This window comes from Actinoplanes sp. CA-015351, from assembly GCF_050955685.1.
GTDB lineage: Bacteria > Actinomycetota > Actinomycetes > Mycobacteriales > Micromonosporaceae > Actinoplanes.
In genome coordinates, this window is sequence record NZ_CP192102.1 from 8428234 (window position 1) to 8475085 (window position 46852).

Consider the following 46852-nt stretch of genomic DNA (forward strand, 5'->3'; position numbering starts at 1 on the left):
CGCGAACTACCCGCCGGCGGCTCGCAGCAACCCATCCCGGAGCAGCAGCGCCGCCCCTACGGCGACCAGTCACCACAGTGGGCACTGCCCAGCGCCCCGCTGCGCCCCATCGACCAGCGCCCCATCGACCAGCGCCCGACCGATCAGCGCCCGACCGATCAGCGCCCGACCGATCAGCGCCCGACCGGCCAGGGCCGCCAGGACGACCGCTGGGACACCTCCCGCGAGCCGTCGGCCCCCGACCGCGCCTGGCCCGGCACCACCCGCCCAGACGCTGCCCGCCCAGACGCTGCTCGCCCGGACACTGCCCGTCCGGTGAGCGGCCCCGCCTGGCGCGACGGCACCCGCCCAGATCTGGCCCGGCCCGATCTGGGCGGACCGTCCAGCGGAGCCTCATGGCAGGACACCTCGCGCGGCCCGGCCCGGCCCGACGACACGCGTGGCACTCCCGGCTGGCGTGACTCGGCCCGTGACGACACACGTGGCGCGGCGTCCGCTCCTTCGTGGCAGGACACTTCGCGTACCGACCCGGCCCGGCCGGTAAGCGGCCCCGCCTGGCGCGACGGCACCCGCAACGACCCGGCACGCCCCGCGAGCGCCCCCGCCTGGCAGGACGGCGGCAGCGGCGCATCCTGGTCCGACTCCGCCACCGGCCGGCCCGGCTCGACCCGCGGCGACCAGCGCGGCCCCGGCCCGAACCCCAGCTGGCAGGACGACCGACGCGGCCCCAGCGTGCAGGACGATCAGCGCGGCCCCAGCGCGGCCCCTAGCTGGCGAGACGACCAGCGCGGCCTGTCCGAGCGCGACGCGGGCGGACGCCCTTCTTGGCAGGACACCTCAGGCGATGTGCGCGGCGCTGCCGGCGGCCGGCCCTCGTGGCAGGACACCTCCGGCGACACCCGCGGCACCCGCCAGTCATGGCAGGAGACGTCCGGCGACACCCGTGGTGCCCGCCCCTCGTGGCAGGACGCCTCGGGCGACGTCCGGGACAACGGCGGACGCCCCTCCTGGCAGGACGCCGGCCGCGACGGGTCCCGCGGCGGCTCTTCCTGGCAAGAACCTCCCCGCGACGAACCCCGCCGCCCGGGCTCTTCCTGGCAGGAACCTTCCCGCGACGAACCCCGAGGCCCCGGCCCCTCCTGGCAGGAACGCGGCCCGAGCGCACCCTCCTGGCAGGATTCAGGCCGAGGAACTGGCGGCAGCCCTTCGTGGCAAGACGACCGTGGCGACGGCCCGTCATGGCAGGACGACCGCAGAGCCGGTGGACCCTCCTGGCAGGGTGAGCGCAGTTCCGAGCAGGCCGCGCGGCCGACCTACAACGCCCCCCTCGCGCTTCCACCAGGCCGCGAACTCCCCCCGGGCCGTGAGCTGCCCCCCGGGCGCGAACCCCAGGCCGGCAACCGCTGGAACGACGCCCCCCGCGACAACCCGGGACGCCCCGGATACGGAGCACCCCGCGACGAGCCGGCGCGACCTGGCTACGGCGCGGCCCGCGCGCTGCCCGCCGGCCCTTCCTCCTGGCAGCAGCCGACGCAGGAACCCGCGCGGGAGCCGTGGGACGAAGGGCGGAAGCCGGCTTACGGCACGCCCGGCCCCTCGCGGGAGCTGCCCGCCGGCGCTTGGCCGGACCCTCTGAGCAACCCGCCGCGACGGGCGAGCGTTCCGGGATACGGCTCCGCCGACCCGTGGAACCCGCGCGGCCCGGTCGCCGAGCCGCCGCCCGGCAACGGGTACGGCGAAGCCGGTGAAACCGCCGACTGGCTCGCGGCCGAACGTGCCGCTGGCGGTCGCCGGACTGCTGACTATCGCGACGGCGCCGGTGAGGGTGGTGAGACCGACTGGCGCCAGTCGTTAGCACCTCAGAGCGACGTTGCCGAGGGTGAATCCCGGCGATATGACACGTCGGACTTTCCCCCCTTTCGGCCCAGTGGGTCCGCAACGGTCGACGGAGCGGCGAATCTGGCCCTGAGTGCCACGTCCGTCATCTCGACTGTCCCGGACGGTGCCCCGCCAGGCGCAATCCCGACAAATCCGGCAGCACTGGCAACCGGCCCGGCACGACCGACAGCAGCGCCCGGCACAGCACGAACGCCGGCGGCAGCGCCTGGCATAGCACGAACGCCGGCGGCAGCGCCTGGCATAGCACGAACGGCGACGGCGCCCGGCACGACACGAATGGCACCGGCTACGGCCGGCGCAGCGCGAACGGCTCCAGCGACCGCCGGCGGCGCAGCGAGCTGGGCGACGGCAGGTAACCCCGCCGGGGCGGTAGCCGAGGACGAACTCGACACCTCGTGGCCGCCGCGCCGCAGCACGGGCGCGTTCCAGGGCACCGGCTCCTATGAGCGGCGCCCGATGACGAGCGGTCTCGTCGCGAGCCGCAGCACCGACCTGCTCGACCCGGACGACGACGAAGAAGACGAAGAGGCAGCCGGCGGTCCACTGGCCGCCGTCGGTTACACGGTGGTCTGGTACGGCGTACCCGTGGTCCTGTTTGTAGGCGGCATGTTCCTGCTCAACAGCGGGCAGCGCAGCCACGCCCTGGACACCCTGGCGAACGCGGCACCCGAGTTCGCGATCTCGCTGTTCATCAGCGTGCTCGTGGCAGTCGGCCTGCGCAAAGCCACAACCGCCTGGAAAGCCGCAAGCATCGGCCTGGCCGCCGCAGTGGTGGGCGGCGGCATAGCCACCGTCCTGAGCTCCGCCATCACCGGCAACAGCCTCAGCTAACCGCACCCACCACCGCGACCCCGGTGGTGGCCGATCCCGGCAAGCCCGCCGCCGGCACCGCTCCCCCCGCCCTGCACCGCTCGGCACCGCTCGGCACCGCTCGGCACCGCTCGGCCTGGATCTTGTGGACTTCCCCGCAGACGTCTCCACACAACTCCACAAGATCGAACAGGCCTAGCCGATCTTGCGGAGTTACGCGCAAACGGCTCGCCGAACTCCACAAGATCCGTAAAGCAACGCCTTCACCACGTCGAACCGTGAGACACCGCGTTCACCACGGCGGAACTGTGTTCACCACGGCGAACCTCTGAAGCTCCGCGTACCCGAAACCGACATGCCACGGACGCCCGTCCCGCAAACTCGTGCACTCGTGGTCGATCAGCCGGCCAAACCGCACAAGATCTCCGAGCAGCACCCGGCACCTCACACCGAGAAACCGCCCACGCCGCCACGCCGCCACGCCGCCACGCCGCCACGCCGCCACGCCGCCACAACACCCCGAACCCGCCATCGGACCACAAATGGCGAAACCCGAACGACCCGACGCGCCAAGATCGCGAATCCTTGGGCGCCACCGCACCCTCACCACCGGCTTTACCCGCGCAACCACACCCATCACCGCATCCGCATGGACAGCAAAAAGCGCGCCAAGCCGAAGCCCAGCGCGCTCTCTGATGCAGCCTGATTACTTGGCGGCGACGACGTTCACCGGGAACGTCGCGGTCACCTCGGGGTGCAGCTTGACCGACACGTTGTACGAGCCCGTGGTCTTGATGTGACCCGGGAGCTCGAGACGACGACGGTCCAGAGCCGGACCGCCGGCGGCCTTGACCGCGTCGACGATCTCGGCCGGGGTGATCGAGCCGAACAGGCGGCCACCGTTGCCGGAGCGCGCGTTCAGCGTGACCTTGAGGCCGGACAGCTGGCCCTTGACCTCGGTCGCCTGGCCCAGGTCACGGATCTCACGAGCCTCGCGGGCCCGCTTGATGACCACGACCTGCTTCTCAGCGCCCTTGGTCCACTGGATGGCGAAGCCCTGCGGCAGGAGGTAGTTACGGCCGTAGCCGTTCTTCACCTCGACGATGTCGCCGGGCGTGCCGAGACCGGACACTTCCTGAGTGAGGATGATCTTCATCTGGGTGTCCTCTCTCAGCGCGCCGTGGCCGTGTACGGCAGGAGCGCCATCTCGCGGGCGTTCTTGACCGCGCGGGCGATCTGCCGCTGCTGCTGGGAGGTCACACCGGTGACGCGGCGGGCACGAATCTTGCCGCGGTCGGAGATGAACTTCCGCAGAAGCGCGGTGTCCTTGTAGTCGATGTAGGTGATCCCGTCCTTGTCGAGCGGGTTCACCTTCTTCTTCGGCTTGCGAAGCGCAGCAGCCTTAGCCATTGCTCTTACTCCTGAACTCAAGAAAGCCCGAGGGCTTAGAAGGGAGGCTCATCGTCGAACGAGGAGTTGCCGCCGCCGGAGCGGCCGCCACCACCAGTGGAGGCGGCAGGTGCAGCCGTGGCCCAGGGGTCGTCGAAGTCGCGGTTTCCGCCGCCGCCTCCGCCGTTGTTTCCACTGGGCTGCCGGTTGCCACCACCGGAGGCGCCGAAGCCGCCGCCCCCGCCGCCGCCGGACCGGCTTGCCTTCTGCACTTTCGCCGTGGCGTAGCGCAGAGACGGGCCGATCTCGTCGACCTCGAGCTCATAGACGGTGCGCTTCTCGCCCTCACGCGTCTCATACGACCTCTGGCGCAGGCGGCCCTGCACGATCACCCGAGCGCCACGCTGCAGCGACTCGGCGACGTGCTCAGCAGCGTCACGCCAGATGTTGCACGCGAGGAAGAGTGGCTCGCCGTCTTTCCATTCGCCCGACTGCCGGTCCAAGGTCCGCGGCGTGGAAGCGATGCGGAACTTGGCGACTGCCGCACCCGAAGGGGTGAAGCGCAGCTCAGGGTCGTCGGTAAGGTTCCCGACGACCGTGATGGTGGTTTCTCCTGCCATGACTTCTCCTCGCCGCTTTCAGTCGTTAGAGGCAAAGGGTCTCAGGACCCCCTGACAAAAACGCCTCAGCGGGTCTCGGGACGGATGACCTTGGTACGGAGGATGGACTCGTTCAGCCGGAGCTGACGGTCCAGCTCGGCGACGGCCTCAGGGGTCGCCTGAAGGTCGACGACGGCGTAGATGCCCTCGGCCTTCTTGTTGATCTCGAACGAGAGCCGGCGACGGCCCCAGACGTCGAGCTTCTCCACCGAGCCACCCGCGGTCCTGATGACGTTCAGGTACTGGTCGAGCGACGGTGCGACGGTGCGCTCCTCGAGCGAAGGATCGAGGATCACCATGAGTTCGTAATGACGCAAGACATTCACCTCCTGTGGGCTATACGGCCACGGTCTCTCCGTGGCAGGAGGTCTTGTGTCGCACGCAGACGAAAGCCGTGGGTATCGAGCGCCCACGGCGAACACACTGCGAACCGAGCCAGCATACCCAGCCAAGGCCTTTAGCCCAAAAAACGATGACCCCGTCAGGTGACGAGGTCATCGCTTCATGAAGCCGCGGGGCGTCCGGTCCGATTCGTTGGGTGGGACCTGGGGAGGAACGACCACACCGATGAGGTTGGACGCGTCCGCCCCGCGGAGCTTTCAGGAGAGAGCTTACGCCACATTCGTACGAGATGCACGTTGTGACACGATTGCCCGAATTGCAGCGATAGAGACGCCGAGGACGCAGACCAGCGCGGTCATCCCGAGCAGCCCGATCGGCTTGCCCTCGCGAATCGGCCCGACCGCGGCTACCGGATCCGTCGCCGCAACGGCCGACGGTTCCTCGGCGTCCAGCACCGGTACGGCGAAGTCGTCGGAGATCGAGGGGATGACCGAATCGGTGGCCGGGGCCGTCTTCTTGGACATCGGCTTGCCGGGCGGCATACCGGCGAATGCGGGTGCGCCTACTCCGCCCGTACCCCTGACTGGTTTTGCTCGCAGACGCTGGCTGACGGCGCCCTGCGGCATGGCCGCGGCGGAGGCCGCGCTGCTCGCCGAGGCTGGGGGACGATCGGTTGCGGTCCAGCGTGAATCGGTACGCGAGGAGTCCGGACGCTTCGCGGCCGCGACCGATTTGGAAGAGCCGGCATGGGTACGCGCAGGCGAGCCCGACCCGGACGGCTTGGAAAGCGTGGCAGCGCCACCCTGTGGCCGAGGACTCAGGTTCGGCCGGCCAGACGTGGCCGAGGGTTCGGCCGTGACGATCATCGGGACGACATCCTCGCCGTGATCACACTCCGGCGTGAGCATCACCGACGTGGTGCCGCGACGGAACACCAGATCAGCTGAGCCGTCCTCCGGAATCGTGCCCTTCTCGACGTTGCCGAGCTTGAGCCGCGCATCGTGGCCGGTCCGATTTCGCACCTGGATGACGCTGTCGGCGGGAACCTTCATCGACTCGACGCTCGGCTTCGACTCGCAGGTCAGGCCGAGCACCCCGTCACCGTTGAAGCTCACCCGGCGATCGTTCGAGTCGAGCTGCTCGGCGCGCGCCGTCCCGCTGGCGAGCAGTGGCGCGCCGAAGATCAGCCCGCATAGAAACACTGCCGCCACCCGGTATCGAACTCGCCGCGACATGCACCACTCCCCAAGTTCGCCACCGGACACGCCGGTATCAAGTCAAAACGTAACCAATACGGACAACGAGGACGGAACGACCGCGTGACGCAAGAGGAAAGCGTCGGACCCTCGTCGTACGCTCGACCCATGCGCATCGGAGCCCACGTCGATTCCGCCGAACCGCTGGTCGAGGCCGCCGCTCGCGGCGCCGACGCGGTGCAGTTCTTCCTCACCGACCCGCAGGGTTACAAATCCCCCAAACCACGCGAGGACGCAGAGCAGCTGCGAGCCTCCGAGGTGGATGTCTACGTCCACGCGCCGTACATCGTGAACGTCGCCTCGCCGAACAATCGGATCCGCATCCCCAGCCGCAAACTGCTCGTCGCGCACGCCAAGGCGGCCGCTGAGATCGGGGCAAAAGGCCTGATCGTGCACGGCGGCCACGTCGGCTCGGGCGCCGACCTCGCCGACGGCTTCGCGAATTGGCGCAAGGCCTTCGAGTACGCGGAAAAGGACGGCGGCCTCCCCCTCCCGATCCTGATCGAGAACACCGCGGGCGGCGACAACGCGTGTGCCCGCCGCTTCGACGACCTGGCCCGCCTCTGGGACGCGGTCGGCGAGTTCGGCGCCGGCTTCTGCCTGGACACCTGCCACGCCTTCGCCGGTGGAGAGGACCTGACCGGCATCGTCGACCGGCTCAAGGCCATCACTGGCCGCATCGATCTGATCCATGCAAACGATTCAAAGGGTGGATTCGACTCGGGCCAGGACCGTCACGACAACCTCGGGAGTGGGAAGATCGACCCCGAGTTGGTGGTGGCCGCGATCCGCGCCGCTGGTGCTCCGGCGATCGTGGAGACCCCGGGCGGAGCGGATGGTCAGTCCGCCGACATCGCCCTTCTGCGCGAGCGGGCGGGCGGCTGACAGGCACCGCGGCACTGGAGGGTCATGACCGAGCAGCAGCAACCAAACGCCGGGGCGGCGGTCAAGCCCCGGCGCTGGCTCAGGCCATTGCTCGGAAAGTCCGGGACAAAACCTGAGGCAAAACCTGAGGCGAAAGCCGAGGTAAAGGCCGGGGCGAAACCTGAGGTAAAAGCCGAGGCCGCGCCGAAGATCCCGGAGCAGCGCAAACCGGCGGAAAGCTCTAAACCGGAAAGCCCGAAAGCGGAGCCTGAGCGCACACCCCTGCCCTCGGCCCGCCCGCCCGGCGCCCCGCCCGACCCGTGGACCGTCTTCGCGACCACCCCCGAGCAGCCACCCGGCCGGATCCGCCGCGGCCTGGCCGCCACCGGCCGCACCTTCATCCACGAGTACGCCCTGGCCGCGTACGCAAGTGTGGTGATCGCCGTCCTGATGACCTGGCCGGCCATTCGCTACCCGCTGCACACCCTGCCGCAGGACCTCGGCGATCCCTCTCGTCAGGCCTGGCAGCTCGCCTGGGCCGGGCACATCCTGATCACCGATCCGAAACTGTTGTGGCATGCGAACGCGTACTTCCCGCTGACCGACAGCTACGCGTTCGGCGACAGCCTGCTCGGTTACGCGCCGCTCGCGATGCTCGGCACCGGGCCGGTCACCGCGGTCCTGCTCTACAACCTGCTGTTCATCGCGGCACACGCGCTGCTCGTCTTCGGGGCGTACGCGCTGGTTCGTCAGCTCGGTTCCCGGCCGATCGGTGCGGCCGTCGCCGCGATGGCGTTCGCGTACGCGCCGTGGCGGCTGGCGCAGGAGGGCCACCTCGACATCATTTCGGCGGGCGGCATCCCGTTGGCCCTGGCCATGCTGGCCCGGGGCCACGGCTGGTCGATGCGGTACGGCCTGCGCCCGTCTCGTCGGCACGCCGGGTGGGCGGCCGCCGGGTGGCTGGTCGCGGCCTGGCAGATCAGCCTCGGGTTCGCACTGGGCATCCCGTTCGCGTACGTCCTGGGTTTGATTTTGATCGTCCTGGTGATCGGATCGCTCGCCCGCCGGGTCCGGAAACCTGAGTTCCGCGCGCTGGCCCGGTTCCTGCGCAAGCCACCGGTGCCGCTGCTCGGCTGGCGGCTGGCGATCACCGACACGCTCGGCGCCCTGATCTTCGCCGGGGTCGCGCTGCTCATCGCCGTGCCGTACACCCGGGTCGCGGACAGCCCGACCCGTACCGATGAGATCGAGTTCTTCTCGCCGCCGCTGCGCAGCCTGCTGATCGGGCCGGCCGAGTCGCGGATCTGGGGTGCCGCGCACGAGGTCCCGCGCGCCTCGCTGGGCTGGGCCGCCGAAATGTCGCTGCTACCCGGCTTCGTGCTCTACGCGCTCGCCCTCGCCGGCCTCGGGTTCTCGATCTGGCGGCTGCGGCACCGGATGGTGCTCATGGTCGCCATCACGTTCGCGGTGGTGCTGACCATGGGCACGAACTACCTCGGCGGGCGCTTCACCTACCTGCCGCTCTTCGGCCACTACGGCGCCTCGTTCGACCAGCGCATTCCCGGCCGGCTGACGCTCTGGGTGACGTTGCTGCTGGCGATCCTCGCGGCCGGCGCGGTCGACGACTTCGTCCGCCGAGCCGAGCATCTGGCCGCGCAGCGGGTGCCGGCGTGGCCCGGACCGTGGCTGCGCCTCGCCATGCTCACACCGCTGATCCTGGTCGCCCTGGAAGGGTGGAACAGCACGGCGCATCCGGTGGTCCCGGATCAGCCTGCGGCGATGCGTACCGTCGCCGGCCCGATGCTGGTGCTGCCGACGGCCGAGCTCTCCGATCAGACCGTGCAGCTCTGGTCGACCTCGGAATTCCAGGCGATCGCGAACGGTGGCGGCACGTTCGCCGCTGCCCGGCAGAGCGAGCTACGCAGCCGTGTGGCGTCGTTCCCGGACGCCGCCAGCATCGAATACCTTCGGTCGATCGGTGTCGGCACCGTGCTGCTGCTGCGCGATCAGGTGGCCGGCACGTCGTGGGAACGTGCCGGCGACATCCCGGTGGACTCGCTGAACATCAAGCGCGAGGACCTGACCGACGCGGTGGTGTTCCGCCTCAACTAGCGCCTCAACCAAAGCCTCAACTAACGCCTCAACTGACGGCTGGTGCCTTGTCGACCGGCTCCGGCAGCTCGACGGGGATCGCTTCCGGGGACGGCCCGAAACCGAACGCCCGCCGGAACGAGGTGGCCCACGGCGCCTCCGGGCCGTCCAACGGACCGGCCTCCGGGTCGGCGCCGTCGTACGACTGCCGGACGTCGTCCAGCTCCGGCCGCCAGATCTCACGCGCCACCAGGGCGAAGAGCAGTCCCACAGTGACCAGTCGTGCGGTCGAGGCGAGCACGAAAGTGCCCTCCGGGATGACCGACTTGCCGCCGGCGCCGATCAGCTCGGCGTAGAACGCGGCGAGGTACCCGACCTCGGCGATGCTCCACGCGACGATCGCGCCCCACTTCGGCCGGGCCAGCACGATCAGCGGCAGGAGCCAGAGAACGTACTGCTGCGACCACACCTTGCTGGAGATCAGGAACGCCGCGACGACCAGGAACATCACCTGCGACAGGCGTGGCCGGCGCGGGGCGAGCAGGCCGAGGAGCAGGATGCCGAGACAGATGAGGGCGAAGAATCCGTACGACACGTAGTTGAGCGTCGGAACGTTGTTGCTCAGCCACTGGAACGGGCCCTGGTCACCCTCGGTGCCGGCTGCCCACTTGCCGTCCAGGTACCGGCCGACGTACCAGAACGTGCCCCAGTCGATCGGCCGCTCCGAGTTGAGCCGGAAGAACCGCAGCCAGCTCTCGTGGTACCAGTAGAAGACCGGGAAGTTGACCGCCGCCCAGGTGACGGCCGTGGCGATGAACGAGCTGACAAACGGGCGCAATCGTCCGGTGCGCAACGCGAGGATCAGGATCGGCCCGAGGATGAACAGCGGCCACAGTTTCGCCGCGGCGCCCAGTCCGAAGAAGACCCCGGCCCAGACCGGCTTGCGCTTCGTCCAGAGGTAAAGCCCGTACGCGGCCAGGCCGATCGCCAGGAAGTCCCAGTTGATCGTCGCGGTGAGCAGCAGGATCGGCGAGAGCGCGAAGATCGCCGCATCCCATGGCCGGCGCCGGCGCAACGCCAGGATGATCCCGACGGTGGCGACGGCGAACAGGGACAGCACCAGAGCATTGGCGTTGTAGAACCAGCTGCCCTGGTTGATGTCCGGGTGATCCTGGCCGTACCAGTGCACCGGCAGGCCGAGCGCGCCCATGAAGTAACCGGTGACGACCGGGTACTCCACCGGGTGGTCGACGTAAGGGACCTTGCCCTCGTTGAGGCCCTCGGCGTAGTACAGCGCCAGCACATCGGTGTAGCAGTACCGGGTGTACTGGACGTTCTTCTGCCAGTTCCCGTCCATGCAGGGCGACTTCTGCACCCAGGACAACGCCAGGACCAGGCAGGTCAGCGCGAGGACGATCCGTGGCGCGTTCCAGAACCGGCCGGGTCGCGAGTCGGGTCGCACCGCGTGCGAGCCGAGCGGGCCGCCGATGAACTGGGAGAGCCCCCGCACGAAACCGTCCGAGGTCGCTTCTGAGACGTCCGGCTGTTCGGTGGACGGTTTCGCGCTCATGACTTGGCATCATGCCGCATCAGCCGCCGTTAGCGGTGACAGGCCGCGGTGCCACACCGATCTTCATGGAACTCTTCCCAGAACGAGAACGGCGCCCGCCTCCAGCCGGAGGCGAGCGCCGTCAATGCATCAAGGGGCGTCAATCCCCGTCGTCGGTGTTCCCATTGCCGTTCCCATTACCGTTGCCCGTACCGGCGTTGCCGGTGTTGTTCTCCTGGCCCTGGCACAGGATCGGGAACTGCTGGCAGACCTGGCTCTGGTTCGGGTCCTCGGTCGGAGTCACGACAGGCGGCGGGTCCTGGCCGTTCGCGTACTCGCTGTCGGGGTTACCCGTCTCGATCCGGTCCGGGAACTCTTCCTTCTCCCACTTGAGTTCATCGGCAACGGTCTCGATGAACTTTTCCCAGATCTTGGCGGGCGTGCCGGAGCCGAACATCTTGCCCCCGCCGCTCTCCTTCAGCTCGACCTTGTCCTTGGCGCCACCGACCCAGACGGTCACCGCCATCTGGGGAATGCCACCGACGTACCAGGTGTCGCCGTTGCCCTTCTTGTACTCCCAGGTGCCGGACTTGGCGACCGACTCACGGCCGTCCGAGATCTGGTGGTTCTGCGACTTCGGAATCTCTTGCATGACACCGAGCAGGTTGGACATCTGCGCGGCGTCGAAGACCTGCGTGCCCTTCAGGTTCTCGCTCTTGACCGTCGTCTGCTTGCCGGTGTTCGAGTCGCGCTTCTTCACCGTCTTGATGAAGTGCACGTCGTGCCGGACACCGCCGTTGACGATGGTGGCGACACCCTGTGCGTGGTCGAGAGGCACCACGCGGTACTGGCCGAACGCGACCTCGTTGTCGAAGTAGCCGCTGCTCTTCCAGGTGGCGGCCTTCGTCTTGGTCAGGTCGACCATCTTGCCCTGGTCGGTCCACATGTACTTGATGCCGGCGTCCCGGGCGGCCTCGATGACCTTGTCCCGGCCGATGCTGTCAGCGATCCAGTAGAACGGGAAGTTGTACGACTTGACCGTCGCCCGCTCCAGGTCGCAGTACTTGATCTTGCCACCACAGACCGAGCCGGGATCGGCGCCGGCGTTGCTGATCTTGGTCCCGTTCGGACGCAGGAGCGAGCCGTCCCAGGTCGTCTTGAACGAGATGTCCTCCTTGAGCCCTGCGGCCAAGGTGTAGATCTTGAACGTCGAGCCCGGCGACTGGCCGCCGTAGTCGAGAACGCCACTGCCGTCGCCGGCCATGTAGCCGCCGTAGTCGGTGCCGTTCGGGTCATCGCCGGCGTAGTAACCGAGCACCCGGCCGGTGTCCGGGTCGATGCCGATCACCGACGACTGGTAGGTCTTCGGCCGGCCGTTCAGCGGTGACGTCTTGCTCTTGCGCGAGCCGGCAGCCTCGGCGGCAGCCTGGACCTTCGGGTTGATCGTGGTGGTGATCGTGTAACCACCCTGGTTGTACTCGTCCTCGGTGATGCCCATCTGCGCCAGCTCGTACTTCACGTGCCGCATGACCATGCCGACCGGCTTGCCCTCGGCACAGGTCTTGCAGGTGGTGCTCTTGCTGATCGGGTTCACCTTCGGGTACGCCCGCTTGTCGTACTGCTCCTGGGTCATCCAACCCATTTCGAGCATGTTCGCCAGCGTGTACTCCCACCGGTCTTTGGCATCGGTGAGGTTGTAGTTCGGGTCGTAACCCTTGTGCGCGGTGTTCGGGTAGGGCTGCTTGATGATCGAAGCGATGACCGCCGCCTGGTAGACGTTGATCTCGTTCTTCGTGCCCTTGACGACCGAGGCGTTGAAGTAACCGTTCGCCGCGGCCTCCGCGCCGTACCGGCCCTCGCCGAGGTCGATGTAGTTCAGGTACATGCCCATGATCTGGGGCTTGTCGTACTTCGACTCGAGCTTGCGGGCGATGACCGCCTCACGCAGTTTCCGGCTGTAGCTGATCTCCTTGAGCTCAGCGACGTGCCGGGCGTACTGCTGGGTGATGGTCGAGGCGCCCTGCTTGTCGCCACCGGTGAAGTTGTTCCACGCGGCGCGGGCGATGCCCTTCATGTCGATGCCGTTGTGCTTGTAGAAGTTCTTGTCCTCAGCGGCGGCGACGGCGTTCTGCATCACTTCGCTGATGTTCTGGTAGGGGACGTTGATACGCGGCGAACCATCTTTCGCCAGCGTGTTCCCCTTCACGTCGGTGATGACGTTCATCTGCGCCTCGGCCTCAGGCGTGGGCAGCTCGACGTCGTCGAAGAAGTACGTGCCACCGACGATGCCGACACCGAGCATGATCACCAGAACGGCAGCCGCGGCGGTGAGGATGTTCGCACGGCGATGCTTCTTGTCCGCCTTGCTCCGCCCACCCCGGCCTGGGCCACCACCACCGGGGCCGCCGAAGCCGGGGCCACCCGGTCCGCCAGGACCGCCTGGCCCACCACCACCGGGCGGGACTGGCCGCACCGCGGCCCGGGCGACGGAGGCTCGGCCACCAACTGGTGGCACAGCGGCGCCGGCCCGAGCCGGGCCGACCGAAGCCGAACCGACCGAGGCGCGCCCAGCTGGGCCACCAACCGAGGCGGAACCGACCGAGGCCGAACCCACTGATGCCCGGCCTGCTGAAGCGCCGCCCACCGACGCACGCCCGGCCTGACCGGCCACTGACGCAGAACCCGGGGAATGTCCCCCGTACTCGTCGTCAGGCGTGGAAGCAGCGGACGGCCCGGGCACTCGGGCCCGGGCTCGTGCGGACTGCGGATCGCCGTACCCGTTCATGTGTTCACACCTACCGGTCGCGGGGGCGGAACAGGCCGACCCGGCGGGGCCGTCCTGTCTATGCGCCTCGAGCGGACGTTTTCAGCTGCGATGGCGGCTGTCTTGTCAAATCCTGGAAGTAACAGAAACTCGGTCCCAAACCTGTACACGGTAACGAGATCGAACCGGTTCACCGACGCCCCTCCCCACCGTGTGATGCAAGCGGCGCATCGGTATCGGATTCAACGAGGCCATCCCGGCCGAGCACGTAGCGCTCGATCAGGTGGTTCCACGCACAGGAGCGGCACACCTCGACCACGAAGACCTGAAACTCACGCAGCGTCATCGCGAGAACCGGCAGCTCTGCCAGTTTCCGCGCCTGGCCGGCGGAGTTCTTGAGCTCTTCGCCATAGACGTAGTGCACAAGTGTCAGGTTGTCGCGGCGGCAGATCGGGCAACGCTCGTCGGTCGGCTCGCCGTGGTACGTCGCCGCGTTTCTCAAGTAAGGAGACGCGTCACACACCTCAAGTGCGCCGACCTGGCCGTTCCGCACGTCGCGCAGGACTGCTCGCCTCTGAAGCGAGTAGTCGATGACCTGCCGCTGCGTGCGCATGGCGAAGAGAGTACGCGGTTGCCGCATCCCCGGCGACAGTCATCACGCAGCGTGGCGACTCAACTCCGGAACAGTGTCCGAGTTGCGCACTTGGCAGGGCCGATCTACGGTGACGATGTATCGGGCCGATACATCGGGACGGACTGCGAGGAGGGTCGAGTGCTGGAACTGGCGATTCTCGGTCTCCTCCAGGAGGCTCCGATGCACGGTTACGAACTCCGCAAGGAACTCGCGACCAAGCTCGGCACGCTCCGGGCCGCCATCAGTTACGGCACGCTGTACCCGACGCTGAAGCGGTTGAAGCTGGCCGGCTGGATCGGCGAGGCCGAGATGACCGAGACCAGCGACATCATTCCCCCGATGACCAGCAAACGGGGACGCGTTGTCTACAAGATCACGGCCGAGGGCAAGGAACGCTTCGCGGACCTGCTGACCCAGACCGGCCCGGAGACGTACGACGACACCGGCTTCGGCGTCCACTTCACGTTCTTTTCGCGCACCGACCGGGCCACCCGCCTCCGCATTCTGGAAGGCCGCCGCCGCCGGGTCGAAGAACGACGCGAAGGACTTCGTGAAGTTTTGGCTCGTGCTGCCGATCGTCTGGACGCGTACACCCTTGAACTTCAACGCCACGGGCTCGACGCGTGCGAACGCGAAGTCCGCTGGCTGGAAGAACTGATCACCAATGAGCGCTCCGGTCAGACCCCCGGTCGCGGCCGTTTCGGCCCGGTCGGAGGACCTACCGGAGTGCAACCGGCCGCCACACCGGCGGCCGGCTCGGAAACACCCCCGGAACCACCGCGTCCGCATCTGGACCGGCCGTGATGAACAAGGAGGCAAACGCGATGGGCTCCGTCCGCGTCGCCATCGTCGGTGTGGGTAACTGCGCCTCGTCCCTCGTGCAGGGCGTGGAGTACTACAAGAACGCCGACCCCAACGACCGCGTCCCGGGTCTCATGCACGTAACCTTCGGCGACTACCACGTCTCGGACGTGAAGTTCGTCGCGGCGTTCGATGTGGACGCCAAGAAGGTCGGCATGGACCTGAGCGACGCGATCGTCGCCAGCGAGAACAACACGATCAAGCTGACCGACGTGCCGCCGACCGGCGTCACCGTGCAGCGCGGCCCGACCCACGACGGTCTGGGCACGTACTACCGCGAGATGATCGAGGAGTCCTCGGCCGAGACCGTCGACGTCGTGCAGGCTCTGCGCGATGCCGAGGTCGACGTGGTCGTCTCCTACCTCCCGGTGGGCTCCGAGGTCGCCGACAAGTTCTACGCGCAGGCCGCGATCGACGCCGGTTGCGCGTTCGTCAACGCTCTGCCGGTCTTCATCGCCTCGAACCCGGAGTGGGCGCAGAAGTTCACCGACGCCGGTCTCCCGATCGTCGGCGACGACATCAAGAGCCAGGTCGGCGCCACCATCGTGCACCGCGCGCTGGCGAAGCTGTTCGAAGACCGCGGTGTCGAGCTGCTGCGCACGTACCAGCTCAACTTCGGCGGCAACATGGACTTCATGAACATGCTGGAGCGCAACCGCCTGGTCTCGAAGAAGATCTCGAAGACCCAGTCGGTCACCTCGCAGATCCCGCACGAGATGGTCAAGAGCGACGTCCACATCGGCCCGTCGGACCACGTGCCGTGGCTCGACGACCGCAAGTGGGCGTACATCCGCCTCGAGGGCCGTTCCTTCGGTGACACCCCGCTCAACGCCGAGCTCAAGCTCGAGGTGTGGGACTCCCCGAACTCGGCCGGCGTGATCATCGACGCGGTCCGCGCCGCGAAGATCGCCCTCGACCGTGGCGTCGGCGGCCCGATCCTCTCGGCCTCGTCGTACTTCATGAAGTCCCCGCCGGTGCAGTACAGCGACCACGACGCCCACGCGGCCGTCGAGGCGTTCATCAAGGGCGACATCGAGCGCTAAGCATCACCTGAGCGAAACTCAAGCTCAGCGATAAGGCCGGCCCACATCGTGGGCCGGCCTCTTTCACAACCCCGATTCGGTACGCCTTGACCGCCCACCCGGTCCACCCGGCCGGCTGGCGTCCGTCCCCCCGGCGCGCTCCGCCGCCGGCCCCGGCGTCGCCTAACTCCACGATCTGGTCAACGCCACCCGCGCCTCCAACTCCAGCAGCTTGCGTTTGCGATCCAGGCCGCCGCCGAAGCCGACCATCTTGCCGCCCGCGCCGACCACCCGATGACACGGCACGATGACCGGGATCGGGTTGCGATTGCAGGCGGTGCCCACGGCCCGAGCCGCTCCCGGATCACCCAGTGCGGTGGCGATCGCCCCATAAGTGATCATCTCGCCATAAGGGATCTTGGCGATCTCGCCCCAGACGGCCCGCTCGAACTCGGAGCCGCCACGCATCTCGACCGGCACGGTGAAATCGGTCAGCTCACCCGCGAAATAGTCGCTGAGCTGCCTCGCGGCAGGATGCTCGGCGACCGGGCCGGGCTGCGCGCCGAAGCGCACACTCACCACGACGTCACCCTCGGCATGAACACCCAGCGGTCCGATCAGGGAATCGACGACGAACATGCCTGCGATTCTCCCTCGCGGGTCTGACAACTTCGTGCAAAGTTCCCGGACCGAACGGCGTACTTCTATCCGGGAGGTGACCGTGACGTTGTCGAACGAGGCGGAGTTCACCGCGTTCGTCGTCGATCGGGCGCCGGCGCTGGTTCGTGTCGCGTACGCGCTCACCGGCGACCAGCAGACGGCCGAGGACCTGGTCCAGTCGGCGCTGGCGAAGGCATTCGCCCGATGGTCGCGGATCAGCGGTGACCCCGAGCCGTACGTGCGCCGGATCATCTACAACGACCGGGTCTCCGGCTGGCGCCGCCAGGGCCGTCGTCCCGAGCTGCTGATGGCCGAGCTTCCGGAAGCGGGTCCGGCGTACCGGCACGACCAGGACACCGCGCTGCGGCTGACGCTTCGGCAGGCTCTCCTCTCTCTACCTCCCCGGCAGCGTGCCGTGCTGGTCCTGCGATATCTGGAGGACCGCTCGGTCGAGCAGACCGCCGAGGTGCTGGGCTGCCGGCCCGGCACTGTTGCCAGCCAGGCTGCCCGCGCGCTGAAGAAGCTGCGCGAACTGGTGCCCGAACTGGACGACGCGACCGCCGTGGAGGTGCTGCGATGATCGACGACCTGCTCCGAGCAACCGTCCGTGATCTCGCGGACGAGTCCGGCACCCCGCACGGCCTGGCCGCCCGGGCACTGGCCGACGGTCAACGGATCCGCCGCAACCGCCGCACCGCCGCGGTGTCCACCGCCCTCGCCGCCGTGCTGGCGGTGACCATCCCGTTCGTGACCCTGCTCGGCCGCTCCGACGAGAGCCGGCCATTGCCGGCCGCCACGGTCACCGTGGCCCCGGCGCCGGCCTTCAAGCCGACGGAGGTGTTCACCGGACCCGGCGGCGTACTCCTGCTCGGCATCCAGGAACGCACGAGGAGCTTCGCGCTGTACCCGGAAACCGGCCAGTACCGGCAGTTCCCGGACGGTATCGGCCTTGTCGAGCCGTCTCCGGACGGGCGTTATGCCGTGATCTGGCGGGACGATTCGGAGAATATCCGGATCTTCAACCTGCGCACCGGCGAGTACTGGCAGCCGCCGATTCCCGCGGCGTCCTACACCAGTTGGTCGGCGGACGGCTCACGGCTGCTGGTCTCACACGTCAAGGGATACTCGATCGTGGATCCGGCTCGGCGGCGGAGCACCGACCACAAGGTCGACTTCGGACAGATGCCCTGCCTGGAGTACTGCCAATTCACCTGGTTCGACGGTGACACCCGGGTCGCACTGCCGCAGGCCTGGACGCGCGGCGAGGAGGAGACCCGGCTCACCGGTATCGCCATCTTCGAGGCGAGCAGCGGCAAGGTGTCCGAACACCTGCCGATCAAGGCGATGCCGATCGGCGAGCACTCCACGTCTCCGGACGGGCGTCTCATGCTCGTGCGGCAGACCAGGTCACCGGAGCAGCTGACGGTCGTCGACATCGTCACGCGCCAGGAGACCGCCCACTTCAGCGCTTCCTGGTCCCGATTCCTCGCCGACGGCTCCATCCTGGCCCAGAACGGAGGCGTTCTGACCAGGTACGCCGGAAACGGCACGGTTCTGGAGAAGATGGAGTTGCCGCTGGAGCTGACCGGCCGGAATCTGACGTTCGGTTTCTGAGAGAACATGCAAGCTTTCCGATCGGTCATGCGTCTGACCTCGTGGAGGTGACCGGTGAAGCAGTCGCTCGAAGACGAGTTCACCGCGTTCGTCGCGGAACGAGGGCAGTCGTTGCTCCGGATCGCGCACGCTATGACGGGGGATCGGGATGCCGCGCAGGACCTGGTGCAGGGTGCGCTGGCCAAGGCGTACTCGCACTGGCCACGCATACACGGGGACGCGGAGGCGTACGTCCGCAAGATCTTGTACAACGACCGGGTGTCCGCGTGGCGCAAGGCGGGCACCCGCAACGAGGTGACCGTGGCCGACGTGCCGGACCGGGCGAACCGGGAACGGCACGACGACGACGTGGCGGAGCGCCTCGCGCTGCGTGCGGCGCTGCTCTCGCTCCCCGCACGTCAGCGTGCGGTGCTGGTGATGCGTTACCTCGAGGACCGTTCCGTGGAGGAGACCGCCGAGGCGCTCGGTTGCCGGCCCGGAACGGTGGTCAGTCAGGCCTCCCGTGCCCTGGTCAAACTTCGCGCCCTGGTCGGCCGTGTCACGCCGTTGGAGGCATCCCGATGAGAGATCTGGAGGACAACCTGCGCGACGCGGTTCTCGACCTCGCCGACGATGCTCCTCGGCCGCTCGATCTCGTGGCCGCCGCGCGTACCAAAGGTCGCCGGATCCGGCGGCGGCGCCATGTCGCCTTCGGCGCGGTCGCGGTGGCGCTGGTCGCGGTCACCGTGACGCCGTACACCGTGCTCCGCAAGGACGCGTCCGAGCCGCTGCCCGCGACCACGGTGAGCCCGAGCCCGAGCCTTCGGCCTTCGGAAGAGGCGACGCCGGCCACCGTTTCGCTGCCCGCTTTCGACGCCGGAAAGCCGTATCAGCTGCTCGGCGGCGCGGTCGTCACCGCACTGAGCCGCACCATGAACAAGGTGGACGTGAACGCCGAGGATGAAACCCACCACGTGCTGCTCGACCGGAAAACCGGCCGATACAGCGAGCTGACCGGGGATTACCGGTCGGTGGTGCCCGGTCCGGCCGGCCTGATCGCGGCCTACGACGGCTCATCGGCGCCGACGACCACCCGGATCGTCACCGCGTCAGGCGACGTGCGCAACCTCATCTACTACCGGCCGATCGGCGGTGACCCGGATCCTGAGTGGTCGCCGGACGGTTCCCACCTGCTCATCCCGACCGACGAGGGTTTCACCATCTCCGACGTGACGGGAGACGACGACGTCAAGACCGGTGCGCTCGCCAACTGCCCGGACTGGTGCTCGCTGTCCTGGCTGCCGGGCGGCAGGGAGTTCGCCGTGACGCAACGCGACTCCACCCAGCCGCGCTCCGAGGCGATCCGGGAAAGGGTCGGATCACTCGACATCTACTCGGCCGGTACCGGCAAGCCGGTGCGATCGATCAAGATGACCGGCCGGCCGCTCGGCACCCGGGCCTGGTCCCCCGACGGCCGGCATGTCCTGGTCCGCCCCGAGAGCGGCTCGATCGTGCTCACCGACGCCGAAGACGGATCACCGATCGCCGACCTGATCGGCTCGGACGCCCTCTACCTGAAGGACGGCCGGATCCTCACCGTCGACGACGAGTTCGTGATGCTCTACGACGCCAAGGGCCGCGCCTTGGAGCAGGCCGCCCTGCCCAGGGAGTTCCAGGGCCTGGCCGTGAAAGCGGGACTGCCATGAGCCACCCCGAAGGATCTCGTGCATTCGCGGTCGTGGCACAGCGGCCCGAGCTCACAAGCTTCAAGGCGCCGCTCGGAGATCTTGTGCGGCTCGGCCGGCCGAGCAACCACGAGTGCACGAGTTCGCGCGACGGCCGTCCGTGTTCTATGCCCCACTGGTCTCCAAGGTTCGGCGAACGCGCTGCTTCACAGGGCTGACGTGGCGAAACGCGCTGCCTCACAGGGCCGACGTGGCTAACGCGCTGCTTCACGGTTCCGACGTGGCGAATCGCGCTGCCGCACAGTTCCGACGTGGTGACGCGGTGCTTCACAGTGCCGACGTGGTGAGCGGGGTGCTTCGCCGATCTTGTGGACTTCGGCGAACCGTTTGCGCGTAACTCCGCAAGATCGGCCAGGCCCGTTCGATCTTGTGGAGTTACGCGGACACGTCTGCGGGGAAGTCAACAAGATCCAGGCCGACCTGAAGCGGGGCGGGGCCCTAGGAAACGTGTCCCTGCTCGCGGGCCCATTTGAACAGCTCCGCCTCGGCCTCGTCGCGATCCAGCGGCCCCCGGTCGAGGCGTAGCTCTTTCAGGAACCGCCACGCCTGACCGACGATCGGGCCCGGCGGCACACCGAGAAGCTCCATGATCGCGTTGCCGTCCAGGTCGGGGCGGACCTTGGCCAGGTCCTCCTCGGCCTCTATCCGGGCGATCCGCTCCTCCAGCGCGTCATAATCCGTCGCCAGCTGCGAGGCCTTGCGACGGTTACGGGTGGTGACGTCGGACCTGGTGAGCTTGTGCAGACGAGAGAGCAGCGGACCGGCGTCGGTGACGTAACGGCGCACTGCCGAGTCGGTCCACTCGCCTCTCCCGTACCCATAGAAGCGCAGGTGGAGGGCGACGAGCCCGACCACCTCGGAGATCACGTCCTTGGGGTATTTCATGGCTTTCATGCGCTGCTTGGTGAGCCGTGCGCCAACCACCTCGTGGTGGTGGAAGCTGACCCGGCCGTCGCGGCCGACCGCCTTGGTCGCCGGCTTGCCGATGTCGTGCATGAGGGAGGCCATCCGGAGGACGAAGTCCGGGCCTTCGTCGCCCTCGAGCCGCATCGCGTTCGTCACGACGATCAGCGTGTGCTCGTAGACGTCCTTGTGCTGGGCATGCTCGTCGATCTCCAGCTTGAGCCCGGAGACCTCGGGGAGGAACCGGTCGGCCAGCCCGGTGTCGACAAGCAGGCGCAGGCCACCGATCGGGTCGGCGGCGGTCATCAGCTTGGTGAACTCGTCCCGGATACGTTCCGCGGTGATTCGGTCGAGATCAGGTGCCATATCCCGCATAGCGGAAATGACCGGCTCGTCCACTGTGAACCCGAGCTTCGCCGCGAACCGCGCGGCCCGCAGCATCCGAAGTGGATCATCGCCGAACGACGACTGCGGTGCGGCGGGCGTCCGGATGAGCTGCCGGGAAAGGTCCTCGAGCCCGCCGAACGGGTCGGTGAACTCGTGCCCCGGCACCGAGACGGCCATCGCGTTGATCGTGAAGTCCCGCCGGGACAGGTCCTCCAGCAGCGAGTCGCCGTAGGAGACGATCGGGTTGCGGGTCACCCCGTCGTACGCCTCGGCGCGGAACGTGGTGATCTCGATCCGCAGACCGTTTTTCTGGATGCCGATCGTGCCGAACTCCCGGCCGGTCTCCCAGATCGCGTCGGCCCACCCGTGCACCGCCGAGAGCGTCTGCTCCGGCCGCGCATCGGTGCAGAAGTCGAGGTCGTCGCCGAGGCTGCCGAGCAGCGCGTCACGGACCGAGCCGCCGACGAGGTGGAGCTCATGGCCTGCGGCGGCGAACCGGCGGCCTAACTCGTCGGCGACGGGGGACACGCGGAGCAGCTCGGCTACCGCTTTCTGCTGGGCGGAATTCAAAACAGACATGGGGTGACCAGCTTATAGGCTTTGGCAGTCGGTCAAGTCGCCGGGCAGGATGGCTGCGTGCCCGTTTCTGAGGCGCTGCTTCCCCTGACCCAGGACCCCGGGTTCTGGACGGGACAGATCAGCGAAACCGACGACCTCCCACCGCAGCTCCGCGTGTCGTTTCCGGTGGTGGACGGCTATTCGCTGGTCCTCGACATCGAGCTTCCCTCGGGTGATCGCGCCCTCGGCCTGCGCCGTCCCGCGTCGAGCGAACCGGTCCAGCTGGGCTGGGCGCCGGCCGCCGGCCCGTACCCCGCCGCGCTGCACTGGTGGGAGCTGGAGTCATTCGCACGGGTGATCGCTCTGGAAGATCCGCTGCTGCCCCATCCCGGTCTGGTGGTGGCCCTGCTGTCCCCGTTCGCCCCGGCGACCGCCGACGACGATCTGGCGGCGATCGCGGCGGTGCGTGAGGCCGCGTACCGATCGCTGCGCCGGGAGGTGCCGCCCGCGCTCCCTTCCGGCCCGGAACAGACCCCGCTGCCGCTTTTCGCCGACGAACGCTGGTGGCCGGCCCCGCCGGCTCTCTCACCCCAGGTTCTCGACGAGGCCGCTGTCGCGGCCCTGAGCGCCCCGGCCTGGGCGACACTCCAGGTCCGTGCCGGGAGTCGCTTTCCGCACGAGGACATCCTCGATCTGGTACGCCGAACCGGCGCGCGCCTGCGCCACATGCCCGAACAGCATTGGTACGCGCAAACCCGCACCCTGGCCCGCCGGATCACCGACTCCGGTGACCTGGCCCTGGTGCCGGCGCTGCTCGGCGCGCTGACTGAAGCGGGGTGCGACCACCCGACCGTTCTGGATGCGCTGAGTGAGCCCTTGGTTCCTCTGGAGGCATGCTGGATGGTGGAAACCCTGGCCGGAGCAGATCCCGGCACCCTCCTGCGTCACCACCTGTGACCGTCACCCTTATGGTGACTTCAATATCGGCACGTGTGTAGGAGGAGACTCGGGTGAACGGCGGTCTCTACCGGAGCACGCACGCGACGCCAGATGATCAGCAACCACTGGCGGAGGACGGCGTCACCGTGATCTCGGTGGATGCCGAGATCCCCGGCGGCGACCAGGCACTGCCGCCCGAGGAGGTGCCGCCGGCCGAGACCACTGGTGACGGCGGCACGGCCGGGCAGAGCGCGATCATGGCGATCGGCAGCCTGGTCAGCCGGGTCATCGGCTTCGTCCGGAACGCTCTGATCGGCATGACTCTCGGCGCGGCCGGCGTGGGTGACGCGTACACGAGCGCCCAGTTCCTTCCCGGCCAGATCTATGAGCTCCTGCTCGGCGGCATCCTCTCCAGCGTGCTCATCCCGCTGCTGGTCCGGCGGCGCAAGGCCGACCCGGATGGCGGCCAGGAATTCACCCAGAAACTGCTCACCTTCGCGGTCACCTCGCTGGCGATCGCTACGGCACTGGTCGTGATCGCCGCGCCGGTGATCACGGCGTTGCAGGCCAGCGACGGGAACACCGAGGCCTACTCCGGACTGGTCACCAGCTTCGCGTACCTGATCCTGCCGATCATTTTCTTCACCGGCCTGTCCGCGCTGATCGCCGCGGTGCTGAACGTGCGCGGCCACTTCGCCGCGCCGATGTGGGCGCCGATCCTCAACAACATCGTGGTGATCGCGACCTGTGGTGTGTTCGTGCTCGCCTTCGGCACCGACGGCGGGCTCACCCCGGAGAGCATCACTCCGGCCCAGATCCTGCTGATCGGCGGCGGCACCCTGCTCGGCATGGTGGTGCAGGCGGCCGGCCTGCTGCCGGCCCTGCGCAAGGTCGGCTTCCGCTGGAAGTGGCGCTGGAGCCCGCGCGAGCTCGGCCTGCGCGAGATCGGCAACCTGGCCGGCTGGATGCTCTGTTACGTCGCGGCGAACCAGGTCGCGGTCTTCGTCGTGGTCCGCATCCTCAACGAGGTGGCCGGCAAGGGCAGCGCCAGCGTCCTGGCCTTCAACAACGTCTTCCTGCTGACCATGATGGCGCACGGCATCATCGGCGTGTCGGTGATGACCGCCCTGCTGCCGAAGATGAGCGCCGCCGCGGCCGACGGCCGGTACGACGAGGTCAGCGCCGACCTGACCCGGGGCATCAAGCTGGTCAGCGCCGCGCTCGCGCCGATCGCGGTGGTCTACGGCGTGCTCGGCGACCCGCTCGCCGTCTTCCTCTTCCAGGGCGGCAACTTCGACAACGACGCGGCGCTGGACACCGGCACCGTGCTGACCGTGTCGGCGTTCGCCGTGCTGCCGCTGTCGATCAGCTACCTCTGCACCTATGCCTTCTATTCGCTTCAGGGCAACAAGACGGTCGCGCTGATCAACATCCCGGTGGTCGCGGTCCGGATCGGCGCGTACTTCGCACTCGCCGCGATCCTCAGCGAGTCGCTCTCGGCGGCCGGCATGACCGCCGCGAACGCGGTGTCGTACCTCGTCTCCGCAGTGATCTCGCTGACCGTGCTGCGCCGCAAGATCGGCCGGCTGAACCTCGGCTCGGTCGCGGTGTCGCTGATCAAGGTGATCGTGGCGGCCGCGGTCGCCGCCGGACTCGGGCTGCTGGTCGTCAGCCTGCTGCCCGGCGCCGGCGAGCCGGACGGCCGGATCGAGGCGCTCGTCCAGCTGCTCGCGGGCGGCGCGGTGATCCTCGTCGCCTATCTGGCCGCGGCGCTCGGCCTGCGCGTCCAGGAGATCAGCCAGGTCGTCGGGATGGTCCGCCGCAAACTGGGTCGTTGATCAAGCGCAAGCCCGTCCTGATCAGGAGTTTCTGATTCAGCTCCGCCCGGATTGTCCCGTTTGATGACGGCACGATGCGATGCCGCGCCGGGGGGACGACCTGCCAGACCCTGGCCCTGTACGGGTATGGTCGGTGAGCATGTGCGCGGGAGCACGTTGTCCTGAGCGCCGAGTCATGTACCACCCAGGAATGCACCACCCGAGGGAGGACTGGTGACCCAGGTCGGCGAAGGCCACGAGACCGCGGCCGACGAGGCCGGACCGGTCTTGACCTTCGGTGCGCCCACCGCCGGGGAGATTCTGGCTGAGCGTTACCAGCTGGAACAGCATGTCAACAACGACAGCGCGGGCCGTCAGGTCTGGCGCGGCATCGACGTCGTTCTCCGGCGCCCGGTCGCCGTCGTTCTTCGACACCCCGGCGGCGCCTCCGCCACCGAGATGCTCCAGGCCGCGGTCGCCGCGAGCCGGGTGATCCACCCCAACCTGGTCGGCGTCTACGACGCGATCGACGAGCAGGAGCGGGCGTACGTCGTTCGCGAGTGGGTCGAGGGCGAGTCGCTGCGTGACCTGGTCGGCGCCGAGGGTCCGCTCGACCCGGCGCGGGCCATCGCCATCGCGCACTCTGTTGCTGACGCGCTCACGTCGGTGCACGCCACCGGCATGATCCACGGCAACGTGCACCCCGGCACCACGCTGATCGGCGACGACGGCCGGGTCGTGCTGGCCGACGCCCGGGCCGACTCGGCGGACAGCGTCGAGTTGGACATCCGCGCGGTCGGCGGCCTTCTGTACTTCGCGCTCACCGGCCACTGGCCGCACAACGAGATCAGCAGCTCCGCGCTCCCTGACGCGAATCGCGACAGTTCCGGCAACCCGGCGGCGCCGCGGCAAATCCGGGCCGGCGTCCCGGCGTACCTGGACGACCTGACCATGGACCTGCTGGACAGGCGGGTCGCCGCACCGGCGGCCGATGCGCTCACGGCCGAGCTGGGCCGTCTGGATGCCGCCGCCGAGGACGAGGAGTACGAGGACGTCGGTCCGCTGCGCTTCGTCCAGGGCACCTCGTCGTCGAGCGAGCCGATCAAGAGCACTCCGAAAATCATGCTTGGCGTCGGCGCGCTCGTGATCATCGCGATCGTCGGCCTGATCTTCGGCATCCGGGCGATCACCAGCTCCAGCAGCACCGACACCGAGGCCAACCCGCCGGTCTCAGCCGGCGTCGGCCCGGACGCGGAAACACCCGCTGGCGGCGAGACCGCAGCTCCCGAGCCGAAAAAGATCGCACTCACCGCCGACCAGGTCCGCATCGTCGACGCACCGCCCGGTTCCCGGACCGACTCCGGCGAGGCGGAGTACGTCGTCGACGGCGATCAGGACACCGCCTGGACCACCTCGAGCTACAAGGGCTCGCCCAAGTTCGGCAACCTGAAAGAGGGCATGGGCGTCCTGATCAACCTGGGCAGCCCGCGCTCTCTCGCCGAGGTCCGGGTGGCGACCTCAGCCCCCGGCGTCACCATGGACGTCCGTTACGGGACGAGCGACCCGGGTGACAGCCAGAGCGGCGACGGCAAGATCCTCAAGGACTACAAAAAGCTCGGCGACGGCGACGCGGAGAAGAGCACCGGCACCAACTGGGCCTTCTCCGGCTTCGAGCCGGACCAGAAATACCAGTACGTGCTGGTGTTCCTGACCGAGCTCCCGCCGAACGAGGACGGCGACGGTTTCAAGGTCAGCGTCAACGAGATCGAGTTGTACGGGTTCTGACAGCCCCTCCCGAGAGCCGCGGTGGACTACATTGCTGGCGTGACTTCCCGGGACGTTTCTGCCGGTGTGCCCGGTGCGGGCGAATCCGCGCCGAGTGATGCCGAGCTGATCCGTGCCCACGTGGCAGGCGAGCCGGACGCTTTCGCCGAACTGGTTCGCCGCCACCGGGACCGCCTCTGGGCGGTGGCGCTGCGCACTGTCGGCGAGCGCGAAGAGGCCGCCGACGCGCTGCAGGACGCGCTGCTGAACGCGCATCGCAACGCGGCCCGGTTCCGCGGCGACTCGGCAGTGACCACCTGGCTGCACCGGATCGTGGTGAACGCCTGCCTGGACCGCCTGCGCCGGCGCCAGGCCCACCCGACCGTCCCGCTGCCCGACGGCAACCGTGACCAGGATCGCCCGTCCGCTCCGGAACCGGCCGCTCCCGCCCCCGACCACGACACCGCGCTCGTCGTCCGCGATGCCCTTGCCGCTCTTCCGGTCGATCAGCGGGCCGCGATCGTCCTTGTCGACGTGCAGGGATACCCGGTCGCCGAGGCGGCCGAGATGCTCGGTGTGGCGGAGGGCACAGTCAAGAGCAGGTGCGCCCGTGGCCGAGCCAGGATGGCGGTGACCCTCGGCTTCCTGCGGGGCGAAGGGAACCGTCCGGGCGGTGGCAACGTCGGATCCGGGTCGGGGCCGGTGACTTCTCTGCCGGCCGGGCACGATCGGAGGGATCAGCGGTGACGGGCGCCGAGTTCGAGGGGGTCGACCTCGATCTGCTTGCCGATTTCATCGGCGGCGCTCTGATCGGCACGCCCGACGACGAGCGGGTGAGCGCCCTGGTCGCCGACGACCCGGTGTGGCGGGAGGCCTACCAGCGCCTCGCTCCGGGGATGGCGACGGTCAGCACGATGCTTCGTGACCTGCCTCCCGAGCCGATGCCGACTGATCTTGCCGGGCGGCTGGACGCGCTGTTCACCCCGGTTTCCACTGTCACTGTGCCTTCGCCGGAGCAGGCCGCTGATTCCGTACCCGGGAAGGTCTTGGATCTTGCGGAGGCGCAGCGTGAGCGCGCCGCTGGAGCCCGGCCACGACGCAGGCTGCGCTGGGCCGCACCCGTCTCGATCGCGGCCGGGGTGATCGCTTTCGCGGGGTTCGGGCTGAGCCAGATCTCCGGCGGCGACGCGACCGACTCCGGTGCGAGTTCGAGCGAGGCGCAGAGCGCCGCGGACCCTGACGCGCCGATGGTCGCGATGGCACCGGCGGTGGGCACGGTCCTGCAGTCCGGCTTCGACTACGACGCCGCGTCGCTGCTCCAGGAACCCGCGGCGCTGATGGGCAGCCGATCGGCCTCCTCAGCGGCGGTCTCCTCCAGCGATGTCGACGAGTCCGCGGCGAAAGATCCGCTCAGCCGGCTGCTCGATCCGGGCGCGCTGGCCGATTGTCTGGACGCGATCGCCAGGGAAAACGGCGGCGGACCGCTGACTGTCGACTCGGTGGACTACGCCTTCTACACCGGTGCTCCGGCACTTATCGTCCGGTTCATGGGGGCAAACGGCGGGTGGGTGTGGGCGGTCGGCGCGGCCTGCGGCACGCCCATCGGTGACGCCGACGCCCTGCAGAAACTGCCGGTACGCTGACCGAACCCCGGTGAGGTCCGACACGGCCGGAACCTGGGGAATGGCGGATGCCTAGCATGACGTTCTAGCGTGCAGTGTCGCCGGCGTTTCGGTACGGCGACAAACAGACTGAGGAGTCGGCAGTGGACGAGGTCCGAAATCTGATCATCATCGGTTCGGGGCCGTCCGGCTACACCGCGGCGCTCTATGCGGCCCGTGCGAACCTCAAGCCTCTGGTGATCGAGGGCGTCCAGTCCGGCGGTGCTCTGATGACCACCACCGAGGTGGAGAACTTCCCGGGTCACCGCGACGGCATCATGGGCCCCGAGCTCATGGACAACATGCGCGCGCAGGCCGAGAAGTTCGGCGCCGAGTTCATCACCGACGACGTGACCCGCGTCGAGCTCGGCGACAAGCCGACCGAGCCGGGCACCGAGGGCCTCAAGACCGTCTGGGTCGGCGACAAGGAATACTTCGCTCGCGCCGTGATCCTGGCGACCGGCTCCGCGTGGCGCCCGATCGGCGTGCCCGGCGAGCAGGAGCTGCTCGGCCGCGGCGTCTCGTCGTGTGCCACCTGTGACGGCTTCTTCTTCCGCAACCAGCACATCGTCGTGGTCGGCGGTGGCGACTCCGCGATGGAGGAGGCCACCTTCCTCACCCGGTTCGCCGAGACCGTGACGATCGTGCACCGGCGTGACTCCTTCCGGGCCAGCAAGGTCATGCAGAAACGTGCCCTGGACAACCCGAAGATCAAGGTCGAGTGGAACTCGGTCGTCGAAGAGGTCCTCGGCGACGACGGCAAGGTGGCCGGTGTCCGGCTGCGTGACGTCAACTCCGGCGAGACCAAGGTTCTCGACGTCACCGGTGTCTTCGTGGCGATCGGCCACGACCCGCGCAGCGAACTCTTCAAGGGCCAGGTCGAGCTCGACGACGAGGGCTACGTGAAAGTCCAGTCGCCCAGTACCCGGACCAACGTCGTCGGCGTCTTCGCCGCCGGTGACCTGGTCGACCACACGTACCGGCAGGCCATCACCGCGTCCGGCACCGGCTGTGCCGCGGCGCTGGACGCCGAACGCTTCATCGCTTCATTCGTAGAGCTGTAAGACCGGGAGGGTCCTTGTGAAGGTCGTCACCGAACAGACATTCGCCGCCGACGTGCTGCAGTCCGACAAGCCTGTGCTTGTCGACTTCTGGGCCGAGTGGTGTGTGCCGTGCAAGAAGGTGGACCCGCTGCTCGCCGAGATCGCCGACTCGGAGCTGGGCTCGCAGGTGGAGATCGTCAAGGTCAACATCGACGAGAACCCGCAGATCGCGATGCAGTACCAGGTGATGTCGGTTCCGACGCTGACCATCTTCAAGGGCGGCGAGCGAGTCAACTCGGTGGCCGGCGCGAAGCCGAAAAGCTTCCTGGTCAACTTCATCGAATCGGCTCTCTGACGACCGTTCGTACGCCCCGCGCCGTTCTGGTACGCGGGGCGTACGCTCGTCAAGGTTCGTCCTTCCTCGCCCCTAGGGAGTCGTGAGTGCGGTCCATCCGACGCGGAGACACCGGTCCTGCCGTTTCTGAAATCCGGTCGATCCTGGCCGGTCTGGAGCTGATCTCCGCAGACGAGCCGGATGTGTTCGACGAGGCGGTCGAGGACGCGGTTCGCGCGTTCCAGCAGGGCCGAGGGCTCGGTGTCGACGGTCTGGTCGGCGACGAGACCTGGGGCGCTCTGGACGCGGCCCGCTGGCGTCTCGGCTCGCGGACTCTCTTCCACTCGGTCCCCGACGCGCTCGTTGGTGAGGACGTGCGGGCGCTTCAGGAGCGTCTGCTGGAGATGGGTTACGACACCGGCCGGCCTGATGCGATCTACGGAGCGCGTACCGCCCGGGCGGTGGCGCAGTTCCAGCGTGAGGTCGGCCTGGCGCCGGACGGCTCCTGCGGCCCGCAGACCATGAAGGCGTTGCGCCGGCTCGGCCGCAAGGTCGTCGGTGGCCGCCCGCAGTGGCTGCGTGAGGCCGAGGCCTTCCGCCAGTCCGGTCCCAACCTGGTCGGCAAGACCATCGTGATCGACCCGGGTCACGGCGGTGGTGACGACACCGGCGTCGTGGTGCCCGACGGTCCGCTCCGGTGGAACGAAGCGGACCTCGTCTTCGACCTGGCCACCCGGCTCGAGGGCCGGCTCGCTGCAGCCGGCATGCGGGTGCATCTGACCCGTGGCCCGTCGCCGGCCGGCCCGATGAGCGGCGCCGAGCGCGCGGCTCTGGCCAACAGCCTCGGCGCGGACCTGCTGATCTCGCTGCACCTCGACGGGCAGGACACCGAAACCGCCCAGGGCGTCGCGACGTACCACTACGGCACCGGCAACGGTCTGAGTTCCACGGTCGGCGAGCGTCTGGCGGCTCTGGTGCAGCGCGAGATCGTGGTCCGGACCGGGATGCACGACTGCCGCACCCACGCGAAGACCTGGGACCTGCTCCGCCTGACCCGGATGCCGACGGTACGCGTCGACCTCGGTTACCTGACCTCGCCGCACGACCGCGAGCACCTGATCGACCCGGCGTTCCGTGAGCAGATCGTCGAGGCGCTGCTCGCCGCCGTCCAGCGGATGTATTTCCCGGTGGAGCGGGACGTGCCGACCGGCTCGATCGACGTCCGCCAGCTGCGACTCGCCCTGGCCGATCGCGCCTAGTTGTCCGCGGAGCTGGTGGCCGGCATCGGCCGCAGCAGCTTTTCCGGGCTCATCGAGCCGAGCAGCTTTTCCAAGGCGTACTCGACGTCGGACTTCCAGGACAGGGCCGTCCGCAGCTCCAGCCGCAGTCGCGGGTAACGGAAGTGCGGGCGGACCGTTTTGAAGCCCACCGACAGGAAGAAGTCGACTGGCGCCAGGCACGTGCCGTCGCGCTTTTCCTCGTCGTCGGGCTCGCCGGCTTTCGCGTCGCCGAACGCCTCGATCGCCTTGATCCCGCGTTTCGTCAAATCGCGCGCCACGCCCTGCACCAGCATCCGGCCCAGGCCGCCGCCGGCGAACGCGGGCACCACCTTGGCCGTGGTGAGCAGTGCGGCGTCCGCGCTGACCGGGGACGTGGGGAATGCCATCGAGCGGGGGACGTAGGCCGGTGGCGCGTACATCACGAAGCCTGCAGGCATGCCGTCGACGTACGCCAGCTTGCCGCAGGAGCCCCACTCCAGAAGCGTCTGTGAGACCCAGGCTTCTTTTTCCAGCCCGGGGTCGCCGCTGGCGCATGCTCGCTCCGCGCTGACCGGGTCGAGCTCCCAGTGGACGCACTGCCGACAGGGCCGGGGCAGGTCCTCAAGGGTGTCAAGAGTGAGATTGACCAGGCGCCGCGACATGGCAAACTCCCTGCACAGAACCGGGACAGATCGGAAACGCTCTTCCGCGCCCCCCGCCGAATCCTACGCCGGAATCACCATGAACGGGACCAGGTCGGGCAACAGCCTAATGGGACGACCGGTCTCAGCGGCGCTTTCCCCGTTTACTATCGATGGCGTCTGCACCACCGATTCAGCGAGGTGAGAGCCGCATGACCGGCACAACTCAGGATGATTACACCGATCGGTACGCCCGACGTGTTCGCGGGATGACCACGTCCGAGATCCGGGCACTGTTCGCCGTCACGAGCCGCCCCGAGGTGGTGTCGCTGGCCGGCGGCTCGCCGTACATCGCGGCCCTCCCGCTCGACGCGGTCGGCGAGATGCTGAACCGTCTCGGTTCCGAGCAGGGCACCACCAGCCTTCAGTACGGCATCGGCCAGGGCACGATCGAACTGCGCGAACGCATCTGCGACGTGATGACTCTGTCCGGCATCCACAACGCGTCCCCGGACGACGTGGTGGTCACCGTCGGTGGCCAGCAGGCCCTCGATCTCCTGGCCCGGCTCTTCCTCGACCCGGGCGACGTGGTGCTCGCCGAGGGGCCGACGTACGTCGGCGCACTCGGCGTCTTCCAGGCCGCCCAGGCACAGGTGAAGCATGTGGTCATGGACGCAGACGGCCTGATCCCGGCAGCACTCGAAGAAGCCATCGCGGAAACCGAGAGAGCAGGCCGCAAGGCCAAGTTCCTCTACACGATCCCGACCTTCCAGAACCCGGCCGGCGTCACCCTCTCGGAGGAGCGGCGCGAGCAGGTGCTCGACATCTGCGAGCGCGCCGGTCTGCTAGTGATCGAGGACGACCCGTACGGAATGTTGTCCTTCGAGGGTGAGGCGCCGCTTCCGTTGCGCGCCCGCCGCCGCGACGGCGTCTTCTACGTCAGCACCTTCTCCAAGACGTTCGCGCCGGGCCTGCGGGTCGGCTGGATCCTCGCGCCGCACGCCGTCCGGGAAAAGCTCGTCATGATGAGCGAGGCCAACGTGCTCTGCCCGAGCGCGTTCGCCCAGGGCGCCGTGACGCAATACCTGACGGCGATGCCCTGGCAGGAGCAGATCAAGGTCTACCGCGAGATCTATCGCGAGCGCCGCGACACCCTGCTCGAAGCCCTCGCGGCGCAGATGCCGGAAGGCACCACCTGGACCCGCCCGGCCGGCGGCCTCTTCGTCTGGGCCACCCTCCCCGAGGGTCTCGACTCCAAGGCCATGATGCCCAGGGCCATCGCCGCGCGCGTCGCCTACGTTCCCGGAACGGGTTTCTACGCCGACGGGACGGGCAGGGGGAACATGCGGCTCAACTTCTCGTTCTCGTCGCCTGAGCGGCTTCGTGAGGGCGTGCGGCGCCTGTCCGGGGTGATGGAGAAGGAGCTGGAGATGCGCGCCGTCTTCGGTGGCTCCGCAGCGCTGGCTCACCAGCGCCGTCGTGGTCCGGCCGCTGCCGACACCCCCGGCCACGAGTTGGCATGATCACCCCTATGGGTACGCGTGACGAACTGCGGATTTTGGTGCTGGCCGGTGGACTCTCCTACGAACGGGACGTGTCCTTGCGGTCGGGCCGCCGCGTCCTGGACGCTCTTCGTTCGGCCGGCCTGACCCCCGAGCTGCACGACGCGGACGTCTCGCTGCTCCCGGCGCTGCAGGCCGACCCGCCGGACGCCGCGTTCATCGCGCTGCACGGCGCCACGGGCGAGGACGGCTCCCTGCGCGGCGTCCTGGATCTGTGCGGCGTCCCGTACGTGGGTGCCGACGCCCGCACGGCCCGCCTCGCGTGGGACAAGCCGTCGGCGAAATCGATGCTGCGCGAAGCAGGCATCCCGACACCGGACTGGGTGGCGCTGCCGCACGACCGCTTCTCCGAGCTCGGCGCCGTGGCAGTGCTGGACCGCATCGTCAACCGCTTGGGTCTGCCTCTGATGGTGAAACCGGCACAGGGCGGCTCAGGCCTGGGCGCAGCGGTGGTCCGAGACGCCGCCGATCTGCCGGCGGCGATGGTGGGCTGCTTCGCGTACGACTCGACGGCACTTGTCGAACAGTTCGTCGCCGGCACCAACGTGGCCGTCTCGATCGTCGACCGGGGCAACGGCCCGGAAGCCCTGCCGATCGTCGAGATAGTCCCCCGCGACGGCGTGTACGACTACGCGGCTCGATACTCGGCGGGTCTGACGACGTGGCACGTGCCGGCCCGGTTGTCGGCGTCGGTTGCCGCGCAGGTGTCGGAGGCGGCGCTGGCGGCGTACAAAGCTCTGGGTCTGCGCGACCTGTCCCGCATCGACGTGATCGTCGGCGAGGACGGGGCGGTGCAGGTGCTGGGTTGCAACGTGTCCCCCGGGATGACAGAGACCTCGCTGCTGCCACTGGCGGTCCAGGCCGCCGGGGTGGATCTGGGTGAGGTCCTGAGCGGGCTGGTGGAGCAGGCAGTGGGCCGCACCGCCTGAGTTTCGGCGGGGTGGTTCGGGGCGAAGCCCGGTCGTCGTTGGTGACGCCGGGCTTTTCGCTTACCCGGGGGATACCCGTCCTCGTGCCGCGTCCTGGTCGGCCTGCGCAGTCCGATGTTTCCCGTGAAACGTTCCGTCGGCGATGCGGTCTACGACTGTGACGGGGGTGCGGCTGCGGCGGGCACTTCGGGTGCCGGGGCCTGCCCCTCGGGTGCCGGGGCCTGCCCCTCGGGTGCCGGGGCCTGCCCCTCGGGTGCCGGGGCCTGCCCCTCGGGTGCCGGGGCCTGCCCCTCGGGTGCCGGGGCCTGCCCCTCGGGTGCCGGGGCGGGTACTTCGGGTGCCGGGGCGGGTCGAGAGCTGGGCTCTGGTTCGATGTTCGACGCCGGGTGACCTTGTGGGAACGTCGGGCCTGCGGCTCTTTGCGGGATGTCCGAGGACGCCTCGGTTATGCGTACCCCAGAATCAGCCGCCGGCGAGGCGGCCTCGATGTCGCCCAGGGTTTGTGGCCGACGGGTGCTGTCGGTCTCCGTGTCCGGCGCTGCGGCTGGATTTGTGCTCGTAGGAGTGGGGACCGCGAAAGTCCCGGCGGACTCCCACTGGATGTGAGCCGGCTCGGCGTTCGCCTTCCCGCCGAAGTCGGCGAGCCACGCGGCGACGTGGGCGAGGTTCTCACGCCACTGGGACTCCGGGATGACCGGCAGGAGATCATCCCAGAGCGAGAGGAACGTGCCGCGGAGCTGCAGCCGCCCATAGGGCCTAGCGAGGAACCACATGTGGAGATGCGCGGAACCATCACCCCATCGGTTGACGTGCACCCGTGCGACGCCGTCGAGCGAGCGGATGGCCCGCTCAAGCCGGACGGTCATGACGCCGAGCTCCGCGGCCAGCATGTTGGGCAGGTCGCCGATGTCGAAGTGGGAACGGCACTCCAGGATCAAAACCATCGGCAAGCCAGTCGGGCGGTCCATCGCCCGGACCCGCCATCGCTCACTGACCCAGATGTACGCGTCATCGGGCGTGCCGCAGGCCACACAGTCCGACGCATCCTCACCGCTTCGCGGCGGCTCAACCTCCACGGGAGGCGCGAGCTTTTTGACCCGCATGTCCCCCTCAAAGGGGAACGACGGCCAACGTGTGAAGTCAGGCAGGGGGGCGGTGTTCTCGGACACGACGTGACCTTAGCCCAGCTCAGGAGGGGCTGTCCTGGGTCAATTTCGCACGACGGAGGGACGCCTTTACACCCGCCCGAGCGGGGTTGGCATTTAGACAGGCGTAACGCTGCCGCTCTCCACAGAACCGCCCCCAAGTTATCCACAGAAGTTATCCACAGGCTGCCCCGTTTCACGTGAAACGCGACGTAGAACGCTTGTGGATCCTGTGGATAGAGCGGTGGACGAAGGTGACGGCATCGGCGTTGTTTCACGTGAAACGGGTGGGACGGGTTCGTCAACAGGCTCCGCGCACAGGTTGTGGATAGTGGTGTTTGCATATGCACGGAGAGGGACGAGCGTCACTCTCAGGGCTCGCTACGAAGCGCGGTGGCCGGGGTGGGGCTTGGTTGCGGGTGATCCACCGTTCGGAGGTCGCTCGACGGTGGGAGACCTGTTTCACGTGAAACGGGTGGGGCATCGGTGTGTCGCTAAATCCGGGCTCGTCGTGGCCTCTGTGATGGTGAGGGTGAGTGAGTCTTGGGTCCGGCTGACCCCGCGTGCCAGTCGATTAATGCGGGTCCCAGCTGATGTGTTTCACGTGAAACGCGAGGGTGACTTGCGTCACGTGGGGTTGGGGCTGGAACGCAAGCCAGGCGAGGGCCAACGGCGGGCGCTACATCAATCGGCGGACACGGACGGCTTGCCCATGCCTTCTCGACTGCTGCCTGGTTCTCGCGGCTCGTTCAGTTACATGGCCGTGCGGCCCCGCTTTGGCGTAGCAACTTCATCTCGGCTGGACCAGGCGAGTATCAGGCTGGGCCAGGCCACGCTCGGCTGGCAGCGCTCCCAGCCACCGGGTGAGCCGGGTAAGCCGGATGAGCCGGGTGAGCCGGATGAGCCGGGTGAGCCGGATGAGCCGGGTGAGCCGGGTGTGCCGGCCCTCAGCCAGGACTTCTATCGTGAACGGATTCAGCCGCCCTGCCGGCGTCTCGCACAATCGCTGTCTTGGGTTACTTCAGTTAGCCACCCACACGTGCTCAAGCCTCTTAGTCCCTCTTAGCGCCAGACGAATCGCATCGGCATGATCGGCGGCCCCAACCGATGAACACTCGGGACGGCAGGGCTCAGCGACAACCCGCCGCCCGCCGTTCCGAGCCCCACTTGTCCGTAGCGCTGCACGACCAAGCTGATCTCAGCTCCACGGGTCGACCGCCGACCCTTGAGTCGACTCAAGCACCCGTGCGCCGCACCTGAATGGGACGGTCCGCCAGTCGACGAACTCGCTAGGCACCACCAAACTGGTCGCAGGCGCCGAGCTGGACTGTCGACGGCAGCTTTACCCCAAGCGACGTCTCCCGCCTAGCGATGGCTCTCCGCTCAAGGGCGGACAAGGCCGCTGCCACGTTCCCCGCCCCTGCCGACATGCGCGCCGGCGCCAGCCTTACCGTTCGTCCACTCAATCTCCCTGACTACGGGACGGCGCACTCCGATCGCTTCCAGAAGCCCGGCCATAAGAGCGAGACGCTGCCGATAACCCCGAAGCAGTCGCCGCCCAGCAGAGCCACGAAGCCAAGCTGCCATTCACCGCTCCGGGCCTTCCCGACCGCGCACCCAGCCCTAGCCCGAGCCCTGCAGGGGTCGGTTCACGCAAGCGCAATCACCCACCGCGACGGAAGTATTGGCGGCGAAGGCACCTCTCCAGAACCCGCCAACGGCGACCGTGGTCCCCCGTATTTAGTCGGGGCCCCATCGGCCCGTCGCCCAACGCCTCGATTCACAACACAGCCACCCAGTCACCATGTGGCTGGGCCGGGCAGCACCGCCAGGCGCGACCATGAAGTCCGGACGACGCTGGTAATTGATCGGCGCGTGTCCAGCCACCTGGGACGGCGGTGTTCAGTACGGCGCGTTCTAACGACCTGCTGAGGAATCTCGAGGCGCGCAGGCATGCCACTGGTGTTTTATTGCGATAGACCCACGGCGTTTCACGAGCCCCATGTTTCACGTGAAACAGACCCGCGAAGGCAACGACCCGAAGGTCGAGACCCAATCCTGCGCGTCGTCCTGCGCGTCGTCCTGCGCGTCGTCCTGCGCGTCGTCCTGCGCCTTGTCCTGCGTCGTCCTGCGCCTTGTCCTGCGTCGTCCTGCGCCTCGTCGTGCGCCTCGTCCTCTGCCAGCGTTATCCGCCTGCGTTATCCGCCTGCGCACCCAACGCCCACGCGTCCGTCCGCAGATGCACCCCCGCACTGGGCCTTCACGCCTCGCTCGTGTCCCGCCCAAGACCTCCGTCCGGCCCATCCAGTCGCCAGAGCGGTGTACCCCACCGCCGCGAGGACCCGCACATCGCCGCCACCGTAAGGGCACGGCGGCTGCGTCGGACCGATGCGATGCAGCAGCCATCAAGAGCCACCGTGAGATAGAAGCTGCTGCCGTGCCCACCTGGCCGACCCTAAAAGCTGACTCGCCGGCACACGTTGTCGTCACCAGAATGACCGAGGGGCCTGGCAACGCCAGCCTGAAGACACCGAGCACCCACTCCGAGCAGTCAAGCTCCCGCCAACGGGTGGCGCCAAATCACCGATCCTCTGCGGCCGCTGCGAACTGCCAGACGTCCGTCCGACGCGAGTCCGTCCTCACATGCAGCCAGGCGAAGTCAACTCGCGACACTAGCCCACTCATCAACTGCGAAGGCCTCACATGGCACCCAGCAGGTCGTCGGCTTTCCTGAGGTCAACAACCCGGATAGACCAGACGGCTGAAGTCGCGACCCAACCGCGACGTGGGCCTGCTCCTACATCACGCCGCACACCCGAGTCGCCCGCCGTATGCCGCACGCCCCGAGTCGCCCGCCGCTCGCCACACGCCCCGGTCGCTCGCCGTGCGCCACGTGCCGCACGCCGCACGCCGCTCGCCACACGCCCCGGTCGCTCGCCGCACGCCACGTGCTGCACGCCGCTCGCCACACGCCCCGGTCGCTCGCCGCACGCCACGTGCCGCACGCCGCTCGCCACACGCCCCGGTCGCTCGCCGCACGCCACGTGCCGCACGCCACGTGCCGCACGCCGCACGCCGCATGCCGCACGCCGCGGGTCAGGGGTAGCGGGGCGCTCGCCCTTGGCGCACGGAGCACGCCCGTCCAGCGCGCCGCGCACCGCCGGCCGTTAGCTGCGCCCCCCGCACGGTCCTAAATCTCTTCCCTGACTTCTCGTACTCCCGGCTTGCCGCACGCGGTCGAATGGCCTACGTCTTCATTCGAAGCATTAGCCAACGCTCAAAGTAGAAACCAGCCGCAGCCGAGACCCTGCGATCGTCACGCCCACCAACGGCAACCCGATATCGACCACCAGGCGCCAAGCGATAACTGCGAGACGCCACCTGCAGGCCGGGCCGTCTTCTGCCATCAAGCCAAGATGGGCACCGCCGGCACAATCAACCTACGCCCCGCCCGAGAGTCGATCTCTCGCCAAGCGCCACCCACGTTTCACGTGAAACATGACGAGCCGTCAGCTCAAGCGCCGAGCACCCAGCGACACGGGAAGGAGCGATCTTGGGGACCTCGGTCAACACGGCCTCGATCAGAAAGGAGGCAAGATCGACGGCCGCCCGGCCCCGCCCAACCCTGCCCGGCCCCGCGCAGCGCAGCGCAGCGCAGCGCAACGCAACGCAGCCTGAATCTTGTGGACTTCCCTGGAGACGCACCCGCACAACTCCGCAAGATCGAACAGGCTTAGTCGATCTTGCGGAGCTACGCGCAAACAGTTCGCCGAACTCCACAAGATCGATGAAGCACCGCGTCCGCTACGTCGAAACTGTGAAGCACCGCCTGGCCGAACCTTGGAACCTGTAGGGGCCGGGCATAGAACGCCCACACTTCGCCAAGAACCGGCACGTCCCCCCGCTGCCGCGGCAGAGCGTCAGCGCAACGTACGCCGGCCAACCGAAACCGACATGCCAGGGACGGGGGCCGTCCCGCAAACTCGTGCACTCTCGGGCGATCAGCCGACCAAACCGCACAAGATCTCTGAGCGGCACCTCGGACCGAGCGACCTCTCCGCAGCCGCCCCGCCGCCCCGCCGCCACACCGCCCCGCCGCCACCGCCCCGCACCCGCGACCGCCCCAATCCGCCACAGCCCCACAAATGGCGAACCCGAGATCTACTGCGATTCGAGATCTCTAACCGCGTCAGCCGCCGACGCCCTCCGCATAACGCCGGCCGCCATTCGAAGACCGAGCCCCGACTCTGCCTTAGACAAGCACTGTGGCTCTCTCACACCGCGACATACGAGACCGCGTGCCCCACCGCCCGGATTGATGCGCTCAAAGGACCGCCACCGTCACCGACAACAGACCCAGACCGCTCTTGAGGAGAGAGAGAGAGAGAGAGAGAGAGAGAGCCGACCCCGCCCGTCCGACTTCCCAACGGACCAACGCCACCTAGAACACCCCACCGCTCAACGTCCGCAGCGAGACCGTCCTTGCGTGAATCGCACGCCGTCTCATGGAACACAACTAAAGGAAGACAGCTAGAGGTATGACCTACGACAGTCATGCCTCATCAGTCATCCTCGGCCAAGTCACTTCGCCCACCCTGTTGCAGAACCCTGACCATCACCAATCACCACCAACCACGAAGATCATTCAGAGAAACCGACCAAGCCCCCAAAAGCCACAATCAGAACTCCCCAAACGATCAACCCCACCCACCCCAAAACCCCAGGAGAATCGTTCTGACAGAAGCCCTTGAAGCCTTCCTCACCTTCAAAAACCCCAAGAAAAAGGCGCGCACCAAACTCGGCACGCGCCCAACAAGACCCAAACTCAGCTCAACTCAAGCCCAAAACCAAAGCGAAAACCCAAGACCCAAACCCAAACGAAAACCCAAGACCCAAACCGAAACGAAACCCGAAAGCTACTCGCCCGACTCTTCCCCGCGAGCACCCTCATCCTCGACACCGATCATGCCGACTATCCGCTCCAAATCATCCACCGTAGCGAACTCGATCGTGATCTTGCCCTTGTTCCGGCCGATATCAACCTTCACCCGAGTATCGAACCGATCCGACAGCCGCTCAGCCAAATCATTCAGCGCCGGCGCATGCACCTTCGCCCGCCGAGCCGGCGCGGTCTTCTTGACCGGTCCGTCCGCAACAGCAAGCTGCACTAGCTCCTCGGTAGCCCGAACCGACAGCCCTTCAGCCACGATCCGCAGCGCAAGCTTCTCCTGCGCTTCGCTGTCGTCCAACCCGAGCAACGCCCGAGCATGCCCGGCCGACAGCACCCCAGCAGCAACCCGCCGCTGCACAGGCGCCGGCAAGTTCATGAGCCTTATGGTGTTGGAGATCTGCGGCCGACTACGTCCGATCCGCCGAGCCAGCTCCTCATGGGTCGCCCCGAATTCTTCAAGGAGCTGCTGATAGGCAGCCGCCTCTTCAAGCGGGTTCAGGTTCGCCCGGTGGATGTTCTCCAGCAGAGCGTCACGGAGCATCGCGTCATCAGGCGTGCTCCGAATGATCGCCGGAATCGTTTCCTTGCCAACGGCCTGAGCGGCCCGCCACCGACGCTCACCCATGACGAGCTCGAACCGGCCATCGCCGACGTCACGCACCACGATCGGCTGAAGGAAGCCGACCTCCTGAATGGAGGTCTTGAGCTCCTCCAGCGCTTCCTCGTCGAAAACATGCCGCGGCTGCTTCGCGTTGGGCTCAATCGAGGTGACCGGAAGCTCCGCAAACCGGGCACCAGGCACCGGCGCCAACTCGACGTCCGAAACACCCGAGCCACCCGAGCCACCGGAGCCACCCGAAACCGCCGACGAAGAAGCACCGGAAGCCGGAGGAGTAGCAGGACCACCAGCGCCAGAAGGACCACCAGCGCCAGACCCCGAAGGAACCGCAGCCGGCGTCGAAACCGCCACCGATTCAGGAACCGCCACATCCACAGAGCCAGTTGCCGCCACCGGTTCAGCAGCGGGCGCCGTGGGGATCAACGCACCCAGGCCACGGCCTAGGCCACCCCGCGGACGGTTCTTCATGCCGTGCCTCCTGTGTTGACCCCACGCACTGCGATCTCAAGGGCGGCCTCGAAATAGCTGGTCGCACCCCGTGATCCCGGATCGTAGGTCATCACAGACTGCCCGTAGCTGGGAGCCTCCGAGACTCGCACGTTTCGGGGAATGACTGCGTTCAAAACCTTCGTCCCAAAGTGGTTGCGGACGTCCTGCTCCACCGCGTCAGCCAGCCGGGTCCGGCGGTCGTACATCGTCAAGAGGATGGTCGAAACGTCGAGCGTCGGGTTCAGGTGCTGCCGAACCAGGTTGATGTTGTTGATCAGCTGGTTGAGGCCCTCCAGCGCGTAGTACTCGCACTGAATCGGGATCAGCACCTCCTGCGCGGCACACAACGCGTTGACCGTCAGCAGGCCGAGCGAGGGCGGGCAGTCGATGAAGACGTAGTCGAACTTCTCCGGGTGCCCCGCGATCGCCCGAGCGAGGCGGGACTCACGAGCCACCACCGAGACAAGCTCGATCTCCGCACCAGCGAGGTCGATCGTCGCCGGCACACAGAACAGGTTCGGGATGCCCTCGACCGGCTGCGCGACCTCGGCCAGCGGCACGTTGTCGATCAAACAGTCGTACACGTCCGGCACGCCGGCGTGGTGGGGCACGTTCAAACCGGTGGAGGCGTTGCCCTGCGGGTCAAGGTCCACCACCAGGACGCGGTTGCCGTGCAGGGCGAGCGCCACTGCCAGGTTCACCGTCGTGGTCGTCTTCCCGACGCCGCCCTTCTGGTTGGCGACGCAAATCACCCTCGGGTGGTCTGGGCGCGGCATGATGATCTCGCCGCTCGGGTTGAGGATCTGCACAGCTCGCAACGCTTCCATGGCAAGGGGCGGATCGTCCTCATCCCCGCCCGGCGTTTCACGTGAAACATGCTCGTCCGGCTGAACGGGAACACCAGGAAGTGGAGCGCCAGGGGTAAGCGCAGCCGAGACGGAGGGTGGAACGCCGTAGTCATACGGCGCAGGTGGGCCGTATCCCCCCGCCCGAGGCTGCGGAACGTTTTGGTCGCCAGCGTGCGGTCCGCCCACGCTCACTCCCGACGGCCTGTCGAGAGGCGACTCGGTTTCACGTGAAACACCGTACTCATGCACCGCTATATCCCTGTTGGTTAGGAACGGGTTGGCCGGCAGAACGTGGGCCCCGGCGCCAGAAATCCGGTCCACACTATCGACGCTCAGCCAGCCTACGGGTGTCGGGCAGGTGTTGCCATGGTCCGAAGTCTGATGAGTCGAGCACAACGTCGCACCATCACCTACCGAACGGAAGACCATCGCCCCGGGCACGAGCCGCAACAACCCTCCAACATCGCCGCCGGCTTCCTGCAACGCCGGCTTCAAATCCCTGTTGGTACGCGTAACCGATCGCCACAACCGCATCGCAGCACTAACGCCAGCCCCAGGCTCGCCGTCCGCCCCGAAAACGTCGGCACCTACACGGCGCCCGATCGACACCACTTCGGGCGCCACAGTGGCACTCAGGCCCCTCAGATGACCGCCGGCACGTGAGCCCTCAGTGGCCACGGCCCCCTGAACCAATTCGACCACCGCTCCAGACGACGGTCCGGCGGATTCCTGGAGAACCTCATCCACAGCAGGCCACATCAGAAACCCGCACACGACACGAGGGCCGGCCGACAGTTCAGTTTCGGTCAGGAGGACCTCCCGCTCAACGTCGACGAGGTCACCCGAAGGCGCGGCCGAGACGCTCGAAAGAGGGGAATCAACCGATGGCGCGGGGTGCGGCTTCCGAAAAGGACGAAAAGCACGCTTCCGTGCACCCCGCTTGGCCATCTATCTCCTCCGCGTCTTCTTCCGCCCACCACCGCGCTCAGCGGCCTGAGAGTTACCACCCCGCGCCCGAACCGGTGACGCCTGGCGCTCTTTCACCACGTCCACCACCGTCGCGGGCGATTCGATCAGCCCCACCCCGCAGAGCCGGACGGTCACTTCACCGCCGCCCAGCTCGGACAGCGCCTGCCCGTGCTCAGCGACCTCGTCAGCCGCCGAAGCGCCCTTGAGTGCCAGTAGCCGGCCGCCAACCTTCGCGACCGGCAGGCACCAGCCGGCCAGCTTGTCGAGGGCGGCGACAGCGCGAGCCGTGACGATGTCTGCTTCGAGGTGGCCGGCGACCTCTTCGGCGCGGCCACGGATGACCGAGACGTTGTCGAGGCCGAGGTTAGTGACTGCCTCGTCGAGGAACGCGGTGCGCCGAGCCAGCGGTTCAACCAGCGTGATCGCAAGATCAGGTCGGGCCACTGCGAGCACGATACCGGGCAAACCCGCACCAGAGCCGATGTCAACCACCGAAGCGCCTAAAGGGATTATCTCCGACATAACGCCACAGTTGATCAGGTGACGTTCCCAGAGACGCGGCGTCTCCCGCGGACCGATGAGCCCTCGGATCACCCCGTCGGTGCCGAGTAGCTCCGCATAGCGAACAGCCACCGGGAGCCGGTCACCGAAAACCTCTTCCGCAGCGCCTCTCAACTCATCAGGCGGAAGCGGAAAACCCGGAGGGAGATCAACGTCAGAAGGCGAAGAAGAAGATCGCGGGAAAGACGACGGCCCGGGCGAATCGATGCCCGGGCCGTGGTCACCCGCGCCGTAGCGTGGGTTCGTCATGATCAGTCCGCCACGCGCACCACGATGCGGCGGTTGGGCTCGACACCCTCGGACTCGCTTTGCACACCCGGGATCGCGTTGACCACGTCGTGCACGCACTTGCGCTCGAACGCCGACATCGGCTCAAGGCGTACCGGGTCGCCGTGCTCCTTGACCTTCTCCACCGCGTTGCGGCCAACCGCGGCCAGTTCCTTGCGGCGGGCGGCGCGGTATCCGCCGATGTCCAGCAGAAGCCGGCTGGGAGAACCGGTGGCCCGGAAGATCGCCAGCCGGGTGAGCTCCTGCATAGCTTCGAGCGTGGCGCCACGCTGGCCGACGAGCGGCTGAAGCCGGTCACCGACCACCTCGACCATCGGCCGGCCGGCCGAGACCAGCTCGTCGATGTCACCGTCGTAGTCGAGGATGTCCAGCAGCCCCTCGACGTAGTCCGCAGCGATCTCACTCTGACGGAACAGGTCGCTGTCCGAGGCGACGCTCTCCGACTTCTTCGCCTCGGCCGGGGCCTCGGATTTCTCGTCGGCGGTGGCCACGACGGCCTCGGCCGGCTCGACGGAAGGGGGAGTGCTGGTGTCGGTCACGGTCTCATCTCCGTTGTTTCCGATGTTTCCCGCAGAGCGGGCAGGTCTGTGGCGGTAAGGGGAGCGGTCCAGGCCCTGGTCAGGGCCTGGATCAGCGATCATCCCTTGGGTTTGTTCGCCGGCCGGGTGCCCTTCTTCGGATTCACCGGTTTGGCGCCGGGCTTGGGGGCCAAAGCCTTGGTCTCGGCGACCGGAGAAACCGGCTCGGGCGCGGACTTACGTCCGAAGAGCCCACCGGTACGCGCGGGCTGCACCGGGCTGGCGGCACCGTTACGCGAACCCGAACCAGCCGGACGGGCCGACGACGTGGCCGCAGCACCCTTGTTCATCTGGATTGGCGGGAACTTCCGGAGCACCCACTGCTGCTGGGCGAGGGTGAACAGGTTGTTCGTGACCCAGTAGATGACAACACCGATCGGGAACAGCGAACCGGAGATCAGCAGCGAGAACGGGATGCCGTAGAGCATCAGCCGCTGGATCATCTTCTGCTGCGGGTCCTCGGCCCAGCCGGTCTTCAGAATCATCTGACGGCTGGTGAGGAAGGTCGTCGCCATCATGATCAGGACCAGGACGCCGGCCAGAACCTTCACGGTCATGGCGTCGGCGCCCACGGCGGCGAGCTCCGTGGCAGTCGAGCCGAACTTCGCGCTGATCGGCGCGTTGAACAGGTGCGCGTTGGCAGCGCTGTCGAACTGCTCGAGCGACCATCCGTACAGAAGCTTGTACTTCTCGGAGATGCTCGGGTCGAGGTGCTGGAGCACGTGGAAGAGGCCGAAGAAGACCGGGATCTGCAGGAACATGGGAAGGCAGCCCATCAGCGGGTTGGCCTTCTCGGTCCGGTACAGCTCCATCATTTCTTTCTGGAGCGTCTCCCGGTCACCCTTGTGCTTCTCCTGGAGAGCCTTGACCTTCGGCTGCAGCGCCTGAATCGCGCGCTGGCTCTTGATCTGCTTCACGAAGACGGGGAACAGGATGATCCGCAGCGTCACGACCAGGAAAATGATCGCCAGGATCCAGGCCCAGTTGGTGCCGAGCACGCGGCCGTCGGGGATGCCGATGGCGTCCCACAGGGCATGCCACCGTAGGAGGATCCACGAGATGGCGTTGTAGATCCAGTCGAGACTCAATCTAAGCTCCAGTCACATCGGCAGGACGGTGACGGATCCGCTCAGGCACCGGGTCGTACCCGCCAGGGTGGAAAGGGTGGCAGCGCAGGAGCCGCCAGATCGCCAGGCCCGTCCCTCGCAACGCACCGTGCCGCGCCAGAGCCTCCTGGGCGTACGCGCTGCATGAGGGATAGAACCGACAGCGTGCCGGCAGCACCGGACTCAAGTATCGACGGTACGCGACGACCGCTGCGGTCAGGAGCCGGGCAATGACGCTCATCGCGGCCGCCGGGGTCTGCGCGCCGTTGCGATCGCCCCCTCCAGATCCGAGGCAAGGGTGGCGTACTCCGCCTCGGCGGAAGGCGGCAAAGCGCGAACCACCAGGGAAGCACCCTCGGGAAGCTCAGCGAGATGCGACCGAACCAGATGACGCAGACGTCGGCGAACCTTGTTGCGGGTCACCGCGTTGCCCACCGCTTTGGAAACGACGAAGCCGGCGCGCGCCGTAGAGGCGAACGCCGGCTCCTCGATAAGCAGATGAACGACCAGAGTCCCGCGGCCAGCACGGCGGCCACCACGAATCGCTGCGGCGAAGTCTGTGCTACGTCGCAGTCTCTGTGCCGCGGCTAGCACGATTATCCGGTCATTCAGGCCTGCGCCAAGCGGTCGGATCAGGCCGACAGCTTGTCGCGGCCCTTGGTCCGGCGGGACGACAGGATCGCGCGGCCTGCACGGGTGCGCATGCGCAGCCGGAAGCCGTGGGTCTTGGCACGCCGGCGGTTGTTCGGCTGGTAGGTGCGCTTGCTCACGTCAGAACTCCGTCTTCGTACTACGTCCAGGGGGCATCGGGCTGCAAGACGCCACTTTAGCAGAACGCGGCGGAGCAACCGCCCAACCCTACGGAGAGGCCATCTCACGGTCAACCATATCCTTGGTCGGCACGCCGACATGCGGGTCTGAACGACGGCCACCAGGTCTTTCCGCGCACAAAGTGAATCTTTTCCTGCAATCGGGCGCCGCACGGTCCGATCTGCGGTTGTCGTCCACCTGTCAGCGCTGTTAGCGTGCGCGGTTGCTGGTCTCATCGGGGCCGTTCGCAGACCGTGAAGCGGCGGCCAAAACCGGACAAGCAGGTGGATCGTTCGCCACGGTGAGCCTGTTTTCAGCCCGCGCCACTACAGGCTCCGGTAAATCTGCCGACCAATCCGGCCGGGAGCGGCCATCAGCAACGCCACGGGTTGTGGATAACCTGTGGATAGCAGGTGGCGCCGTGCGTGTTCAGCACGTTAGCTGGACACGGGTTGGGGGGCCGACGGATGCCTGCGAGGGCGCCCGTCGGGCACAGGCGGAAGGCCGGACACAAGGTCCACCGGGGGTCGGTGGCGATGGGGGTGGCGCGGCG

General features: G+C 67.7%; 39 protein-coding genes (1 of these 39 cut by a window edge). 19 read left to right on the plus strand and 20 right to left on the minus strand.

Going from position 1 to position 46852, the window contains the following annotated elements; genetic code table 11:
• Positions 1–2730, plus strand: the 3' portion of a protein-coding gene (locus ACQP2E_RS38355; RefSeq protein WP_433827819.1) for a hypothetical protein. The gene continues 2085 nt to the left of window position 1, outside the view; 2730 of the gene's 4815 nt are visible here — the last part of the coding sequence; its start codon lies off the left edge, out of view; it ends in the stop codon at positions 2728–2730.
• Between the two features lie 685 nt (positions 2731–3415).
• Here ACQP2E_RS38355 and rplI read toward each other — a convergent pair.
• The 5 genes from rplI to ACQP2E_RS38380 form a co-directional block, all read right to left on the minus strand.
• Positions 3416–3865: a 50S ribosomal protein L9 gene (gene rplI, locus ACQP2E_RS38360; RefSeq protein ID WP_111650989.1), complete on the minus strand. Its 450-nt coding sequence runs from the start codon at positions 3863–3865 to the stop codon at positions 3416–3418.
• Positions 3866–3879: 14 nt separating this feature from the next.
• The gene (rpsR, locus tag ACQP2E_RS38365; RefSeq protein ID WP_007073789.1) at positions 3880–4119 is read right to left on the minus strand and encodes a 30S ribosomal protein S18; all 240 of its coding nucleotides are present in this window, start codon (positions 4117–4119) and stop codon (positions 3880–3882) included.
• 35 nt (positions 4120–4154) lie between these two features.
• Positions 4155–4718, minus strand: a complete 564-nt coding sequence (locus ACQP2E_RS38370; protein WP_433827820.1) for a single-stranded DNA-binding protein — start codon at positions 4716–4718, stop codon at positions 4155–4157.
• Positions 4719–4783: 65 nt separating this feature from the next.
• Positions 4784–5074 carry a 30S ribosomal protein S6 gene (rpsF, locus tag ACQP2E_RS38375; RefSeq protein ID WP_014448192.1) on the minus strand — a complete coding sequence of 97 codons (291 nt, stop codon included), beginning with the start codon at positions 5072–5074 and terminating at the stop codon, positions 4784–4786.
• A gap of 294 nt (positions 5075–5368) precedes the next feature.
• On the minus strand, positions 5369–6334 hold the full coding sequence (locus tag ACQP2E_RS38380) for a hypothetical protein (protein ID WP_433827821.1): 966 nt from the start codon (positions 6332–6334) through the stop codon (positions 5369–5371).
• Positions 6335–6463: 129 nt separating this feature from the next.
• Here ACQP2E_RS38380 and ACQP2E_RS38385 point away from each other — a divergent pair, with 129 nt between their 5' ends.
• Together ACQP2E_RS38385 and ACQP2E_RS38390 are read left to right on the plus strand one after the other, a co-directional pair.
• A complete protein-coding gene (locus tag ACQP2E_RS38385; protein WP_433827822.1) occupies positions 6464–7240 on the plus strand; it encodes a deoxyribonuclease IV in 777 nt (258 codons plus the stop codon).
• A gap of 24 nt (positions 7241–7264) precedes the next feature.
• Positions 7265–9331 (plus strand): hypothetical protein, encoded by a 2067-nt coding sequence (locus ACQP2E_RS38390; protein WP_433827823.1) that lies wholly within the window; start codon positions 7265–7267, stop codon positions 9329–9331.
• A 28-nt stretch (positions 9332–9359) separates the two neighbouring features.
• Here ACQP2E_RS38390 and ACQP2E_RS38395 read toward each other — a convergent pair whose 3' ends face one another.
• The 3 genes from ACQP2E_RS38395 to ACQP2E_RS38405 form a co-directional block, all read right to left on the minus strand.
• On the minus strand, positions 9360–10880 hold the full coding sequence (locus ACQP2E_RS38395; RefSeq protein WP_433827824.1) for a glycosyltransferase family 87 protein: 1521 nt from the start codon (positions 10878–10880) through the stop codon (positions 9360–9362).
• Positions 10881–11019: 139 nt separating this feature from the next.
• Positions 11020–13644: a transglycosylase domain-containing protein gene (locus ACQP2E_RS38400; protein WP_433827825.1), complete on the minus strand. Its 2625-nt coding sequence runs from the start codon at positions 13642–13644 to the stop codon at positions 11020–11022.
• Between the two features lie 169 nt (positions 13645–13813).
• Positions 13814–14236, minus strand: a complete 423-nt coding sequence (locus tag ACQP2E_RS38405) for a DUF5318 domain-containing protein (protein ID WP_433827826.1) — start codon at positions 14234–14236, stop codon at positions 13814–13816.
• Between the two features lie 159 nt (positions 14237–14395).
• Here ACQP2E_RS38405 and ACQP2E_RS38410 point away from each other — a divergent pair, with 159 nt between their 5' ends.
• Together ACQP2E_RS38410 and ACQP2E_RS38415 are read left to right on the plus strand one after the other, a co-directional pair.
• A complete protein-coding gene (locus ACQP2E_RS38410; protein WP_433827827.1) occupies positions 14396–15061 on the plus strand; it encodes a PadR family transcriptional regulator in 666 nt (221 codons plus the stop codon).
• 20 nt (positions 15062–15081) lie between these two features.
• Positions 15082–16161 carry an inositol-3-phosphate synthase gene (locus tag ACQP2E_RS38415; protein ID WP_433827828.1) on the plus strand — a complete coding sequence of 360 codons (1080 nt, stop codon included), beginning with the start codon at positions 15082–15084 and terminating at the stop codon, positions 16159–16161.
• Between the two features lie 162 nt (positions 16162–16323).
• Here the strand turns inward: ACQP2E_RS38415 and ACQP2E_RS38420 are convergent, their stop codons facing one another.
• On the minus strand, positions 16324–16779 hold the full coding sequence (locus ACQP2E_RS38420) for a methylated-DNA--[protein]-cysteine S-methyltransferase (protein WP_433827829.1): 456 nt from the start codon (positions 16777–16779) through the stop codon (positions 16324–16326).
• Between the two features lie 88 nt (positions 16780–16867).
• Between ACQP2E_RS38420 and ACQP2E_RS38425 the strand changes: the two genes are divergently transcribed.
• Genes ACQP2E_RS38425 through ACQP2E_RS38440 form a run of 4 tightly spaced genes read left to right on the plus strand, consistent with a single transcriptional unit; the run spans position 16868 to position 20099 of the window.
• Positions 16868–17380: a SigE family RNA polymerase sigma factor gene (locus tag ACQP2E_RS38425; protein WP_433834260.1), complete on the plus strand. Its 513-nt coding sequence runs from the start codon at positions 16868–16870 to the stop codon at positions 17378–17380.
• Positions 17377–18414 carry a hypothetical protein gene (locus ACQP2E_RS38430; protein ID WP_433827830.1) on the plus strand — a complete coding sequence of 346 codons (1038 nt, stop codon included), beginning with the start codon at positions 17377–17379 and terminating at the stop codon, positions 18412–18414. Before ACQP2E_RS38425 ends, ACQP2E_RS38430 begins: the two co-directional genes overlap by 4 nt.
• A 54-nt stretch (positions 18415–18468) precedes the next feature.
• Complete coding sequence (locus tag ACQP2E_RS38435) at positions 18469–18978, plus strand: SigE family RNA polymerase sigma factor (protein ID WP_433827831.1); 510 nt, start codon at positions 18469–18471, stop codon at positions 18976–18978.
• The gene (locus tag ACQP2E_RS38440; protein WP_433827832.1) at positions 18975–20099 is read left to right on the plus strand and encodes a hypothetical protein; all 1125 of its coding nucleotides are present in this window, start codon (positions 18975–18977) and stop codon (positions 20097–20099) included. The genes ACQP2E_RS38435 and ACQP2E_RS38440 overlap by 4 nt, the downstream gene beginning before the upstream one ends.
• Before the next feature lie 477 nt (positions 20100–20576).
• On the opposite strand, the gene ACQP2E_RS38445 is transcribed toward ACQP2E_RS38440, so the two are convergent.
• The gene (locus tag ACQP2E_RS38445; RefSeq protein WP_433827833.1) at positions 20577–22007 is read right to left on the minus strand and encodes a CCA tRNA nucleotidyltransferase; all 1431 of its coding nucleotides are present in this window, start codon (positions 22005–22007) and stop codon (positions 20577–20579) included.
• A gap of 57 nt (positions 22008–22064) precedes the next feature.
• Between ACQP2E_RS38445 and ACQP2E_RS38450 the strand changes: the two genes are divergently transcribed.
• From ACQP2E_RS38450 to ACQP2E_RS38485, 8 genes are all read left to right on the plus strand, one after another.
• Positions 22065–22943, plus strand: coding sequence for a hypothetical protein (locus ACQP2E_RS38450; protein ID WP_433827834.1), 879 nt, complete (start codon positions 22065–22067; stop codon positions 22941–22943).
• A 53-nt stretch (positions 22944–22996) separates the two neighbouring features.
• Positions 22997–24763, plus strand: coding sequence for a murein biosynthesis integral membrane protein MurJ (murJ, locus tag ACQP2E_RS38455; protein ID WP_433827835.1), 1767 nt, complete (start codon positions 22997–22999; stop codon positions 24761–24763).
• A 213-nt stretch (positions 24764–24976) separates the two neighbouring features.
• A complete protein-coding gene (locus ACQP2E_RS38460) occupies positions 24977–26527 on the plus strand; it encodes a protein kinase family protein (RefSeq protein ID WP_433827836.1) in 1551 nt (516 codons plus the stop codon).
• A 30-nt stretch (positions 26528–26557) separates the two neighbouring features.
• On the plus strand, positions 26558–27253 hold the full coding sequence (gene sigM, locus ACQP2E_RS38465) for an RNA polymerase sigma factor SigM (RefSeq protein WP_433834262.1): 696 nt from the start codon (positions 26558–26560) through the stop codon (positions 27251–27253).
• On the plus strand, positions 27250–28149 hold the full coding sequence (locus ACQP2E_RS38470) for a hypothetical protein (protein WP_433827837.1): 900 nt from the start codon (positions 27250–27252) through the stop codon (positions 28147–28149). Before sigM ends, ACQP2E_RS38470 begins: the two co-directional genes overlap by 4 nt.
• 122 nt (positions 28150–28271) lie before the next feature.
• A complete protein-coding gene (trxB, locus tag ACQP2E_RS38475) occupies positions 28272–29231 on the plus strand; it encodes a thioredoxin-disulfide reductase (RefSeq protein WP_433827838.1) in 960 nt (319 codons plus the stop codon).
• 16 nt (positions 29232–29247) lie between these two features.
• Complete coding sequence (gene trxA, locus ACQP2E_RS38480) at positions 29248–29565, plus strand: thioredoxin (protein WP_014448213.1); 318 nt, start codon at positions 29248–29250, stop codon at positions 29563–29565.
• A gap of 86 nt (positions 29566–29651) precedes the next feature.
• Complete coding sequence (locus tag ACQP2E_RS38485; protein WP_433827839.1) at positions 29652–30803, plus strand: N-acetylmuramoyl-L-alanine amidase; 1152 nt, start codon at positions 29652–29654, stop codon at positions 30801–30803.
• On the opposite strand, the gene ACQP2E_RS38490 is transcribed toward ACQP2E_RS38485, so the two are convergent.
• On the minus strand, positions 30800–31465 hold the full coding sequence (locus ACQP2E_RS38490; RefSeq protein WP_433827840.1) for a GNAT family N-acetyltransferase: 666 nt from the start codon (positions 31463–31465) through the stop codon (positions 30800–30802). The two genes, ACQP2E_RS38485 and ACQP2E_RS38490, sit on opposite strands and share 4 nt — an antisense overlap.
• Positions 31466–31656: 191 nt before the next feature.
• Between ACQP2E_RS38490 and ACQP2E_RS38495 the strand changes: the two genes are divergently transcribed.
• Positions 31657–32967: a PLP-dependent aminotransferase family protein gene (locus ACQP2E_RS38495; RefSeq protein WP_433827841.1), complete on the plus strand. Its 1311-nt coding sequence runs from the start codon at positions 31657–31659 to the stop codon at positions 32965–32967.
• A gap of 8 nt (positions 32968–32975) precedes the next feature.
• Positions 32976–33935, plus strand: coding sequence for a D-alanine--D-alanine ligase family protein (locus ACQP2E_RS38500; protein ID WP_433827842.1), 960 nt, complete (start codon positions 32976–32978; stop codon positions 33933–33935).
• A gap of 149 nt (positions 33936–34084) precedes the next feature.
• On the opposite strand, the gene ACQP2E_RS38505 is transcribed toward ACQP2E_RS38500, so the two are convergent.
• The 9 genes from ACQP2E_RS38505 to rpmH all read right to left on the minus strand — a co-directional run bounded on the left by ACQP2E_RS38505 (position 34085) and on the right by rpmH (position 46259).
• A complete protein-coding gene (locus tag ACQP2E_RS38505) occupies positions 34085–34903 on the minus strand; it encodes a hypothetical protein (RefSeq protein WP_433827843.1) in 819 nt (272 codons plus the stop codon).
• Between the two features lie 5093 nt (positions 34904–39996).
• Positions 39997–41118, minus strand: a complete 1122-nt coding sequence (locus ACQP2E_RS38510; RefSeq protein ID WP_433827844.1) for a ParB/RepB/Spo0J family partition protein — start codon at positions 41116–41118, stop codon at positions 39997–39999.
• Positions 41115–42179, minus strand: coding sequence for a ParA family protein (locus tag ACQP2E_RS38515; protein ID WP_433834264.1), 1065 nt, complete (start codon positions 42177–42179; stop codon positions 41115–41117). Before ACQP2E_RS38515 ends, ACQP2E_RS38510 begins: the two co-directional genes overlap by 4 nt.
• 756 nt (positions 42180–42935) lie before the next feature.
• The gene (gene rsmG, locus ACQP2E_RS38520; protein WP_433827845.1) at positions 42936–43766 is read right to left on the minus strand and encodes a 16S rRNA (guanine(527)-N(7))-methyltransferase RsmG; all 831 of its coding nucleotides are present in this window, start codon (positions 43764–43766) and stop codon (positions 42936–42938) included.
• 2 nt (positions 43767–43768) lie between these two features.
• Positions 43769–44344, minus strand: a complete 576-nt coding sequence (locus ACQP2E_RS38525) for a protein jag (RefSeq protein WP_433827846.1) — start codon at positions 44342–44344, stop codon at positions 43769–43771.
• A gap of 98 nt (positions 44345–44442) precedes the next feature.
• Positions 44443–45471 (minus strand): membrane protein insertase YidC, encoded by a 1029-nt coding sequence (yidC, locus tag ACQP2E_RS38530; RefSeq protein WP_433827847.1) that lies wholly within the window; start codon positions 45469–45471, stop codon positions 44443–44445.
• A gap of 1 nt (position 45472) precedes the next feature.
• The gene (gene yidD, locus ACQP2E_RS38535; protein WP_433827848.1) at positions 45473–45730 is read right to left on the minus strand and encodes a membrane protein insertion efficiency factor YidD; all 258 of its coding nucleotides are present in this window, start codon (positions 45728–45730) and stop codon (positions 45473–45475) included.
• Entirely contained in the window at positions 45727–46083 is a 357-nt protein-coding gene (rnpA, locus tag ACQP2E_RS38540) for a ribonuclease P protein component (protein ID WP_433827849.1), read from the minus strand. Before rnpA ends, yidD begins: the two co-directional genes overlap by 4 nt.
• A gap of 38 nt (positions 46084–46121) precedes the next feature.
• Positions 46122–46259 carry a 50S ribosomal protein L34 gene (gene rpmH / locus ACQP2E_RS38545; protein ID WP_111650962.1) on the minus strand — a complete coding sequence of 46 codons (138 nt, stop codon included), beginning with the start codon at positions 46257–46259 and terminating at the stop codon, positions 46122–46124.
• Between the last annotated feature and the right edge of the window lie 593 nt (positions 46260–46852).

Bases quoted from the DNA above. Each gene is read 5' to 3' on its own strand.
- rplI (WP_111650989.1), bottom strand. From the start codon at position 3,865: ATGAAGATCATCCTCACTCAGGAAGTGTCCGGTCTCGGCACGCCCGGC.
- rpsR (WP_007073789.1), bottom strand. From the start codon at position 4,119: ATGGCTAAGGCTGCTGCGCTTCGCAAGCCGAAGAAGAAGGTGAACCCG.
- ACQP2E_RS38370 (WP_433827820.1), bottom strand. From the start codon at position 4,718: ATGGCAGGAGAAACCACCATCACGGTCGTCGGGAACCTTACCGACGAC.
- ACQP2E_RS38380 (WP_433827821.1), bottom strand. From the start codon at position 6,334: ATGTCGCGGCGAGTTCGATACCGGGTGGCGGCAGTGTTTCTATGCGGG.
- ACQP2E_RS38385 (WP_433827822.1), top strand. From the start codon at position 6,464: ATGCGCATCGGAGCCCACGTCGATTCCGCCGAACCGCTGGTCGAGGCC.
- ACQP2E_RS38390 (WP_433827823.1), top strand. From the start codon at position 7,265: ATGACCGAGCAGCAGCAACCAAACGCCGGGGCGGCGGTCAAGCCCCGG.
- ACQP2E_RS38395 (WP_433827824.1), bottom strand. From the start codon at position 10,880: ATGAGCGCGAAACCGTCCACCGAACAGCCGGACGTCTCAGAAGCGACC.
- ACQP2E_RS38400 (WP_433827825.1), bottom strand. From the start codon at position 13,644: ATGAACGGGTACGGCGATCCGCAGTCCGCACGAGCCCGGGCCCGAGTG.
- ACQP2E_RS38405 (WP_433827826.1), bottom strand. From the start codon at position 14,236: ATGCGCACGCAGCGGCAGGTCATCGACTACTCGCTTCAGAGGCGAGCA.
- ACQP2E_RS38415 (WP_433827828.1), top strand. From the start codon at position 15,082: ATGGGCTCCGTCCGCGTCGCCATCGTCGGTGTGGGTAACTGCGCCTCG.
- ACQP2E_RS38420 (WP_433827829.1), bottom strand. From the start codon at position 16,779: ATGTTCGTCGTCGATTCCCTGATCGGACCGCTGGGTGTTCATGCCGAG.
- ACQP2E_RS38430 (WP_433827830.1), top strand. From the start codon at position 17,377: ATGATCGACGACCTGCTCCGAGCAACCGTCCGTGATCTCGCGGACGAG.
- ACQP2E_RS38440 (WP_433827832.1), top strand. From the start codon at position 18,975: ATGAGAGATCTGGAGGACAACCTGCGCGACGCGGTTCTCGACCTCGCC.
- ACQP2E_RS38445 (WP_433827833.1), bottom strand. From the start codon at position 22,007: ATGTCTGTTTTGAATTCCGCCCAGCAGAAAGCGGTAGCCGAGCTGCTC.
- ACQP2E_RS38490 (WP_433827840.1), bottom strand. From the start codon at position 31,465: ATGTCGCGGCGCCTGGTCAATCTCACTCTTGACACCCTTGAGGACCTG.
- ACQP2E_RS38495 (WP_433827841.1), top strand. From the start codon at position 31,657: ATGACCGGCACAACTCAGGATGATTACACCGATCGGTACGCCCGACGT.
- ACQP2E_RS38500 (WP_433827842.1), top strand. From the start codon at position 32,976: ATGGGTACGCGTGACGAACTGCGGATTTTGGTGCTGGCCGGTGGACTC.
- ACQP2E_RS38505 (WP_433827843.1), bottom strand. From the start codon at position 34,903: ATGGACCGCCCGACTGGCTTGCCGATGGTTTTGATCCTGGAGTGCCGT.
- ACQP2E_RS38510 (WP_433827844.1), bottom strand. From the start codon at position 41,118: ATGAAGAACCGTCCGCGGGGTGGCCTAGGCCGTGGCCTGGGTGCGTTG.
- rsmG (WP_433827845.1), bottom strand. From the start codon at position 43,766: ATGACGAACCCACGCTACGGCGCGGGTGACCACGGCCCGGGCATCGAT.
- yidD (WP_433827848.1), bottom strand. From the start codon at position 45,730: ATGAGCGTCATTGCCCGGCTCCTGACCGCAGCGGTCGTCGCGTACCGT.